Origin of the sequence: Streptomyces sp. WZ.A104, assembly GCF_002382885.1 — a bacterium.
Lineage (GTDB): Bacteria > Actinomycetota > Actinomycetes > Streptomycetales > Streptomycetaceae > Streptomyces.
Genome location: NZ_NWVL01000067.1, coordinates 1 through 43529, shown reverse-complemented (window position 1 = coordinate 43529; position 43529 = coordinate 1). Strand labels below are relative to the sequence as shown.

At 71.3% G+C, this 43529-nt stretch carries 39 protein-coding genes and 1 pseudogene; 29 read left to right on the top strand and 11 right to left on the bottom strand.

Going from position 1 to position 43529, the window contains the following annotated elements; genetic code table 11:
* The 9 genes from ftsW to CIB93_RS28830 all read left to right on the top strand — a co-directional run.
* Positions 1–1323, top strand: a 1323-nt coding sequence (ftsW, locus tag CIB93_RS28875; RefSeq protein WP_096631120.1) for a putative lipid II flippase FtsW, incomplete at its 5' end; no start/stop codon positions are given.
* Between the two features lie 6 nt (positions 1324–1329).
* A complete protein-coding gene (murG, locus tag CIB93_RS28870; RefSeq protein WP_096631119.1) occupies positions 1330–2418 on the top strand; it encodes an undecaprenyldiphospho-muramoylpentapeptide beta-N-acetylglucosaminyltransferase in 1089 nt (362 codons plus the stop codon).
* 62 nt (positions 2419–2480) lie between these two features.
* A complete protein-coding gene (locus tag CIB93_RS28865; RefSeq protein ID WP_096631117.1) occupies positions 2481–3275 on the top strand; it encodes a cell division protein FtsQ/DivIB in 795 nt (264 codons plus the stop codon).
* A gap of 276 nt (positions 3276–3551) precedes the next feature.
* Entirely contained in the window at positions 3552–4775 is a 1224-nt protein-coding gene (gene ftsZ, locus CIB93_RS28855; RefSeq protein ID WP_096631113.1) for a cell division protein FtsZ, read from the top strand.
* Entirely contained in the window at positions 4772–5515 is a 744-nt protein-coding gene (gene pgeF, locus CIB93_RS28850; protein ID WP_096631111.1) for a peptidoglycan editing factor PgeF, read from the top strand. Before ftsZ ends, pgeF begins: the two co-directional genes overlap by 4 nt.
* 3 nt (positions 5516–5518) lie before the next feature.
* Positions 5519–6238, top strand: coding sequence for a YggS family pyridoxal phosphate-dependent enzyme (locus CIB93_RS28845; protein WP_096631110.1), 720 nt, complete (start codon positions 5519–5521; stop codon positions 6236–6238).
* A 126-nt stretch (positions 6239–6364) separates the two neighbouring features.
* Complete coding sequence (locus CIB93_RS28840) at positions 6365–7006, top strand: cell division protein SepF (protein ID WP_096631108.1); 642 nt, start codon at positions 6365–6367, stop codon at positions 7004–7006.
* Between the two features lie 91 nt (positions 7007–7097).
* Positions 7098–7382, top strand: a complete 285-nt coding sequence (locus CIB93_RS28835) for a YggT family protein (RefSeq protein WP_006123846.1) — start codon at positions 7098–7100, stop codon at positions 7380–7382.
* A 49-nt stretch (positions 7383–7431) separates the two neighbouring features.
* Complete coding sequence (locus CIB93_RS28830; RefSeq protein WP_096631106.1) at positions 7432–8586, top strand: DivIVA domain-containing protein; 1155 nt, start codon at positions 7432–7434, stop codon at positions 8584–8586.
* Between the two features lie 307 nt (positions 8587–8893).
* Here CIB93_RS28830 and ileS read toward each other — a convergent pair whose 3' ends face one another.
* A complete protein-coding gene (gene ileS / locus CIB93_RS28825; RefSeq protein ID WP_096631104.1) occupies positions 8894–12037 on the bottom strand; it encodes an isoleucine--tRNA ligase in 3144 nt (1047 codons plus the stop codon).
* Positions 12038–12574: 537 nt separating this feature from the next.
* Here ileS and CIB93_RS28820 point away from each other — a divergent pair.
* The 5 genes from CIB93_RS28820 (at position 12575) to CIB93_RS28800 (ending at position 17216) form a co-directional block, all read left to right on the top strand.
* Positions 12575–13375, top strand: coding sequence for a TraR/DksA C4-type zinc finger protein (locus tag CIB93_RS28820; RefSeq protein ID WP_096631102.1), 801 nt, complete (start codon positions 12575–12577; stop codon positions 13373–13375).
* Between the two features lie 58 nt (positions 13376–13433).
* Complete coding sequence (gene lspA, locus CIB93_RS28815) at positions 13434–14024, top strand: signal peptidase II (protein WP_096631101.1); 591 nt, start codon at positions 13434–13436, stop codon at positions 14022–14024.
* A gap of 61 nt (positions 14025–14085) precedes the next feature.
* Positions 14086–15027: an RluA family pseudouridine synthase gene (locus CIB93_RS28810; protein WP_096631099.1), complete on the top strand. Its 942-nt coding sequence runs from the start codon at positions 14086–14088 to the stop codon at positions 15025–15027.
* Positions 15024–15509: a GNAT family N-acetyltransferase gene (locus CIB93_RS28805; protein ID WP_096631097.1), complete on the top strand. Its 486-nt coding sequence runs from the start codon at positions 15024–15026 to the stop codon at positions 15507–15509. Before CIB93_RS28810 ends, CIB93_RS28805 begins: the two co-directional genes overlap by 4 nt.
* Before the next feature lie 120 nt (positions 15510–15629).
* Entirely contained in the window at positions 15630–17216 is a 1587-nt protein-coding gene (locus tag CIB93_RS28800; RefSeq protein ID WP_096631096.1) for a Na+/H+ antiporter, read from the top strand.
* Positions 17217–17248: 32 nt separating this feature from the next.
* Here CIB93_RS28800 and CIB93_RS28795 read toward each other — a convergent pair whose 3' ends face one another.
* On the bottom strand, positions 17249–18379 hold the full coding sequence (locus tag CIB93_RS28795; RefSeq protein ID WP_096631094.1) for a mechanosensitive ion channel family protein: 1131 nt from the start codon (positions 18377–18379) through the stop codon (positions 17249–17251).
* Between the two features lie 51 nt (positions 18380–18430).
* On the opposite strand from CIB93_RS28795, the gene CIB93_RS28790 reads away from it, so the two are divergent.
* On the top strand, positions 18431–19009 hold the full coding sequence (locus tag CIB93_RS28790) for a dienelactone hydrolase family protein (protein WP_179500282.1): 579 nt from the start codon (positions 18431–18433) through the stop codon (positions 19007–19009).
* Positions 19010–19024: 15 nt separating this feature from the next.
* On the opposite strand, the gene CIB93_RS28785 is transcribed toward CIB93_RS28790, so the two are convergent.
* The 4 genes from CIB93_RS28785 to CIB93_RS28770 form a co-directional block, all read right to left on the bottom strand.
* On the bottom strand, positions 19025–20692 hold the full coding sequence (locus CIB93_RS28785; RefSeq protein ID WP_096631090.1) for an alkaline phosphatase: 1668 nt from the start codon (positions 20690–20692) through the stop codon (positions 19025–19027).
* A gap of 129 nt (positions 20693–20821) precedes the next feature.
* Positions 20822–21637: a DsbA family protein gene (locus CIB93_RS28780; RefSeq protein WP_096631089.1), complete on the bottom strand. Its 816-nt coding sequence runs from the start codon at positions 21635–21637 to the stop codon at positions 20822–20824.
* Positions 21638–21708: 71 nt separating this feature from the next.
* Entirely contained in the window at positions 21709–22437 is a 729-nt protein-coding gene (locus CIB93_RS28775; RefSeq protein ID WP_096631087.1) for a hypothetical protein, read from the bottom strand.
* 79 nt (positions 22438–22516) lie between these two features.
* On the bottom strand, positions 22517–23842 hold the full coding sequence (locus CIB93_RS28770; RefSeq protein WP_096631085.1) for a DUF2252 domain-containing protein: 1326 nt from the start codon (positions 23840–23842) through the stop codon (positions 22517–22519).
* 202 nt (positions 23843–24044) lie between these two features.
* On the opposite strand from CIB93_RS28770, the gene dnaE reads away from it, so the two are divergent.
* The gene (gene dnaE, locus CIB93_RS28765) at positions 24045–27584 is read left to right on the top strand and encodes a DNA polymerase III subunit alpha (RefSeq protein ID WP_096631084.1); all 3540 of its coding nucleotides are present in this window, start codon (positions 24045–24047) and stop codon (positions 27582–27584) included.
* 92 nt (positions 27585–27676) lie between these two features.
* Here dnaE and CIB93_RS28760 read toward each other — a convergent pair whose 3' ends face one another.
* On the bottom strand, positions 27677–27856 hold the full coding sequence (locus tag CIB93_RS28760; protein WP_096631082.1) for a hypothetical protein: 180 nt from the start codon (positions 27854–27856) through the stop codon (positions 27677–27679).
* A 290-nt stretch (positions 27857–28146) separates the two neighbouring features.
* Here CIB93_RS28760 and CIB93_RS28755 point away from each other — a divergent pair, with 290 nt between their 5' ends.
* The 4 genes from CIB93_RS28755 to CIB93_RS28740 all read left to right on the top strand — a co-directional run bounded on the left by CIB93_RS28755 (position 28147) and on the right by CIB93_RS28740 (position 32368).
* Positions 28147–29412, top strand: a complete 1266-nt coding sequence (locus CIB93_RS28755) for an NYN domain-containing protein (RefSeq protein WP_179500281.1) — start codon at positions 28147–28149, stop codon at positions 29410–29412.
* A 152-nt stretch (positions 29413–29564) separates the two neighbouring features.
* A complete protein-coding gene (locus CIB93_RS28750; RefSeq protein WP_096631080.1) occupies positions 29565–30548 on the top strand; it encodes an ABC transporter ATP-binding protein in 984 nt (327 codons plus the stop codon).
* A gap of 115 nt (positions 30549–30663) precedes the next feature.
* Positions 30664–31506, top strand: coding sequence for an ABC transporter permease (locus tag CIB93_RS28745; RefSeq protein ID WP_096631078.1), 843 nt, complete (start codon positions 30664–30666; stop codon positions 31504–31506).
* 112 nt (positions 31507–31618) lie between these two features.
* Positions 31619–32368: an ABC transporter permease gene (locus tag CIB93_RS28740; RefSeq protein WP_096631076.1), complete on the top strand. Its 750-nt coding sequence runs from the start codon at positions 31619–31621 to the stop codon at positions 32366–32368.
* Positions 32369–32488: 120 nt separating this feature from the next.
* On the opposite strand, the gene ybaK is transcribed toward CIB93_RS28740, so the two are convergent.
* From ybaK to CIB93_RS28720, 4 genes are all read right to left on the bottom strand, one after another.
* Complete coding sequence (gene ybaK / locus CIB93_RS28735; RefSeq protein WP_096631074.1) at positions 32489–32986, bottom strand: Cys-tRNA(Pro) deacylase; 498 nt, start codon at positions 32984–32986, stop codon at positions 32489–32491.
* Between the two features lie 15 nt (positions 32987–33001).
* Complete coding sequence (locus CIB93_RS28730; protein WP_096631073.1) at positions 33002–33766, bottom strand: LON peptidase substrate-binding domain-containing protein; 765 nt, start codon at positions 33764–33766, stop codon at positions 33002–33004.
* A gap of 5 nt (positions 33767–33771) precedes the next feature.
* Positions 33772–34812, bottom strand: a complete 1041-nt coding sequence (locus tag CIB93_RS28725; RefSeq protein WP_096631071.1) for a hypothetical protein — start codon at positions 34810–34812, stop codon at positions 33772–33774.
* Between the two features lie 220 nt (positions 34813–35032).
* On the bottom strand, positions 35033–36634 hold the full coding sequence (locus tag CIB93_RS28720) for an oxidoreductase (protein ID WP_096631069.1): 1602 nt from the start codon (positions 36632–36634) through the stop codon (positions 35033–35035).
* Between the two features lie 159 nt (positions 36635–36793).
* Here CIB93_RS28720 and hisD point away from each other — a divergent pair, with 159 nt between their 5' ends.
* The 9 genes and pseudogenes from hisD to CIB93_RS28680 all read left to right on the top strand — a co-directional run.
* The gene (gene hisD, locus CIB93_RS28715; RefSeq protein ID WP_096631067.1) at positions 36794–38116 is read left to right on the top strand and encodes a histidinol dehydrogenase; all 1323 of its coding nucleotides are present in this window, start codon (positions 36794–36796) and stop codon (positions 38114–38116) included.
* A complete protein-coding gene (locus CIB93_RS28710) occupies positions 38113–39246 on the top strand; it encodes a histidinol-phosphate transaminase (protein WP_096631066.1) in 1134 nt (377 codons plus the stop codon). Before hisD ends, CIB93_RS28710 begins: the two co-directional genes overlap by 4 nt.
* Positions 39243–39839 carry an imidazoleglycerol-phosphate dehydratase HisB gene (gene hisB / locus CIB93_RS28705; RefSeq protein ID WP_096631064.1) on the top strand — a complete coding sequence of 199 codons (597 nt, stop codon included), beginning with the start codon at positions 39243–39245 and terminating at the stop codon, positions 39837–39839. The genes CIB93_RS28710 and hisB overlap by 4 nt, the downstream gene beginning before the upstream one ends.
* Positions 39836–40003 (top strand): hypothetical protein, encoded by a 168-nt coding sequence (locus tag CIB93_RS38170; protein ID WP_179500280.1) that lies wholly within the window; start codon positions 39836–39838, stop codon positions 40001–40003. Before hisB ends, CIB93_RS38170 begins: the two co-directional genes overlap by 4 nt.
* Before the next feature lie 10 nt (positions 40004–40013).
* Positions 40014–40667 carry an imidazole glycerol phosphate synthase subunit HisH gene (hisH, locus tag CIB93_RS28700; protein WP_096631062.1) on the top strand — a complete coding sequence of 218 codons (654 nt, stop codon included), beginning with the start codon at positions 40014–40016 and terminating at the stop codon, positions 40665–40667.
* A complete protein-coding gene (gene priA / locus CIB93_RS28695) occupies positions 40667–41392 on the top strand; it encodes a bifunctional 1-(5-phosphoribosyl)-5-((5-phosphoribosylamino)methylideneamino)imidazole-4-carboxamide isomerase/phosphoribosylanthranilate isomerase PriA (protein WP_096631060.1) in 726 nt (241 codons plus the stop codon). Before hisH ends, priA begins: the two co-directional genes overlap by 1 nt.
* Positions 41389–41805, top strand: coding sequence for a RidA family protein (locus CIB93_RS28690; protein WP_096631058.1), 417 nt, complete (start codon positions 41389–41391; stop codon positions 41803–41805). Before priA ends, CIB93_RS28690 begins: the two co-directional genes overlap by 4 nt.
* Positions 41802–42557, top strand: coding sequence for an imidazole glycerol phosphate synthase subunit HisF (gene hisF / locus CIB93_RS28685; protein ID WP_096631057.1), 756 nt, complete (start codon positions 41802–41804; stop codon positions 42555–42557). The genes CIB93_RS28690 and hisF overlap by 4 nt, the downstream gene beginning before the upstream one ends.
* A gap of 214 nt (positions 42558–42771) precedes the next feature.
* Positions 42772–43529: pseudogene (locus CIB93_RS28680) on the top strand (PucR family transcriptional regulator); the annotation flags it as partial.

The window sequence follows — 43529 nt, the reverse complement described above, 5'->3', positions numbered from 1 at the left end:
CTCGCCACCGGCGCCCGGCGTCCCGAGACGGCCCGCGGCTCCGCACGCGGCGGCTCGGGCCCCCGCACCCCGCGCTCCGGACGCGGCGGCGGACCGCGCCGGGCCTTCGAGCGGGCACGACGGGCCTGGGACCGGCCCCTGACCGCCTACTACGTGATCCTCGGCTCCAGCCTCCTGATCACGGTGCTGGGCCTGGTGATGGTCTACTCCGCCTCGATGATCAAGGCGCTGGACATCAGCAAGCCCTCGACGTACTTCTTCGGGAAGCAGTTCCTCGCCGCAGTCATCGGCGGCGCGCTGATGCTGATCGCCGCCCGGATGCCGGTCAAACTCCACCGGGCCCTGGCCTACCCGCTGCTGATGGTCACCGCCTTCCTGATGGTCCTGGTCCAGGTCCCCGGGATAGGGATGTCGGTCAACGGCAACCAGAACTGGCTCTCTCTGGGCGGCTCCTTCCAGCTCCAGCCCAGCGAGTTCGGCAAGCTCGCCCTGATTCTGTGGGGCGCGGACCTGCTCGCCCGCAAACAGGACAAGCGGCTGCTGACCCAGTGGAAGCACATGCTCGTGCCGCTCGTGCCGGTCGCCTTCATGCTGCTCGGACTGATCATGCTCGGTGGCGACATGGGAACCGCGATCATTCTCGCGGCGATCCTGTTCGGCCTGCTCTGGCTGGCCGGCGCCCCCACCCGGCTGTTCGCCGGGGTGCTCGGCTTCGCCGCCGTCATCGCGTTCCTGCTGATCTGGACCAGCCCCAACCGGATGTCCCGGCTCTCCTGCATGGGCATCGTCGGCGAACCCGACCCGGAGGACGGCTGCTGGCAGGCCGCACACGGAATCTACGCTCTGGCGTCCGGCGGATGGTTCGGTTCCGGTCTGGGTGCGAGTGTGGAAAAATGGGGGCAACTCCCCGAACCTCACACCGACTTCATCTTCGCCATCACCGGTGAGGAACTGGGTCTGGCGGGGACGCTGTCCGTGCTCGCCCTGTTCGCGGCTCTAGGCTATGCGGGTATCCGCGTGGCCGGACGCACGGAGGACCCCTTCGTGAGGTATGCCGCGGGAGGCGTGACCACGTGGATCACGGCCCAGGCCGTGATCAACATCGGTGCGGTGCTCGGCCTGTTGCCGATCGCCGGGGTTCCGCTCCCGCTGTTCTCCTACGGGAGATCGGCTCTGCTGCCGACGATGTTCGCGGTCGGGCTGATGATCGCCTTCGCACGGGAGGATCCCGCCGCGAAGGCGGCCCTGGCCATGCGGAAGCCCGGGGTGAGATGGAAGACGATGAGACGGCGCGTCAAGAAGCGTCCGTCCGGAGAGCGGTGAATTTCGGTGCATGTCGTACTCGCCGGCGGGGGGACCGCCGGACACATCGAGCCCGCGCTTGCCCTCGCAGACGCCCTGCGCAGGCAGGACCCGACCGTGGGAATCACTGCCCTCGGCACGGAACGCGGACTGGAGACCAGGCTCGTACCCGAGCGGGGATACGAGCTGGCGCTCATCCCCGCCGTCCCGCTGCCCCGCAAGCCCACGCCCGAACTGATCACCGTCCCGGGCCGACTGCGCGGCACCATCAAGGCGGCCGAGCAGGTCCTGGAGCGCACCAAGGCGGACTGCGTGGTCGGCTTCGGCGGCTATGTCGCCCTGCCCGGCTACCTCGCGGCCAAGCGGGTCGGTGTGCCCATCGTCGTACACGAGGCCAACGCCCGCCCGGGCCTGGCCAACAAGATCGGCTCGCGGTACGCCCACGGGGTCGCCGTATCCACCCCGGACAGCAAACTGCGCGGCGCCCGCTACATCGGCATCCCGCTGCGCCGCACCATCGCCACCCTGGACCGCGCCCGGGTCCGCCCGGAGGCCCGCGCCTCCTTCGGCCTCGACCCCAACCTGCCGACGCTGCTGGTCTCCGGTGGCTCGCAGGGCGCCCGCCACCTCAACGAGGTCGTCCAGCGGGTCGCGCCGCTGCTCCAGCGCTCCGGGATCCAGATCCTGCATGTGGTCGGTCCGAAGAACGAATTGCCGCGTATCGACAACATGCCCGGGATGCCGCCGTACATCCCGGTACCGTACGTGGACCGGATGGACCTCGCGTACGCCGCGGCCGACATGATGCTCTGCCGTGCGGGCGCGATGACCGTCGCCGAACTCTCCGCCGTCGGGCTCCCCGCCGCCTACGTCCCGCTGCCCATCGGCAACGGCGAACAGCGGCTCAACGCCCAGCCGGTGGTCAACGCCGGCGGCGGCCTGCTGGTCGACGACGCGGCGCTCACCCCGGAGTGGGTGCAGGCCAATGTCCTGCCGGTGCTGTCGGACCCCCACCGGCTGTACGAAATGTCCCGTGCGGCCGCGGAGTTCGGCCGGCGCGACGCCGACGACCTGCTCGTCGGCATGGTGTACGAAGCGATCGCCGCACGCAGCTAGGCGTGCGGCGCGAGGCGGTTCGAGCCCGGGGCACACGCCCCGGGCCCGGCGAAGGAGCGAGCGTGGCCGGACCGACGACCGCCCAGCGCGGCGCCTCCGAGCGGGCGGGCACCCCCGCCCGCCCGCCGCTGACCGGCCCCGAGGGGCGCGGGATCAGCCGCCGTACGCTGCTGATCCTGATCGCCCTCGCGGCGGCCCTTCTCACCGCGTTCGTGATCTGGGTGCTCTACGGCTCCTCCTGGCTGCGCGTCGAACGCGTCCGTACGAGCGGCGTCGAGGTGCTCACCCGCGCAGAGGTGGAAGCGGTGGCGGCCGCACCGGTCGGCGCCCCGCTGGTCTCCGTGGACACCGACGCCATGGAGAGCAGGTTGCGCCAGAAGTTGCCTCGTATCGACACAGTGGATGTCGCTCGTTCCTGGCCCCACGGCATCAGTCTTAAGGTGACGGAACGGGAGCCGGTCCTGCTGGTCGAGAAGGGCGGAAAGTTCGTGGAAGTGGACGCGAAGGGCGTCCGCTTCGCCACCGTGGACAAGGCACCGAAGGATGTGCCCCTGCTGGAGCTGACCCCCGCCCCCTCCGCGAGCCTTCGCCGTTTCGGCGACGACCGTCTGCTGCGGGAAGCGGTACGGGTCGCCGGAGACCTTCCCGCGGGCGTCGCCAAGGATACCGAAGCCGTACGGGTCATCTCGTACGACGCGATCTCCTTGCGGCTGACCCGGGATCGTGTGGTGACCTGGGGCAGCGGCGAGGACGGGCCGGTGAAGGCACGTGTTCTCACCGCGCTCATGAAAGCCGCCCCCAAAGCGGGGCACTTCGACGTAAGCGCTCCCAGCGCCCCGGCGGTATCAGCGAGTTGACGGGCATTTGTGCTGGCCAGCACCCTGGTTGGTCAGCGCTACGGGTGATCACATAGGGTGAAAAGAAAAACGGGAGGTTCGGCGTGTTCGTTGAACGTGCGCCACTTGTCGACTTAGTGTCCTGTTCGGAAGAGTCCAGGAAGCAGACACACTGGTAACCCTAAACTTCAACGTTAGGGTTTGGGTCGGCGTTCGGACCGTCCCCATCGACATCAGTCGTCGCCGCGGGGCCACCGCAGAGCGACGACACGTAACTCGAGGCGAGAGGCCTTCGACGTGGCAGCACCGCAGAACTACCTCGCAGTCATCAAGGTCATCGGTGTCGGCGGCGGTGGTGTCAATGCCATCAACCGAATGATCGAGGTCGGCCTCAAGGGCGTTGAGTTCATCGCGATCAACACGGATGCACAGGCCCTGTTGATGAGCGACGCCGACGTCAAGCTCGACGTCGGCCGCGAACTCACCCGTGGCCTCGGCGCCGGGGCGAACCCGGCCGTCGGTCGCAAGGCGGCAGAGGACCACCGTGAGGAGATCGAGGAGGTCCTCAAGGGGGCCGACATGGTCTTCGTCACCGCCGGAGAAGGCGGCGGCACCGGCACCGGCGGCGCACCTGTCGTCGCCAACATCGCTCGCTCGCTGGGCGCCCTGACGATCGGTGTGGTCACCCGCCCGTTCACCTTCGAGGGCCGGCGACGCGCGAACCAGGCGGAGGACGGCATCGCCGAGCTCCGCGAAGAGGTCGACACCCTCATCGTCATCCCCAACGACCGTCTGCTGTCCATCTCGGACCGCCAGGTCAGCGTGCTCGACGCGTTCAAGTCGGCCGACCAGGTGCTGCTCTCGGGTGTCCAGGGCATCACCGACCTCATCACCACGCCGGGTCTGATCAACCTCGACTTCGCCGACGTCAAGTCGGTCATGTCCGAGGCGGGATCGGCGCTCATGGGCATCGGCTCGGCGCGCGGCGACGACCGTGCGGTCGCGGCGGCGGAGATGGCGATCTCCTCGCCGCTTCTGGAGGCGTCCATCGACGGCGCCCGCGGTGTCCTGCTCTCCATCTCCGGCGGCAGCGACCTCGGTCTCTTCGAGATCAACGAGGCCGCCCAGCTGGTGAGCGAGGCGGCCCACCCCGAGGCCAACATCATCTTCGGCGCCGTCATCGACGACGCCCTGGGCGACGAGGTGCGGGTCACCGTGATCGCCGCGGGTTTCGACGGCGGACAGCCGCCGGCCCGCCGCGAGAACGTCCTCGGCGCGAACTCCAACAAGCGCGAGGAGCCGGCCGCTCCGGCCAGGTCCTCCGCCGAGTCCGTGCGGCCGACGGGCGGACTCGGTTCCGTACCCCCGCGCGAGGAGAGCCCGGCCCCGGCCGAGCCCGCCCCCGCGTCGGCTTCGAGCGAGAGCACGCTTCCGCCGGTCTCTCCGCCGCACGTCCCGCCGGCCCGTCCCTACCAGGACGCCCAGGCCGAAGAGCTGGATGTTCCGGACTTCTTGAAGTGATAGGTCAGCATCGGGCAGAACCCGTCACGGGCAGCGCTCATTTCGCCTTCACCGATCGGTGGGGCGGAGTGAGCGCCGCTCCGTACGAGGAGCTCAACCTCGGCGGCGCGGTCGGCGACGACCCCGCCGCCGTCGGCGCGAACCGCGAGCGCGCCGCCCGCGACCTCGGCATCGACCCGGCCTCGGTCGTCTGGATGAACCAGGTGCACGGCCGGGATGTCGCGGTGGTGGACGGGCCCTGGGGTGCGGACACGGAGATTCCGGCGGTGGACGCGGTGGTGACCGCCCGGCGCGGACTGCCGCTCGCGGTGCTCACCGCCGACTGCACCCCCGTACTGCTCGCCGACCAGGTCGCCGGAGTCGTCGGAGCGGCGCACGCCGGGCGGCCGGGACTGGTCGCCGGAATCGTGCCGGCGGCGGTCGAGGCCATGGTCGCGCTGGGCGCACAACCCGCCCGGATCACCGCGCACACCGGACCGGCCGTCTGCGGACGGTGCTACGAAGTCCCGGCGGAGATGCGGGCCGAGGTCGCGGAGGCCGTTCCCGGCACCTGGTCCGAGACCAGCTGGGGGACCCCGGCGGTGGATGTCACCGGCGGAGTGCACGCCCAGCTCGCCGCTCTCGGCGTGACCGACCGGCACCGTTCGCCGGTCTGCACCCGGGAATCGGGCGACCACTTCTCGTACCGCCGCGACCGCACCACCGGGCGGCTCGCCGGATATGTCTGGTTGGACGGATAGGGCATGACGGACCGTAAGGCTCAACTCGCGGCGAATCTCGCACAGGTGGAGGAAAGGATCTCCTCCGCCTGCGCCGCGGCCGGTCGCAAGCGCGAGGATGTGACCCTGATCGTGGTCACCAAGACCTACCCCGCGAGCGATGTGCGGATCCTGCATGAACTCGGTGTGCGCCATGTCGCGGAGAATCGTGACCAGGACGCGGCGCCGAAAGCCACCGCTTGTGCGGATCTTTCTCTGACATGGCACTTTGTCGGACAGTTGCAGACGAACAAGGTTCGGTCTGTGACGAGTTATGCCGATGTCGTGCAGTCGGTGGACCGTACCAAGCTGGTCACCGCCCTCTCGGCCGCCGCGGTCCGCGCGGACCGCGAGCTCGGCTGCCTCATCCAGGTCGCCCTGGACGCCGGGAGCGGTGAGCGAGGTGAGCGCGGCGGGGTCGCGCCGGACGGGGTCGAGGAGTTGGCGGCCGCGGTGGACGCGGCCGACGGACTCCGGCTCGACGGTCTGATGACCGTGGCGCCGCTGGCCGGACCGTTTGCGGGACGGCAACGGGCCGCTTTCGACCGGCTGATGGAAATCTCATCCCGCCTGCGCGTCGACCGTCCGGCTGCGAACATGGTCTCCGCAGGTATGAGCGGGGACTTGGAGGACGCGGTGGCGGCCGGAGCGACACATGTACGCGTCGGTACGGCGGTACTCGGAGACCGACCCCGGCTCGGGTAACGTCGCGAAGCAAGTCGGACCACAGCAGAAAATATGGTCATTCCCACACAAAACGGGGCAGACCACAGTGGATCGCGGGCACTTGGTGACGAATGCCGATCCACCACAGAGCGGAGGACTCGGAGCATGGCCGGCGCGATGCGCAAGATGGCGGTCTACCTCGGCCTCGTGGAGGACGATGGGTACGACGGTCCGGGGTTCGACCCCGATGACGAATTCGAACCTGAGCCGGAGCCCGAGCGCGACCGGCGCCGGCACCAGCCCCCCCACCAGGTGGAGCGGGACCGTGAGCGCGATCGCGAGCGGGAGCGCGAAAGGGACGAACCGGTACGAGTAGTGCAGCCGCCCGCTCAGCGCGAGCCGGTTCAGCTCCCCGCGGAAAGCGGGCGACCCGCCCGAATCGCCCCCGTGGCATCCATCACACCTGAACGTCCGAGTCTGGAGAAGAACGCACCGGTGATCATGCCCAAGGTCGTGTCCGAGCGGGAGCCGTACCGCATCACCACGCTGCACCCCAGGACCTACAACGAGGCCCGTACCATCGGGGAACACTTCCGTGAAGGCACTCCGGTGATCATGAATCTCACGGAGATGGACGATACGGACGCGAAGCGACTTGTCGACTTTGCCGCAGGACTCGTCTTCGGTCTCCATGGCAGCATTGAACGCGTGACGCAGAAGGTGTTCCTGTTGTCGCCTGCTAACGTCGATGTCACGGCGGAGGACAAGGCCCGCATCGCAGAGGGCGGATTCTTCAACCAGAGCTGAGAACACGACACCGGGAACGACCCGGCCGCAAGGCCGGAAACCGGCCACCCGGCCGGAGCTACGAGAGCCAGGGGAGAGGGAAGCGCGGGACATGGGCGTCGCACTGGATGTGGTCTATATCGCGCTGATGTGTTTCCTCATCGTGCTGATCTTCCGGCTGGTCATGGACTACGTCTTCCAGTTCGCACGTTCATGGCAACCCGGCAAGGCGATGGTGGTCGTACTTGAGGCCACCTACACTGTCACCGATCCACCGCTCAAGCTTCTGCGGCGGTTCATCCCGCCGCTGCGTCTCGGGGGCGTGGCACTCGACCTGTCCTTCTTCGTTCTGATGATCATCGTCTACATCCTGATCAGCGTTGTGGTCAGGTTGTGAGCGATACGGTCTTGCCGACTGCCGACGACTACGTAGAGGTGAAGAAGAGATGCCGTTGACCCCCGAGGACGTGCGGAACAAGCAGTTCACGACCGTCCGCCTCCGAGAAGGCTATGACGAGGACGAGGTCGATGCCTTTCTCGACGAGGTCGAATCGGAGCTGACCCGTCTGCTCCGTGAGAACGAGGACCTGCGCGCCAAGCTGGCCGCTGCGACGCGGGCCGCCGCGCAGAACCAGCAGCAACAGCAGCAACAGCAGCAGGGTATGCGCAAGCCGCCGGAACAGCAGGATCGCCCGGGCGCGCCCGTTCCCGCCGCCATATCCGGACCGCCGCAGCAGCAGCAGCCCCCGCAGATGGGTCCGCCCCAGCTGCCCGGCGGCGCGCCGCAGCTGCCCGCAGGTCCCAGCGGCCACGGCCCCCAGGGCGGCCACGGCCCCGGTCAGCAGGGCCCGCACGGCCCCGGCCCGATGCAGGGCGGTCCCATGGGTGGCCCCATGGGCGGTCCGATGGGTCACAACCCCCAGCAGCAGATGCAGCAGATGCAGCAGCCGCAGATGCAGCAGCAGGGTCAGGGCCCCGGTGGCGACAGCGCCGCCCGTGTCCTCTCGCTCGCGCAGCAGACCGCCGACCAGGCGATCGCGGAGGCCCGTTCCGAGGCCAACAAGATCGTCGGCGAGGCGCGCAGCCGTGCCGAGGGCCTGGAGCGCGACGCGCGCGCCAAGGCCGACGCCCTGGAGCGGGACGCGCAGGAGAAGCACCGTGTGGCGATGGGCTCGCTGGAGTCGGCCCGCGCGACGCTGGAGCGCAAGGTCGAGGACCTGCGTGGCTTCGAGCGCGAGTACCGCACGCGGCTGAAGTCGTACCTGGAGAGCCAGCTGCGTCAGCTGGAGACCCAGGCGGACGACTCGCTCGCCCCGCCGCGGACCCCGGCGACCGCTTCGCTGCCGCCGTCCCCCTCGCTGGCCCCGGCCGGTGCGGGCGCGATGGGTCACTCCATGGGCGGCTCCAACCACGGTGGCCATGGCGGCCAGCAGATGGGCGGCGGCCAGTCCATGGGCAGTGCGCCGTCCTACGGCGGGCAGCAGCAGATGTCGCCCGCGATGACGCAGCCGATGGCACCGGTGCGGCCGCAGGCGCCGCAGCCGATGCAGCAGGCGCCGTCGCCGATGCGTGGGTTTCTGATCGACGAGGACGACAACTGAGCGGTGCGCGCTCGCTGAGCGCGTAGCCGTCGGCAGGCAAAGGGCCGGGCCCCGGGATTTCCCGGGGCCCGGCCCTTTGCCGTGGGCGGGTACGCGGTTGCCGGGTGCGGGTGGGGCGCCTGCGGCGGGCCCGTAACCGGGGCGCCGCCCCGGAGCCCGCACCGCAGAAGCCGGAGGGGCTGGGTCTGGCCGGACGTCGGAGGCGGGCGCGGGGGGTTCGGGGGCGGAGTCCCTGAGGGGGACGGCGAAGGGGCCCGGTCGACTTGTGTCGGCCGGGCCCCTGATCGTGCGGGCTGTCGCGCTGTGGCTACCGCTTGCGCAGGCGGAACGTGAGCGCCAGGCCCTCGTCCTCGAACACCTCGCCGTACGTGTCGTCCGCCTCGCCTTGCGCGTAGTCCAGGGCGAGGACCTCGTCCGCGATCAGAGGGGTGTGCTCGGTGAGGGCCTCGACCGTCGCCGGGGACGTGGAGGTCCAGCGGACGGCGATGCGGTCCGCGACGTCCAGGCCGCTGTTCTTGCGGGCCTCCTGGATCAGGCGGATCGCGTCGCGGGCCAGGCCCGCGCGGCGCAGCTCCGGGGTGATCTCCAGGTCCAGGGCGACCGTCGCGCCCGAGTCCGAGGCGACCGACCAGCCCTCGCGGGGGGTCTCCGTGATGATCACCTCGTCGGGGGAGAGAGTGATCCGCTCGCCCTCCACCTCAACCGTCGCCGTGCCCTCGCGCAGGGCGAGGGAGAGAGCCGCCGCGTCCGCCTCGGCCACCGCCTTGGCCACCGCCTGCACACCCTTGCCGAACCGCTTGCCCAGTGCCCGGAAGTTCGCCTTCGCCGTCGTGTCCACCAGCGAGCCGCCCACCTCGGAGAGCGAGGCCAGGGACGTGACGTTCAGCTCCTCCGTGATCTGCGCGCGCACCTCCGGGGAGAGGGCGTCGAAGCCGTTCGCCGCGACGAGTGCGCGCGACAGCGGCTGCCGCGTCTTCACGCCCGACTCGGCGCGCGTAGCCCGGCCCAGCTCCACGAGGCGGCGCACCAGCGCCATCTGCGTGGAGAGCGTCGGATCGATCGCGGAGACCTCCGCCTTGGGCCAGGTGGACAGGTGTACCGATTCCGGGGCGTCGGGGGTGACCGGGGCGATCAGGTCCTGCCAGACCCGCTCCGTGATGAACGGGGTCAGCGGGGCCATCAGACGCGTCACCGTCTCGACGACCTCGTGCAGCGTGCGCAGCGCCGCCTTGTCGCCCTGCCAGAATCGGCGGCGCGAGCGGCGTACGTACCAGTTGGACAGGTCGTCCACGAACGCGGAGAGCAGCTTGCCCGCGCGCTGGGTGTCGTAGCCCTCCATGGCGACCGTCATCTGGTCCACCAGCGCGTTCAGTTCGCTCAGCAGCCAGCGGTCCAGGACCGTGCGGTCCGCAGGGGCCGGGTCGGCCGCCGAGGGGGCCCAGCCCGAGGTGCGCGCGTACAGGGCCTGGAAGGCGACCGTGTTCCAGTAGGTGAGGAGCGTCTTGCGGACGACCTCCTGGATGGTGCCGTGGCCCACCCGTCGTGCCGCCCAGGGGGAGCCGCCCGCCGCCATGAACCACCGCACCGCGTCGGCCCCGTGCTGGTCCATCAGCGGGATCGGCTGGAGGATGTTCCCCAGGTGCTTGGACATCTTGCGGCCGTCCTCGGCGAGGATGTGGCCCAGGCAGACCACGTTCTCGTAGGACGACTTGTCGAAGACCAGGGTGCCTACCGCCATCAGCGTGTAGAACCAGCCGCGGGTCTGGTCGATGGCCTCCGAGATGAACTGCGCCGGGTAGCGGCTCTCGAAGATCTCCTTGTTCTTGTACGGGTAGCCCCACTGCGCGAACGGCATCGAACCCGAGTCGTACCAGGCGTCGATGACCTCCGGGACGCGGTACGCCTCCAGCCGGCAGTCCTCGTGCGAGCAGGTGAAGGTGATCTCGTCGATGAACGGGCGGTGGGGGTCCAGGTTCGACTGGTCGGCGCCCGTCAGTTCCGTCAGCTCCGCGCGCGAGCCCACGCACGTCAGGTGGTTGTCCTCGCACCGCCAGATCGGCAGCGGCGTACCCCAGTAGCGGTTGCGGGAGAGCGCCCAGTCGACGTTGTTGTTCAGCCAGTCGCCGAAGCGGCCGTTCTTGACCGAGTCCGGGAACCAGTTGGTCTTCTCGTTCTCCTCAAGGAGGCGGTCCTTGATCGCCGTCGTCCTGATGTACCAGGACGGCTGCGCGTAGTAGAGCAGCGCCGTGTGGCAGCGCCAGCAGTGCGGGTAGCTGTGCTCGTACGGGACGTGGCGGAAGAGCTTGCCGCGCGCCTCCAGGTCCGCGGTCAGCGCCTCGTCGGCCTTCTTGAAGAAGACGCCGCCGACCAGCGGGAGATCCTCTTCGAAAGTGCCGTCGGGGCGGACCGGATTGACCACCGGGAGGCCGTACGCACGGCAGACCACGAGGTCGTCGGCGCCGAACGCGGGGGACTGGTGGACCAGACCCGTACCGTCCTCGGTCGTGACGTACTCGGCGTTGACCACGTAGTGGGCTTCCGCCGGGAACTCGACCAGGGCGAAGGGGCGCTCGTAGGTCCAGCGCTCCATCTCCGCGCCGGTGAACGACTGGCCGGTCACCTCCCAGCCCTCGCCGAGGGCCTTCTCCAGGAGCGGTTCGGCGACGACGAGCTTCTCCTCGCCGTTCGTCGCGACGACATAGCGGACCTCGGGGTGCGCGGCGACCGCCGTATTGGACACCAGGGTCCAGGGCGTGGTCGTCCACACCAGGAGGGCCGCCTCGCCCGCCAGCGGGCCGGAGGTCAGGGGGAAGCGGACGAAGACCGAGGGGTCGACGACCGTCTCGTAGCCCTGGGCCAGCTCGTGGTCGGACAGGCCGGTGCCGCAGCGGGGGCACCAGGGGGCGACCCGGTGGTCCTGGACCAGCAGGTCCTTGTTGAAGATCTCCTTCAGCGACCACCACACGGAGTCGACGTACTCGGGGTCCATCGTGCGGTACGCGTCGTCCAGGTCGACCCAGTAGCCCATACGGGTCGTGAGCTCGGCGAAGGCGTCGGTGTGCCGGGTCACGGACTCACGGCACTTGGCGTTGAACTCGGCGATGCCGAACGCCTCGATGTCCTTCTTGCCGTTGAAGCCCAGTTCCTTCTCCACCGCGAGTTCGACCGGCAGGCCGTGGCAGTCCCAGCCGGCCTTGCGGCCCACGTGGTAGCCCTGCATGGTGCGGAAGCGGGGGAAGACGTCCTTGAAGACGCGGGCCTCGATGTGGTGGGCGCCCGGCATGCCGTTGGCGGTGGGCGGGCCCTCGTAGAAGACCCACTCGGGGCGGCCCTCGGACTGTTCGAGGCTCCGGGCGAAGATCTTGCTCTCGCGCCAGAAGTCGAGCACGGCGTGCTCCAGCGCGGGCAGGTCGACCTGGGCGGGTACCTGGCGGTACTGCGGCGATGTCATGTGCGGCTTCCTCCGGCGGACGTCTTCCACTTCCGTCGGAGGGACGAGAGCGCCTCGGCTCCCGCGGTACCACCCTCCTTGGCCGCGGGCGTGCGCCCGTGGCCCCCTCATTGGGGTCGCGATGCCGGGTCTAGTGGCCCCAAGGCGTTCTTCCGGCGGCTCCGGGGTGATCTTCACGTCGCGCTCGCCCCCGGGCTCCCACCGTCCCCGGGTCGCTGCTGGCTGCGTACGGCGCTACTCGTCCCATCCATGCCTCTCGCTGGGCCCAGTGTACGGGCCCGTACGGCCGACGGCCGACCGGTTATCGGGGGCGCGCGGGCGTGACCCGAGTGGGCGGACGGGGCGTAGGGACTTCCCGGCGGGCCGCGCGGGGCGGATTACCCGGCGGGGAGCTGGGAACAACGGATGCAGGCGCGCCACGACCGGGTCCCGGGAGAGGCGGAACGGCGGCGTGCCCCGTTGCCGCGGCGCTGGGGTCGATTTATCGTCCCAGCACGATTCGCGAGCAAGATCACAATATGTGAAGGGGCCGCGGCCATGGTGGCGAAGAAGACGGCGGAAGAGACCGCGGCCGAGCACGACGGCGCCCACGAGCCACCGGCCGAGCCCGCGAAGGAGACGGCGAAGAAGAGCGCCGCCAAGAAGACGACTACCAAGAAGGCAGCGAAGAAGACGGCCCCCCCAACGGCCCCCCGGAAGGCAGTGGCCAAGAAGGCGGCCGCGAAGAAGACCGCCGACGGGAAAGCCGTCCCCAAGAAGAGCGCCGCCAAGAAGACCGGGGCCAAGAAGGCCGCGAAGAAGGCCGCGACGACGGCCACGGGGGCGGCCGAGGCCGCCGAGCAGACGGGAGCCCACACGGTGGTAGCCAAGAAGAGCGCTAGTCGCCCCGCAGCAGGCGCACAGGCGACGGCCCCGGTGCCGCCGGCCCGCGCGGCCGCCCCCGGAGAGCTGGCCGTACGGCCCGGGGAGGACCCCTGGACGCCCGCGGAGGTCGACGAGGCACGGACGCTGCTGACCAGCGAGACCCTGCGGCTGCGCAGCGAGCTGGAGGCCTCGGGCGCGGCGCTCGCCGGGCTGATGCGGGACTCCGGCGACGGTGCGGGCGACGACGAGGCCGACACCGGCACCAAGAACATCACCCGCGAGCACGAGCTGTCGCTCGCCGCCAACGCCCAGGAGATGCTGGAGCAGACCGAGCGGGCGCTCGCCCGGCTGGAGGCGGGGACCTACGGGCTCTGCGAGGTCTGCGGCAAACCGATCGGGAAGGCCCGGATGCAGGCGTTCCCCCGGGCCACCCTGTGCGTCGAGGACAAACAGAAGCAGGAGCGGCGCGGCTGATCCGCACAGGTGTGTCGTACCCTCATCCTCAGTCAGGCATCTAGGTTGAGGGACTCACGTGGCAGAGGCGGAGCGCATCATCGGTACGCCGGACAATCCCGAGGCCGAGGGGACGGACGAGGGCGGCAGCACGGCCGCCGACGCCGCCGTGAACGCGGGCACGGGCAAGCGCAGGATCCTCGTGCTCATCGGCGTCTCCGTCGTCGCCTACCTGCTCGACCTGATCAGTAAGACGATCGTGGTCGCCAAGCTGGAGCACCAGCCGCCGATCGACATCATCGGCGACTGGCTCCAGTTCCGCGCGCTCCGCAACCCGGGCGCCGCCTTCGGGTTCGGCGAGGCGTTCACGGTGATCTTCACCATCATCGCCGCCGGGGTGATCGTGGTCATCGTCCGGCTCGCCCGCAAGCTCTACAGCCTGCCGTGGGCCATCGCCCTGGGACTGCTCCTGGGCGGTGCGCTCGGCAACCTCACCGACCGGCTCTTCCGGGCGCCCGGCGTGTTCGAGGGCGCGGTGGTGGACTTCATCGCCCCCAAGCACTTCGCGGTCTTCAACCTCGCCGACTCCGCGATCGTGTGCGGCGGCATCCTCATCGTGATCCTCTCCTTCAAGGGCCTGGACCCCGACGGGACCGTCCACAAGGACTGACGGTTCCGGGCGGACCGACCGCCCGGCGCGGAGACCCGCGGGCGCAAGGCATACTCGACAGGTGAGTACGCACCCCGAGATCCGCACCCTGCCCGTACCGGACGGCCTGGAGGGCGAGCGCGTCGACGCCGCCATCTCCCGGATGTTCGGTTTCTCCCGCACCAAGGCCGCCGAGCTGGCCGCAGCCGGGAAGGTTCAGGTGGACGGTTCGGTGGCCGGAAAGTCCGAGCGGGTCCACGGCGGCGCCTGGCTGGAAGTGGAGATGCCGCAGGCGGCCCCTCCCGTCCAGATCGTCGCCGAGCCCGTCGAGGGCATGGAGATCGTCCACGACGACGACGACATCGTGGTCATCGTGAAGCCCGTCGGCGTCGCCGCCCACCCCAGCCCCGGCTGGACCGGCACCACCGTCATCGGCGGACTCGCCGCCGCCGGGTACCGGATCTCGACCTCCGGCGCCGCCGAGCGCCAGGGCATCGTGCACCGCCTCGACGTCGGCACCTCCGGCCTGATGGTCGTCGCCAAGTCCGAGCGCGCCTACACCCTGCTCAAGGCCCAGTTCCGCGACCGGGTCGTCGAGAAGAAGTACCACGCGCTCGTCCAGGGCCACCCGGACCCGATGAGCGGCACCATCGACGCCCCCATCGGGCGCCACCCCAACCACGACTACAAGTGGGCGGTCACCGCCGAGGGCAAGCCGTCGGTGACCCACTACGACCTCATCGAGGCCTACCGTGCCGCCAGCCTCCTGGACATCAAGCTGGAGACCGGCCGCACGCACCAGATCCGGGTCCACATGTCCGCCCACCGCCACCCCTGCGTCGGCGACCTGACGTACGGCGCCGACCCGACCCTCGCCAAGCGGCTCGGGCTGACCCGGCAGTGGCTGCACGCGGTGCGCCTGGGCTTCGAGCATCCGGCCGACGGCAGCTGGGTGGAGTTCTCCAGCAGCTATCCGGCCGACCTGCAAAAGGCCCTCGACACCATCTCCGCGGAGAGCCAGTGACCTCGGCGCCATCCGCGTACAGCACCCGCAGGGCCGTCGAGGAGAGCGACCTCGCGGCTTGTTTCCAGGTGCGCAAGGACGTCTTCGTCGGTGAGCAGAACGTGCCCGAGGAGATCGAGTACGACGCCCACGACGCGACCGCCGTGCATGTGCTCGCCGTCGCGCCGGACGGCACGGCGCTGGGTACGGGACGGCTGCTCCACGGGGAGGCCGCGTCGGGCAGGACCGGTGGCGACCTCACCGTCGGCTCGCTGGGCCGGCTCGCGGTGACCCGGGGGGCCCGCGGCCTCGGGGTCGGCGCGGCCCTCGTACGCGCCCTGGAGGACGAGGCGGGCCGGCTCGGCCTGGCCGCCGTCGACCTGCACGCCCAGACCCACGCCCTCGGCTTCTACGAGCGGCTCGGATACGTCGCGTACGGCCCCGAGTTCCCCGACGCGGGCATCCCGCACCGCGCCATGCGACGGGACATCCGCCCGGCCTGAGTGCCCCGAAAGGGCTCGAAGCGGAGGGTATCGACCGAATCGCACACCGCGCGTGGCAGGGTGGAAGCCTTGTCCGGCCGTGGGCGACGGCCCGGACCCTTGCGCTCCGGAAGGCACACCGTGGATCAACTGACACTGCTGCTCCTGCTGTTGCTCGGAGCTGTGGTCACGGTGCCGCTCGGCGCACGGCTGGGCCTCCCGGCACCGGTGCTGATGACCCTGGCGGGCATCGCGATGGCGTTCACGCCGTTCGTTCCGAGTGTCGACATCCCGCCGGAGATCATCCTTCCCGCGCTGCTCCCGCCGCTGCTCTACGCCACCGTGCAGCGCACCTCCTGGCGGCAGTTCGCCGCCAACAAACGCCCGATCTTCCTGCTGGCCGTCGCCCTGGTCTTCGTCACCACCGCCGCCGTCGCCGCGGTCGCCAACTCGATCGTGCCGGGGCTGCCCATCGCCGCGGCCGTCGTGCTCGGCGCCCTCGTCGCCCCGCCGGACCCGGTGGCGGCGACCGCCGTGGCGGGTTCCGTGGGGCTGCCGCGCCGGCTCGTCTCCATCCTGGAGGGCGAGGGGCTCTTCAACGACGTCACCGCCATCGTGCTCTACCACGTGGCCATCGCCGCCGCCGTCAGCGGAACCTTCTCGCTCCCCGAGGCCTTCGGGCTGCTGATCCTCTCCGCCGTCGTCGCGGTCGTCGTCGGCCTCGCGCTCGGCTGGCTCACCATCAGGCTGATGAACCTGCTGGGCGACGCCACCCTCCAGGTCGGCCTGACCCTGCTGGTGCCCTTCGTCGCCTACGTCCTGGCGGAGGAGCTGATGGGCTCCGGTGTGCTGGCCGTTCTGACCGTCGCGCTCTTCCTCGCCGAGCACACCGCCGACGCCGACGACGTGCTCGGCCGGCTCACCGGTCGCACCTTCTGGGACATCGTCGACACGTTGGTCACCGGCGTGGCCTTCGGGCTCATCGGCCTGGAGCTGCACAGCGTGTTCGGCACCGCCGACGGGCGGGCCCTGGAGATGGTCGGCTGGGGGCTCGCGGTCGTCGCGGTCGTCGTCGGCGTACGCCTGCTGTGGCTGCTGCCCGCGACCTGGCTCGCCAAGCGGCTGCACACCCGGCGGGACGTCAGCGAGGAGATTCCCACCAGCTGGCGGGAGACCGTCGTGATGTGGTGGGCCGGGATGCGCGGGGTGGCGTCGGTCGCCCTGGCGCTGGCGATCCCGCTGGAGACGGACGACGGGCGCCCGTTCCCCGGGCGCGACGAGATCATCTTCATCGCGTTCGCCGTGATCATGGTCACCCTGGTCTTCCAGGGGCTCACCCTGCCCTGGCTGGTCCGCAAGCTGAAGGTCCGGGCCGACACCGCCGCCGAAGAGGCCCTGGAACGGGACCTCGCCATCCGGGCCGCCAAGGCCGCCAAGTACCGCCTCAAGGAGATCCAGGAGGTGGAGGAGTTCCCCGAGGAGGTCGTGGAGCGCCTCCAGCGCGCCGCGTACGACATCGGGGCCCGGATCAGCCCGGACATGGTCGACGAGGAGCGGCGCGAGGCGTACGCGCGGCGCGCCGACCGCTTCAGGGCGGTGAGCCGGGTGCAGCGCGAGATGATGTCGGCCGCCCGCCACGAGGTGCTCGCCGCGCGCAGCGAGGCCGGGGCCGACCCGGAGGTCGTGGACCGGGTGCTGCGGTATCTGGACTTCCGCTCGCTGCGCTGAGCGGCTGCGCGCCCGGGCCTTCGGGTACGGGGTCAGCCGCGGCCGGTCCGGGGGGCCTTGCCGGCGGGCGGGGCGCTCCCGTTGCGGCCGGGCCCGTCCGCCGGATCGGCCCACTGCTCGCCCGGCGGCAGCACGGCGGGCGCGGTGGCGATCCGCGGCAGCGCGTACGGATGGTGGTCGCGCAGCCAGCCGATCAGCTGCTCGCGCACCGCGCAGCGCACCGTCCAGATGTCGTTCGCGTCCTTCGCCGTGACCACCGCGCGCACCTCGATGGTGGTGGGCGTGGTGTCGGTGACGGCCAGCGACCAGTCCCGGCCGTCCCAGGCACCGATGTCGCCGAGGACGTCACGCAGCTTCTCCCGCATCGCGGCCACCGGAGCGGAGTGATCGAGCTGGAAGTAGACCGTGCCGGTCATCTGCGCCCCACCGCGCGACCAGTTCTCGAAAGGCTTGCTGGTGAAGTACGAGACCGGCATCGTGATCCGCCGCTCGTCCCAGGTACGTACCGACAGGAACGTCAGGGTGATCTCGTCGATCGTGCCCCACTCGCCGTCCACCACCACGGTGTCGCCGATCCGCACCATGTCGCCGAACGCGATCTGGAGCCCGGCGAAGAGATTGCCGAGCGTCGACTGGGCGGCGACGCCCGCGACGATGCCGAGCAGACCGGCCGAGGCCAGCATCGACGTGCCGACCGCCCGCATCGGGGGGAACGTCAGCAGCATCGCCGCGATGGCGACCACCGTCACCACGGCGATGACCACCCGCTGGATCAGCGTCACCTGCGTGCGGACCCGGCGGACCCGGGCCGGATCACGGGTGGCCGCCGCGTACCTGCTGTAACTGGCCTCCACGATCGTCGCCGCGATCCGCACCACCAGCCAGGCGGACGCGCCGATCAGCACCAGGGTCAGGACCTGGCCTATCCCGGCCCGGTGCTCCCGCACCCAGGCGATGCCCGACTGGCGGTAACTGGCGCTCAGCAGCGCCGTGATGATCACCACCTGCAACGGAGGCCGGCAGCGCCGCAGCAGCCCCCACAGCGGGGTCTCGTGGTGACGGCTGTCGGCCCGCCGCAGCAGCCGGTCGACCAGCCAGCCGACCAGCAGGGTGATCACCACGGAACCGCCGATGACGATCAGCGGGCGCAGCACGCTCTCCATTGCTTTCGTTCTCCAAGCTGTTAGGGCAGCCCTCAGGGCACCAATGGCACCATAGGCCTCATGAACATCATGCTTTTCCACTCGACGTACGGGCTCAGGCCCGCCGTGCACGCGGCTGCCGCGCGTCTCCGGGACGCCGGCCACGAGGTGCGCGTGCCCGATCTGTTCGAGGGGCACACCTTTGACACGGTGGAAGAGGGCATGGCCTACAAGGACGAGGTCGGCAAGGAGGAGCTGCTGAAGCGCGCCGTGCTGGCCGCCGCACCCTACTCCGACCAGGGGCTCGTCTACGCGGGCTTCTCCCTGGGGGCGGCGACCGCGCAGACCCTGGCCCTCGGCGACGCGAAGGCGCGCGGGCTGCTGCTGTTCCACGGCACCTCGGACATCGCCGAGAACGCCTCGGTGGACGACCTCCCCGTCCAGCTGCACGTCGCGGACCCGGACCCCTTCGAGTCCCACGACTGGCTGAACAGCTGGTACCTCCAGATGCAGCGGACCGGTGCGGACGTGGAGGTCTACCGCTACCCCGGGGCCGGGCACCTGTTCACCGACCCCGATCTGCACGACTACGACCAGGCGGCCGCCGAGCAGACCTGGAAGGTCGCGCTCGGCTTCCTCGCCACGCTGTAGCCCGGTGCGCGGCGCTCAGCGCACCGGGCGGTCGGCCCGCTCGACGCGCTGGGTACCCCGACGGGTGCGGTAGGAGCGGGCCCAGGCGGAGGTGGCGTCCTTGGCCGTCCTGTCGGAGAGCACGTAGTAGTCCATCTGCGCCCGCTCCGCGGTCACGTCCAGCACCCCGTAGCCGTGCGCGTCCATGTCGACCCACTTCACATGGCGGTTGGCCGCCCGTACGGCCGCGGCTGCGACCAGCGACACGGTCTGCGGGGCGACCCGCAGGATGTCGTCGAGGTTGTCCGAGGTCACCGACGTGACCACGAACTCCGTGGCGGCCGACGGCGACAGCGGATAGGTGGCCGCCCTCGTGGGTACGTCGTTGGCCCAGGCCATATGGACGTCGCCGGTCAGGAACACCGTGTCCGCGATGGACCGGTCCCGCAGATGCGCGATCAGCTCCCTGCGGTCGTCGGTGTAGCCGTCCCACTGGTCGACGTTGACCGCGAGGCCCTCCTTCGGCAGCCCCAGCAGCCCCGCCAGCGGCTCCAGCAGATGGGCGGGGAGCGCGCCGAAGGCGACCGGGGAGATCATCACCGACGTACCGACCAGCTGCCAGGCCGCACCCGAGGCGGCGAGGCCCGCTTTCAGCCAGTCCAGCTGGGCTCGGCCGGTGACCGTGCGCTCCGGGTCGTCCACCCGCCCGCTGCCGATGGACGCCTGCTGGGAGCGGAAGCTGCGCAGATCCAGCAGATGGAGATCGGCGAGCCGCCCGAAGCGGAGCCGCCGGTAGACAGTGCCCTCGGTGGAGGCGCGGACCGGCATCCACTCGAAGTACGCCCGTTTGGCCGCGGCCACCCGCTGCTCCCACGCCCCCTCCGTGTCCGGGGTGTGGTTCTGCGCCCCGCCCGACCAGGCGTTGTTGGCGAACTCGTGGTCGTCCCAGATCGCGATCACCGTGTGCGCCGCGTGCAGGGCCTGGAGGTCGGCGTCGGTCTTGTAGTTCCCGTGCCGGGTGCGGTAGTCGGTGAGGCTCAGGATCTCGTGGGCGGGCAGGTGCTCGCGCAGCGCCGTGCCCTGCGTGGGGTACTGGCCGGTGCCGTACTCGTAGAGGTAGTCGCCCAGGTGCAGGACAGCGTCCAGATCCGGACGGGCGGCGAGATGGCGGTACGCGGAGAACCAGCCGGCCTCCCAGTTGGCGCACGACACCACGCCGAAGCGGATGCCGGGGGCGGCGGCGTCGGCCGCGGGGGCGGTGCGGGTGCGGCCGACGGGGGAGACCACACCGGTCGTCGCGTCGCCCGCGGTGAAGCGGAAGTAGTACGCCGTGGCCGGGCGCAGCCCCCGTACGTCGGCCTTCACGGTGTGGTCGGAGGAGGCCGAGGCGACGGCGGTGCCGCTCGCGGATATTCGCGCGAACTCCCGGTCCTCAGCGACCTCCCAGTGCACGGGGGTGGCCGCACCGCGGCCCGAGCCGGGCTCCGCGCCGGGTTCGGGGGTGACGCGCGTCCACAGCAGGACACCGTCGGGCAGCGGGTCGCCGGAGGCGACACCGTGGAGGAAGGCGGGCGGCCCGGCCGGGTGGGCGGGGGCGGCGGAGGTGGTGGTGGCCGTGGCGAGTACGGGGGCGGCGGCGGCGCTCGCGGCGGCGGCCCGTACGACCGTGCGGCGGCGCGGCGAGGAAGGGTGTCGACTGGTCACGGCCGATCACCCTACGGGCGCGTACGGCGAGCGGGCGGGCGAACAGCGTAAGTTCGCCCGCCCGTCGGGAAACCGTCGCCGGAAGGCGGCCCGCCGGTCGGCGGGGAGGAGGGGCAGGCGCCCCGGCTGCTACCCCTTGAGCGCCTTGTCGACAGCCGCCGTGAACTCGGCCGCCGTCATCGGGGCGTTGCTGCTGCCCTCGCTGGTGACCGTCTTGCCGTCCATCTTCAGCGTCGGCGTGCCCTTCACATCGCTGTCGTTGAACGCCTTGGACATCTTCATCGCCCAGGCGTCGTACGTGCCGTCCTCGACGTCCTTCTGGAAGGCCTTGTTGCCCTTCAGGGCGTCGACCGAGTCCGCGATCTCGATCAGGTAGCTGTCCTTGGCGAACTTGTCCTCGCTCTCCTGCGGGTGGAACTCCTCCGAGTACAGCGCGGCCTTGAAGTCCAGGAACGCCTCGGGGCTCACGTTCAGCGCCGCGCCGAGCGCGCTCAGGGCGTTCTTGGAGCCCTCGCCGTTGTCGGTGTTGTCGATGAAGGTCGCGCCGACGTACTTGACCTTGTACTTGCCGGCCTCGACGTCCTTCGCGAGGGTCTCGCCGATGCCCTGCTCGAAGGTGGCGCAGACCGGACAGCGCGAGTCCTCGTACAGCTCCAGGGTCTTCTTGGCGCTCGGCTCGCCGATCACCACGGTGGTGCCGTCGTCGCCGGAGGTGTTCTTGGGCGCCGTCACGTTCTTCGCGTCGGCGGCGGCCTCCCAGGCGTCGGGCTTGTTCAGCTGCATCACGCCGTAGCTGATGCCGCCGACCACGGCCAGGGCGGCGACGACCGAGACCGCGACGACGAGCTGCTTGCGGGTCCGGTCCTTCTTCGCCTGCCGCTCCCGCTCGGCACGCAGCCGCTCGCGGGCCGCTGCCTTGTTCGCCTGGCTGTTGCGCTTGCTCATGATCGTTCTCCGTGAATGCGTGGTACGTGCGGGGAGTGGGCGGTGCGCTGCGCGCATGCGTCGCCGCGGCCTCAGGCAGCGGCGTACAGCGCGGGCGGCGGGCCCCTGCGTCCCACACAGTGCACGAGGAAGCGGGCGGTCAGGCGCGGGCGCGGGCGCCCGGCGGGGCGCGGGCGGGGGCCCAGGGAGGGAAGGCTCGCCCGCACCACGGCGGCCGCGACGAGCATCGGCCGGAACGTCGTCAGGGCCGCCGCGCGCAGCAGCCCGGCCAGGGCGGCCTCACCGCGCCGCAGCCAGGCCGCGGCGAGCAGTCCCACGGACACATGGGCGACGAGCAGCAGCCACGGCACGGCGGGCCCGGGGTGTGCCAGCAGGGCCGCCGCACGGTCGCCCGCACCGGCCACGTCGGCCAGCGGAGTGCCCATCGCGCCGACGCCCGCGATCCGGGCCCCGCCCGAACCGACCTCGCCGCCGCCGCAGAGGACGTCGAAGCCCACCGCGCGCAGCGGCCCCGCGACCGGGCCGCCGGCCGCCCCGTAACAGAGGTGCTGGCCGGTGGTGAAGAGCGTGTCGGCCGCCAGCTCCAGCGGGACCAGCAGTCCCGCGATCGGCCAGAAGCCGCGCTCCCGGCCGGCCAGGGCGTACGCCACGGCGAACACGACCGCCGCGAGCAGCGCGACCGCGGTCAGCGGCAGTGGGACCCGGGAGAGCAGCACATGGGACGCGGTGGACAGGGTGACGACGAGCGCGGTGAAGAGCGCCGCGCGCGCCACCCTGAGCTGCGTCCCTGAGATGTCCATCGCCGGAAAGTGTGTCATGTACTGAGGTAAGCGGGCCTTAAAAGAGGCTGAGAGCCGTGGCCCGTCCGGTTGTGCGGGACTACAGCCCCGGGATCCGGCCGTTGCGGAAGAGGTCCACGAAGATCTGGTGGTCCGCGCGGGCCCGGGAGCCGTAGCTGTGGGCGAAGTCGACCAGCAGCGGCGCGAAGCCCTCCTCGTCGGCCGCGATGGCCGCGTCGATCGCCCGCTCCGTGGAGAACGGCACCAGCGAGTGACCGCTCTCGTCGTCGGCCGCCGCGTGCATGGTCGCCGTCGCCCGGCCCAGATCGGCGACGACCGCCGCGATCTCGTCCACCTCGTCGATGTCGGCCCAGTCCAGATCGACCGCGTACGGGGAGACCTCGGCGACCAGCTGGCCCATGCCGTCCAGCTCGGTCCAGCCCAGCCAGGGGTCCGCGTGCGCCTGGAGCGCGCGCTGCGAGATCACCGTGCGGTGCCCCTCGTGCTGGAAGTAGTCCCGCACGGCGGCGTCCGTGATGTGCCGGGCGACCGCCGGGGTCTGCGCCTGCTTGAGGTAGATCACCACATCGTTCTCCAGGGCGTCGCTGTTGCCCTCCAGCAGGATGTTGTACGAGGGGAGCCCGGCCGATCCGATGCCGATGCCCCGGCGGCCCACCACGTCCTTCACCCGGTAGGAATCGGGGCGGGTCAGGCTCGACTCCGGCAGCGTCTCCAGATAGCCGTCGAAGGCGGCCAGCACCTTGTAGCGCGTCGCGGCGTCCAGATCGATCGCCCCGCCGCCGTCGGCGAACCGGCGCTCGAAGTCCCGGATCACGGTCATCGAGTCCAGCAGCGAGAAGCGGGTCAGCGAGCGGGCGGCGCGCAGCGCGCCCAGCAGCGGGCCTTCCGCCGTGTCCAGGGTGAAGGGCGGCACCTCGTCGTTCTTCGCGCCCGTCGCCAGCGCGTGGATGCGATGGCGGTAGGCCCCGGCGAAGATCCGGACCAGCTCGCTGATCTGCTCGTCGGCCAGCGCCTTCGCGTAGCCGATCAGGGCCACGGAGGCGGCGAAGCGCTTCAGGTCCCAGGTGAAGGGGCCGACATACGCCTCGTCGAAGTCGTTGACGTTGAAGACGAGGCGGCCGTTGGCGTCCATGTAGGTGCCGAAATTCTCCGCGTGCAGATCGCCGTGGATCCACACCCGGCCGGTGCGTTCGTCGAGGAAGGGGCCGCCGTGCCGCTCCCGCTCCAGGTCGTCGTAGAACAGGCAGGCCGTGCCCCGGTAGAAGGCGAAGGCCGAGCCCGCCATCTTGCGGAACTTGACCCGGAAGGCGGCCGGGTCGGCGGCCAGCAGCTCCCCGAAGGCGGTGTCGAAAACGGCGAGAATCTGCTCCCCGCGCCGCGCTGCGCCGGTCTGCGTTTCCGACATCTCTTGCTGCCTCCTGCTGTCGTTGGCGTACCTGGCGGGCCAACGGCCCACGTGACCGAGTGCATGACAAAACGGACACCGGTTCCGCCCTGTCCAACGCTCGGCGGAAGCCCGGAGTGCCCGCTGTCGGGCTCCTTCACGTCGTAGACTTCCACGCTGTCCCCCCGTCCGTCATCGCCCGACTTCCCGGAGGCCCGACGCCGTGACCAAGCCGCCCTTCACGCACCTGCACGTCCACACCCAGTACTCGCTGCTGGACGGTGCCGCGCGGCTCAAGGACATGTTCGAGGCGGCCAACGAGATGGGCATGACGCACATCGCGATGACCGACCACGGCAACCTCCACGGGGCGTACGACTTCTTCCACTCCGCGAAGAAGGCGGACGTCACACCGATCATCGGCATCGAGGCGTACGTCGCCCCCGAGTCGCGCAAGCACAAGCGCAAGGTGCAGTGGGGGCAGCCGCACCAGAAGCGCGACGACGTGTCCGGTTCCGGTGGTTACACCCACAAGACGATCTGGGCGTCCAACAAGACGGGGCTGCACAACCTCTTCCGGCTCTCCTCGGACGCGTACGCCGAGGGCTGGCTCCAGAAGTGGCCCCGGATGGACAAGGAGACCATCTCCCAGTGGTCCGAGGGCCTGATCGCGTCCACCGGCTGCCCCTCCGGCGAGGTGCAGACCCGGCTGCGGCTCGGCCAGTTCGACGAGGCGGTCCAGGCGGCCTCCGACTACAAGGACATCTTCGGGGCGGACAAGTACTTCCTGGAGCTGATGGACCACGGCATCGAGATCGAGCGCCGGGTCCGCGACGGGCTCCTGGAGATCGGCCGGAAGCTCGACATCCCGCCGCTGGTCACCAACGACTCCCACTACACGTACGCGCACGAGGCCACCGCCCACGACGCGCTGCTGTGCATCCAGACCGGCAAGAACCTCTCCGACCCGGACCGCTTCCGCTTCGACGGCACCGGCTACTACCTGAAGACGACGGAGGAGATGTACGCCATCGACTCCTCCGACGCCTGGCAGGAGGGGTGCGCCAACACCCTCCTGGTCGCCCAGCAGATCGACACCACCGGCATGTTCGAGGCGAAGAACCTCATGCCGAAGTTCGAGATCCCGGACGGCTTCACGGAGATCACCTGGTTCCAGGAGGAAGTCCGGAACGGGATGAAGCGCCGCTTCCCGAACGGCGTGCCCGACGACCGGCAGAAGCAGGTCGAGTACGAGATGGACATCATCATCCAGATGGGGTTCCCGGGGTACTTCCTGGTCGTCGCCGACTTCATCATGTGGGCCAAGAACAACGGCATCGCGGTCGGCCCCGGGCGTGGTTCGGCGGCCGGTTCGATCGTGGCGTACGCGATGGGCATCACCGACCTCGACCCGATCGAGCACGGGCTGATCTTCGAGCGGTTCCTCAACCCCGAGCGCGTCTCGATGCCCGATGTCGACATCGACTTCGACGAGCGCCGGCGCGTCGAGGTGATCCGGTACGTGACCGAGAAGTACGGCGCCGACAAGGTCGCCATGATCGGCACGTACGGCAAGATCAAGGCGAAGAACGCCATCAAGGACTCGGCCCGTGTGCTGGGCTACCCGTACGCGATGGGCGACCGGCTCACCAAGGCCATGCCCGCCGACGTCCTCGGCAAGGGCATCGACCTCAACGGCATCACCGATCCCAAGCACCCGCGCTACAGCGAGGCGGGCGAGATCCGGGGGATGTACGAGAGCGAGCCCGACGTCAAGAAGGTCATCGACACCGCCAAGGGCGTCGAGGGCCTGGTCCGGCAGATGGGCGTGCACGCCGCCGGCGTCATCATGTCCAGCGAGCCGATCGTCGACCACGCGCCGCTCTGGACGCGACACACCGACGGCGTCACCATCACGCAGTGGGACTACCCGCAGTGCGAGTCGCTCGGCCTGCTGAAGATGGACTTCCTCGGCCTGCGCAACCTGACGATCATGGACGACGCCATCAAGATGGTGAAGTCCAACAAGGGCATCGACCTGGAGATGCTCCACCTGCCGCTGGACGACCCCAAGACGTACGAACTGCTCTGCCGGGGCGACACGCTCGGCGTCTTCCAGTTCGACGGCGGCCCGATGCGCTCCCTGCTCCGCCAGATGCAGCCCGACAACTTCGAGGACATCTCCGCCGTCTCGGCCCTCTACCGGCCGGGCCCGATGGGCATGAACTCGCACACGAACTACGCGGAGCGCAAGAACGGCCGCCAGGAGATCACCCCGATCCACCCGGAGCTGGAGGAGCCCCTCAAGGAGGTCCTCGGCCTCACCTACGGCCTGATCGTCTACCAGGAGCAGGTCCAGAAGGCCGCCCAGATCGTCGCGGGGTACTCGCTCGGCGAGGCCGACATCCTGCGCCGCGTGATGGGCAAGAAGAAGCCCGAGGAGCTGGCGAAGAACTTCGTCCTCTTCGAGAAGGGCGCCAAGGAGAAGGGGTTCTCCGACGCGGCGATCAAGGCGCTGTGGGACGTCCTGGTGCCGTTCGCCGGATACGCGTTCAACAAGGCGCACTCCTCGGCGTACGGTCTCGTCACCTACTGGACCGCGTACCTCAAGGCGAACTACCCCGCCGAGTACATGGCGGCCCTGCTGACCTCGGTCAAGGACGACAAGGACAAGTCCGCGGTCTACCTCAACGAGTGCCGCCGCATGGGCATCAAGGTGCTCCCGCCGAACGTCAACGAGTCGCTGTCCAACTTCGCCGCCCAGGGCGACGACGTGATCCTGTTCGGCCTGACCGCCGTCCGCAACGTCGGCCAGAACGTCGTCGACTCGATCATCCGCTCCCGCAAGGCGAAGGGGAAGTACAGCTCCTTCCCCGACTTCCTCGACAAGGTCGAGGCGGTCGTCTGCAACAAGCGCACCGTCGAATCGCTGATCAAGGCCGGCGCCTTCGACGAGATGGGCCACACCCGCAAGGGCCTCGTCGCCCACCACGAGCCGATGATCGACAACGTGGTCCAGGTCAAGCGCAAGGAGGCCGAGGGCCAGTTCGACCTCTTCGGCGGCATGGGCGAGGAGGAGAGCGACGAGCCGGGCTTCGGGCTCGACGTGGAGTTCTCCGACGTCGAGTGGGAGAAGGCCTACCTGCTCGCCCAGGAGCGGGAGATGCTCGGTCTGTACGTCTCCGACCACCCGCTCTTCGGCCTGGAGCACGTGCTGTCCGACAAGGCCGACGCCTCGATCTCCCAGCTCACCGGGGGGGACTACTCGGACGGCTCCGTCGTCACCGTCGGCGGCATCATCTCCGGCCTCCAGCGCAAGATGACCAAGCAGGGCAACGCCTGGGCCATCGCCACCGTGGAGGACCTCGCGGGCTCCATCGAGTGCATGTTCTTCCCCGCCACCTACCAGCTGGTCTCCACCCAGCTCGTCGAGGACACCGTCGTCTTCGTCAAGGGACGCCTGGACAAGCGCGAGGACGTGCCCCGGCTGGTCGCCATGGAGATGCAGGTCCCCGACATCTCCAACGCCGGGACCAATGCCCCGGTCGTCCTCACCATCCCCACCGTGAAGATCACCCCGCCGATGGTCACCCGGCTCGGCGAGGTGCTCAGCCACCACCGGGGCGACACCGAGGTGCGGATCAAGCTCCAGGGGCCGCGCACGACGACAGTGCTGCGCCTGGACCGGCACCGGGTCAAGCCCGACCCGGCGCTCTTCGGTGACCTGAAGGTGCTGCTCGGGCCCTCCTGCCTGGCCGGCTGAGCGGCCGCGTACGACGAGAGGGGCGTCCCGCCGGTGCGGGACGCCCCTCTCGCTGTCCTCAACGCATGTCTTTACCGCGAGCGGCCGACGCGTCAGTTGTGGCCGAAGCGCCGCTGATGCTTGCGTGCCACGTCGGCGGGACTGCCCTGGGCCTGCGCCTGCGGCTGGGTCTGCGACTCGTACGCCGTCGACTTCGCCTGCTCCGCACTACGCTCCGACGCGGACGCGCGGTCGTGCTGGCTGCCCTGCTTGCGGTTCTTGTTCTTGGCCATGGTGAATGCCTCCTGTGGGGAATCCTGGGGGGCCAGGACCGCTGTCAGACTCACATGGCACCGCAAAAGCCGCATGTTGGATCATTACCGTGCGTAGTGGTATTCGCGGTGGCCTTGCTCCCCCGTCATCCGCCCGGACCTTTTCCAGCTCTTTCCCGATCCGCCACGCCGATGATCCAGTTCCGGCCGTTAACCCTTCCGCGGTCGGGCAGACTCGAAGGAAACCCTGGGTAAGCGGACCCGGTCATCGAGGGGCGGGCCGCTGAACCGTTCCCGAATTCTGGAAGAGGGTGGAAAACGTGGACCGTTGCGTCGTCCTGGTGGACGCCGGCTACTTGCTGGGCGCAGCCGCGAGTCTGCTGGCCGGAGAGCCCGCCCGATCCCGTATCACCGTCGACCACGCGGCCCTCATCCAGGGGCTGCGGGAACGGGCCGAGGCCGATACCCAGCAACCCCTGCTGCGCATCTACTGGTTCGACGGCGCCCCCGACCGGGTGCCCCAGCCCGAACACCGCAGGCTGCGCGTCATGCCCCGGGTGACCGTACGGCTGGGCGCCCTGACCCGCAGCGACGGGCGCTGGGCGCAGAAGGGCGTCGACGCGGCCATGCACGCGGAGCTCACCGAACTGGCCCGGAACCGCGCCTGCTCCGATGTTGTCCTGGTGACCGGCGACGGCGATCTGCTGCCCGGTCTGATGTCAGCCAAGGAACACGGCGTCGCCGTCCATCTGTGGGCCGTCCAGGCCGCCGACGGTGACTACAACCAGTCCGAGGACCTGGTCGCCGAGGCGGACGAACGCCGGGTCCTCGACCGGGCCTGGATCACCAAGGCCGTACGCGCCAAGGACACCGGCGGCGCCTGCGCCCCGCAGCCCGCCCCGCGCCCCGAGATCGCCGCGATCCTCTCCGCACCGCTGCCCGAGGCCGCCCTCGCCGCCTCCGCCGAGCGTGCCTCCGAGGCCCAGGCGGCCGCCGCCCGCAACGGCCCGGCCGCCCCCGCCGAGAGCCCGGAGCCCCCCGCAGCCGTCCCCGCGGCCCCCGGTGGCCACAAGGGCGTCCCCACCCCGAAGGACCTGGCCGCCCTGCGCGCCCATGCCACCCACCCGGACCGCCAGCAGCCGGCCCAGCCCGCGAGCGCCACCCTGCGCTGGTCCTCCGACAAGGGATGGGTGGAGCGCGGCGGCCCCCTCGGGGAACCGGCGGAGACCGCGTCCCTGCCGACCCTCGCCCAGCTCACCAGCGCCGAACAGCGCTGGGCGGACCGGGAGGAGGACATCACCACCGTGGGCGGCGACCCCTTCGAGGTGGGCCAGGTCTTCGCCCGCCGCTGGATGGAACGCCTCCCGGAAACCGTCCACCTGCAGAAGCTGTCCACCATGTACCCGCGCATCCCGCACCGCATCGACGGCGAACTGCTCCGGTACGCGGCCCGCTTCGGCCTCCTCGCCCACAAGGACGACCAGATCGACGAGCACGACCGCTACGCGATCCGGGCGGGCTTCTGGCGCGAGATCGACGTGCGCGCGGCCGCCGAACACGTGCCCGCCGGGGAGTAGGGCCTGCCCCAGCCGCGCGGCCGGGCGTCCCCGGCCGATCCCGCGGGCCGTGCGACGCGTGGTCCCCCCGGGCGTAAACCGGGGCGTGTGACCCCGTACCCTCGTACCTCGTGAGTACGGGCACAGCACAGGCGCAGAGGGGCACCGGCACCGTGTGCGCGGTGCGGGATCTGGTCAAGACCTATCCCGCCGTCCGGGGCCGCCGGGGAGCCCCCGCGACGCCCGAGGTCCGTGCCACCGACGGGATCAGCCTGGACGTCGAGCGCGGCGAGATCTTCGGACTGCTCGGCCCCAACGGCGCCGGAAAGTCCACCCTGGTCCGCCAGCTCACCGGGCTGATGCGGCCCGACTCCGGCAGCGTCGAGGTGCTGGGCCACGACCTCGTGCGCCACCCCGAGCGCGCCTCCCGGCTGATCGGCTATCTGGGGCAGGAGTCCACCGCCCTCGACGAACTGACGGTCTCCCTGGCCGCCGAGACCACCGGACGGCTGCGCGGACTACCGGTCCGCGAGGCCCGTGCCGAACGCGACGCCGTCCTGGAGGAGCTGGGCCTCACCCCGCTGGCCGGGCGGCCCCTGAAGAAGCTCTCCGGGGGTCAGCGGCGGCTCGCCTGCTTCGCCGCCACGCTCGTCGGCGACCGGCCCGTCCTGGTCCTCGACGAACCGACCACCGGCATGGACCCGGTCGCCCGCCGCGCGGTCTGGGCCGCCGTCGACCGGCGCCGGGCGGAGCGCGGGGCCACGGTCCTGCTGGTCACCCACAACGTCATCGAGGCCGAGACCGTCCTCGACCGGGTCGCCGTTCTCGAACGCGGCCGGGTCATCGCCTGCGACACCCCCGCCGGGCTCAAGGAGCAGGTGGCCGGGGAGGTCCGCGTCGAGCTGGTGTGGCGCGAGCGGGCCCCGCTGGACGTCCCGGAGGTGGCGGCGCTGAGGCCCTCCGCGCAGGAGTCCGGGCGGCGCTGGGTGCTGCGGCTCGGCCCGGACGAGGCACGGGCGGCGGTCGCCGCGGTGACCGGCGGCGCGGCCTTCGCCGCGCTCGACGATTTCACCCTGGCCACGCCCAGCCTGGAGGATGTCTATCTCGCCCTCGGGGGAGACGCGGCCAATGCGACCAAGGGGCTGGTGAAGGCGTGAGGATCGGACGTGGGGCGCGGGTGCTGAACACCGCGCCGACGCCGTACGCAGTCGGTGTACGGGACGTGGTGGGCCCGGTGCGGGTACCGGACGGGTGTAAGGGGAGCGGCCTCAGGTGACGAGCATCATTCCGGCCGGGACCGCCCCCTCGCGTGTCCGGCCCGTGCCCGGCACCTCCGGCACGGCCCCCGCCCGTACCGTCTCCGCGCCCCTCGCGCCGCGCGCCCGGCTGCTGCCCTCGCTGGCCGCCGTCTACCGCGCCCAGCTCTCCCGGGCGCGGGTCGCCCGGATTCCGCTGCTCTTCGTGGCGACCTTCCAGTCCGTCGGGATCATGGTCCTGATGCGGGGCGTCGTGGACGGCGGGTCCGAGGCCCGCGCGGTGGTCGCCGGCTCCAGCGTCCTGGTCGTCGCGTTCGTCGCGCTCAACCTGCTCGCCCAGTACTTCGGCCAGCTCCGGGCGGGCGGCGGGCTCGACCACTACGCCACCCTGCCCGTGCCGCCCGCGGCGGTGGTGCTCGGGGCGGCCGCCGCGTACGCCTCGTTCACCGTGCCCGGCACGGTCTTCACGGCGGTCGCCGGGAGCGTGCTGTTCCAGCTGCCGCTGACCCATCTGTGGGTCCTGGCCGCCGTCATCCCGCTCTCCGGCGCGGCGCTGGCCGGTCTGGGCGCCGCCCTCGGGCTGCTCGCCCCGCGCCAGGAGCTGGCCACCCTGCTGGGGCAGCTCGGCATGTCCGCCGCCCTGCTGCTCGGAGTGCTGCCGGCCGACCGGCTGCCGGAGCCGGTGGGGTGGGCGCGTGACCTGCTTCCCTCCACGTACGGGGTCGAGGCGCTGGCCCGTTCCTTCGACGCCTGCCCGGACTGGGGGCTGATCGCCTTCTTCCTCGCGATCTGCGCGGTGGTGGGGGTGCTGTCGCTGGCCGTGGCCACGTGGGCGTACCGGCGGGCGGCCGTACGGTAGGGCCCTGCCGCGGGGCGGCCGGGGCCGGGTCGTGCGCCCGCCAGCGGGTCCGGTCGCGGTCCGGACCGCGGTCCCGGGCACGGGTGCGGCAGCCGGTGAGGCGGCGCACAGGGTGGCCTGGCACGATGGCACGGTGACCGCACCGTTGACGCCGCCGCACCAGCCGAACCCCCACGATCCGTGGCAGGCCCCGCCCTCGGGCTCCCACTTCGTCCCCTCCTCCGGCTCGCCGGACGACCCGGACACCGCCACGGAGCTCCGTCAGGCCGCCGCGGTCGTCGTCCTGGTCGCGCTCGCGGGCATCGGGCTCGGGCTGCTGTGGCTGTGGCTCGCGCCGCGGGTCCCGCTGGTCTCCGACGAAACCGCCGTCTTCCTGAAGAACAGCGAGGGCGAGGAGGCGATCGGGGCGGACGGAACATTCGTCCTGCTGGCGATCGGCTTCGGTGTGCTCACGGCGGCCGCCGTCTTCTGGCGGCTGCGCCGCGGGGGCATCTTCGTGGTCCTGGGGCTGGCGCTGGGCGCGCTGCTCGGATCGCTGCTGGCGTGGCGGGTCGGCGTCTGGCTGGGGCCCTCGTCCGACGTGGTGGGCCGGGCCCGGGAGGTGGGCCAGGGCGTGACGTTCGACGCGCCGCTTGAGCTGCACGCGGTGGGGGTGGCGGCGCTGGTGTGGCCGTTCGCGGCGATGGCGATCCATCTGCTGCTGACCGCGGCGTTCGGGCCGCGGGACATGGAGCCGGACTGGTCTGGGTATTACGGGGGGCCGGTGCAGGGCCCCCTGGCGGGGCCGCCGTCGCCGTCGTCCTCGGGGTCGCCGTCGGCCTCGCCCGCTGCGGACGGCGGGTCGGCCCAAGGGCCTGTCTGACAGTTCCCGTCCGCCTCGCTCCCTTCCGAAAGCGGGGCGCTGCCCCGGACTCCGCTCCTCAAGTGCCGGAGGGGCTGAAGGAGCCTCCCCAAGCGCCGGAGGGGTGGTCGATGGGGCGGCTCACCCCCGCGCGATCTCCGCGAACGTCGCCCCCGTCAGCTCCGCCAGATCACTCGCCGCCAGCTCCACCTCCAGGCCCCGCCGCCCCGCCGACACACAGATCGTGGGGTGCGACCGCGCCGACGCGTCCAGCACCGTGCGCAGGCGCTTGCGCTGGCCCAGGGGGGAGATGCCGCCGCGTACGTAGCCGGTGGTGCGTTCCGCGGCCGTGGGGTCCGCCATCGTGGCGCGCTTGCCGCCCGCCGCGGCGGCCAGGGCCTTGAGGTCCAGGGAGCCCGCCACCGGGACCACCGCGACCGTCAGTTCGCCGTCCACGTCCGCCACCAGGGTCTTGAAGACCCGGTCGGGGGAGACGCCCAGGGCCTCGGCGGCCTCCTCGCCGTAGGAGGGGGAGGCCGGGTCGTGGTCGTAGGCGTGGACCGTGAAGGCGGTGCCCGCCGCGGTCAGGGCGACCGTGGCGGGGGTGCCGCCCGACTGCTTCTTGGGTTTCTTCGCCACCGGGGCCGCTCCTCCTCAGTTGGGGTGGGTGGGGGCGCGGGTCAGATCGGCCGCGGGCAGCGACGGCAGGTGCCGGATGACCGCGGTCTCCTTGCGCAGCAGCGTCAGCTCCTCGCGCAGGCGGGTCGCGGTGTCCGGGGCCTGGAGGAGGCGCTGCTTGGTGGGGATGTCCAGGACGGTGGCCGCCGCGACCAGGTACGAGACGACGGACGGGTCGTCGGGGAGGTCCGCGCCGGTCGTCAGCGAGCGTTCACTCGCTCCGGCCAGGCGCTTCTGGTACGAGCGGAACGCCCGCAGGACGCCCTCCGCGAGGGCTCCGGCCTCGTCGGCCTCGTCGTCGGCGGGCGGCTCCTCGGCCACCTCCTCCACCTCGGCGGTGAGGTAGGGGCCGTGGGTGTCGACGGAGAGCAGCCTGACCCGGGTGGTGCCGGTGGCCAGGACCTCGAAGCTGCCGTCGGCACGCTCGCGGATGGTCGCCGCGTCGGCGACGCAGCCGACCCGGTGGAAGGTCTGGATCGGGTCCGGGCCGAACCCCTCCGCCGGGGCGCGCTCGGTGGGAGGGGCCGCCGCGACGGTTTCCGGCATGCCGGTGGCCGTCGGGGCGATCTCGCGGCCGTCGCGGATCGCGACCACGACGAAGCGGCGAGGTTCGTCCTCGTCGCTCTTCAGCAGCTCCCGCATCATGGCGCGATATCGCTCTTCGAAGACGTTGAGCGGCAGCACCAGGCCGGGGAACAGCACCGCGTTGAGCGGGAAAAGGGGAAGGCGGGCGGTGGTCACAGCGCTCAAGCGTAATGGCCGCGGGGACGGCCGAGGTCGGCCCGGTTGCGCAAAGGGGTCAGGGAGGCCACCTGGAGGCGTGCTCCGTCGCGTGCGTCGAGGAACCGGCCCAGGGCGTCGTCGGAGACGGAGGACCACGGGAACGATGTCGCGTACAGGCCGATCAGCGTGAACTGGTCCAGTGCCTCGGCCCAGCGGCCCCGGGCGAGCAGGACGTACGCGAGGAGGTTGCGGACCTCGGCGGGCCACGGGTCGCCGGGGCGGTAGGCGGCGGAGAGTCTGATCGCCGGATCGGCCGCCGCGTCGATCCGCTCCTCCAGTACGGAGGTGGTCCGGCCCGCCGCCTGGCTGTCCAGGAGCAGCGCGAAGGCCGCCCGGACCGGCAGCGCCTGCACGAGGGAGTCGGGCGGCGCGTCCTCGGCGGCCCGCTCGGCGAAGTCGAAGCACTCGCGGTGCGAGCCGTACCAGGCGGCCGACAGGTAGCGCAGGGCCGCCACATGGCAGCCGTAGTGGTGCGGGGAGCGGCGCACCGCCTGTTCCCACAGCGTCTCGAAGGCGGTGTGCGTGGCGTGGGTGCCGCGGGCGTGGTCCAGGGCGAGCCGCCACGGCACCGGGTCGCGCGGGTCGGCCTCGGCGGCCGCGGTGATCATCGGGCCGACCTCGCGGAGCCGTTCCGCGCGGGCGGGCGACTCCCAGGCCCGGCGCACCGACAGCTCCGCCTTGACGAGCAGCGCGTCCGGGTCGCGCGGGGCGGCGGCCAGCCAGTCGACGAGCCAGCCGTCCCGGCTGCGGGCGAACGCGACGAGCCGCCCGAGGTAGCGGTCGCGGTTCTCCCACTCGGCCGCGTCCCGGGTGGTGGCGAGCAGCTTGGCGGCCGGTTCGTAGTCGCCCAGGGCGGCGGCGACCAGCGCGGGAGAGAGCCGCTCGTCGGGGGCGTCGAGCAGTACCGCGTCATCCGCGGACAGGCCGGCGGACAGCGGAGGGCTGTGCCGGACCATGCGCGCGGTACGGAGCAGAGCGCGAAGGAAAGCCATGGTGCAGACCATTGAAAAGCGCTGGTGAGGGCCGCGCCAGAGGTGTGCTGTGAAGCTTCTGTGCCGAGTGGATGGGTTGTATCGGACCGGGTCAAGAAAAGGCAAAGAAAAGGGCATCCGATGGCTTGAATGCGACCTCCTTTCGTGCTCGTTCCTCTCGGTGGTCACCGCTCGCGGGGGCCCGGATGTCCGGTCCCGGACACCTTCCGACCGGTTCGACCTGGCCTTTCGATCAACCCCTGCGCAGCAGCCGGGACGCCCCCGCCGCCACCGTGGTGGCCAGAACCCACCCCACCAGCACCAGGGCGGCCGCCGCCCACTGCCAGCCGCCCTCCATCCGCCAGTAGCCGTCCTGGCCGAGGTTGATCACCGGGATCAGGAGGTCCAACGCGTAGAGCGTCGGATTCCACAGCGGCGCCCCGTCGTCCTGGATCGGCGCCGGGTCGTACTGCGCGAACGCCGCGGCGCCCGCCGCCCAGAGCAGCGCCATCCACACCGCCGCGCGCCCCGGCCGGTAGCCGTACGCCACCGTCCAGTCCTGGAGGAACCCCCAGGCCTTCGCGGCGGGTGGCAGCGTCTCCCGGCGGCGGCGCTGCTTGGCCAGCAGCACCTCCCGCGCATCCGCGTCCTCCCCGCTGCCCCGCAACACCGTCGCCAGCCGCTCGTACGGCTCCGGCACGTACTCCGGGGTCGCCGCCGACACCCACTCCAGCCGCCGCGAGAGCGGGAAGTGGCCGTACGGGACGAGGTTCTCGTAGACGAAGCCGCCCATCGCCAGACCGCCCGGGCCCGGCCAGCTCGTCGACAGGTCGATCAGCGTGACCACCTTCGCCCCGTTCAGCACGACCCGGCCCTCCTCGGGGCGCTCCGCGTTGAACCGCAGCTCCGGCGTGACGATCCGGCGCAGCGACAGCTCCTCCTGCCGGGTCATCGTGAACCGGGCCTTGTGCAGGTCCACCGCGTCCCCGAACCGCCCGTCGTCCAGCCGCACCCCGCCCCTGCACTCGAAGATCTGCGAGCGGGTGCCGCGCGCCGGGGTCGGGGCGTAGACCACGCCGTACGGGGGAGTGGTGCCCTGGTTCCCCGTGTCGACGTTCACCCACGCCTCGGTCATGTAGAGCGTGCGCTCCACCGTCAGCTGCGGGGCGTTCAGCGCGCGCCGGTCCGTTCCGGCACGCAGCCGGCTGCCCCGCAGGCTCAGCGAACCGCCCACCTTCGCCCCGCGCAGGCTCAGCTCGCCGCGCGTCTCGATCATCTCGGCCTGGAGGTCCTGCGCGACCGCCATACCGTCCCCGGCGAAGGCCTGCCCGTGCCGGTCGGGGCCCACGCTGAGCTGGTTGATCAGTAAATCGGTGCCGATCTGGGCGTCGGTCAGCCGGATGCCCCGCTCGATCCGGCAGCGCGGCAGATGCAGATCGCCCTCCGTGTGCAGCCGCGCGGCCTCCAGGCGGGGCAGCGCGCATCCCACCAGCCGCAAGGTCGTGAAGTGGCACTCCGGGAGCACCAGCTCCTGCTCGATCCGGCAGCCGGTCAGCTCCACGTACGGAGCCACCCGGCCGCCCGCCAGATCCAGCTTCCCGGTGATCCGCACTCCCCGGAGCTTCAGCGCCGCCACCCGGCCGGGCCGGGCGGGCGGCCCGCTCAGCAGCAGCCGCGCCACCGTGCGCGCTCCGACACTTCGCTCGGGGCCCCACGCGTGCGGGGCGAACGGATCGTTGCGGGTCGTGTCGTAGGTACGTAAGTCGTAGGTGGTCCCGTTGCGGAAGGACTGCCACATGCCCAGCTCCGCTGCGCTGAGGCCGTCCGGGATATCGCCTTCGTGCGGCTCGGTCACGGCCGCTCCCTCCGTGCACACGTGCTGTAGTGCTGTTCTTCCCTCTCTGTGACGCGGTGAAAGCTAGCGGTCAGCAGTGACAGCCGGACATGGCCGAGACATGTATCAGCCAGTGATACGGGCGACCGGCGGCCTGCGGCGGTCTGCGAGAATTGCCGTGTGATCTCTCGAATCGATCTGCGCGGTGACGTCCTCCCCGAGGGCGCTGCCCTGCGCGACCTGCTGCCCCGAGCCGAGTTCGACGTGGAAGCCGCCCTGGAGACGGTGCGGCCCATCTGCGAGGACGTACGCCATCGTGGCTCCGCGGCAGTGATCGAGTGGGGGGAGAGGTTCGACGGTGTCCGGATCCCGTCGGTCCGGGTGCCCGCCGAGGCCCTCTCCCTGGCCCTGAAGGAGCTGGATCCCGCCGTCCGCGCGGCGCTGGAGGAGTCGATCCGCCGCGCCCGCCTCGTCCACCGCGAGCAGCGCCGCACCACGCACACCACCCAGGTCGTCCCCGGCGGCACCGTCACCGAGAAGTGGGTCCCCGTCGAGCGCGTCGGGCTCTACGTCCCCGGCGGCCGCTCGGTCTACCCCTCCTCCGTCGTGATGAACGTCGTCCCGGCCCAGGAGGCGGGCGTCGAGGGCGTCGCCGTGGCCTCCCCGCCGCAGAAGGACTTCGACGGGCTGCCGCACCCCACGATCCTCGCCGCGTGCGCCCTGCTCGGTGTGGATGAGGTGTACGCGGCGGGCGGCGCCCAGGCCGTCGCGATGTTCGCGTACGGCACCGAGGACTGTCTCCCGGTCAACCTGGTCACCGGCCCCGGCAACATCTACGTCGCCGCCGCCAAGCGCCTCCTCAAGGGCCGTATCGGCATCGACGCCGAGGCCGGGCCCACCGAGATCGCGATCCTCGCCGACGCCACCGCCGACCCGGCGCACGTGGCCGCCGACCTGATCAGCCAGGCCGAGCACGACCCGATGGCCGCCGCCGTCCTGGTCACCGACTCCGAGGAGCTGGCCGCCGCGACGGAGGCCGAGCTGGTCGGGCAGGTCGCCGCCTCCAAGCACATCAAGGACCGCATCGAGCCCGCCCTCGCGGGCCGCCAGTCCGCGATCGTCCTGGTCTCCTCGGTCGAGGACGGCCTCAAGGTCGTCGACGCGTACGGCGCCGAGCACCTGGAGATCCAGACCGCCGACGCCGCCGCCGTCGCCGACCGGGTCCGGAACGCCGGGGCGATCTTCGTCGGTCCCTGGTCCCCGGTCTCCCTGGGCGACTACTGCGCCGGTTCCAACCACGTCCTGCCCACCGGCGGCTGCGCCTGCCACTCCTCGGGCCTCTCCGTGCAGTCCTTCCTGCGCGGCATCCACATCGTCGACTACACCCGCGACGCGCTCGCCGAGGTCACCCACCATGTCGTGACCCTCGCCGAGGCGGAGGACCTCCCCGCCCACGGCGCCGCGATGAAGGCACGGTTCGGATGGAAGGTCCCACAGCAGTGACGAACGGCAGCGACACCACCCCGCGCAACCCCTGGGACGAACTCCCCATCCGCGACGAACTGCGCGGCCAGTCCCCGTACGGAGCACCCCAGCTCGACGTCCCCGTACGCCTCAACACCAACGAGAACCCCTACCCGCTGCCCGAAGCGCTCGTCGACCGGATCGCCGAGCGGGTCCGCGAGGCCGCCCGCGACCTCAACCGCTACCCCGACCGGGACGCCGTCGAGCTCCGCACCGAGCTGGCCCGCTACCTCACCCGCACCGCCGGGTACGAGGTGAGGGCCGCCAACGTCTGGGCCGCCAACGGCTCCAACGAGGTCCTTCAGCAGCTGCTCCAGACCTTCGGCGGGCCCGGCCGCACCGCGATCGGCTTCGAACCCTCCTACTCCATGCACGCCCTGATCTCCCGGTCCACCGGCACCGGCTGGATCTCCGGCCCGCGCTCGGCGGACTTCACCATCGACGTGGAAGCCGCCCGCGCCGCCATCGCCGAGCACCGGCCCGAGGTCGTCTTCATCACCTCGCCCAACAACCCCACCGGCACCGCCGTGGCGGCCGAGACCGTCCTCGCCCTGTACGAGGCCGCCCAGGCCGCCGGGCCCTCGGTCGTCGTCGTGGACGAGGCGTACGGCGAGTTCAGCCACCACCCCTCGCTGCTCCCGCTGATCGAGGGCCGCCGCAACCTGATCGTCTCGCGGACCATGTCCAAGGCGTTCGGCGCGGCAGGACTGCGCCTGGGCTACCTCGCCGCCGACGCGGCCGTCGTCGACGCCGTCCAGCTGGTGCGCCTGCCGTACCACCTCTCCTCCGTCACCCAGGCCACCGCGCTCGCCGCCCTGGAGCACACCGATACGCTGCTGGGGTACGTCGCGCAGCTCAAGAGCGAACGCGACCGGCTGGTGGCAGAGCTGCGCGCCATCGGCTACGAGGTCACCGAGTCGGACGCCAACTTCGTCCAGTTCGGCCGCTTCGACGACAGCCACGCCGTCTGGCAGCGGATCCTCGACCGGGGCGTCCTGGTCCGGGACAACGGCGTACCGGGATGGCTGCGGGTCACCGCAGGAACCCCGGCAGAGAACGACGCGTTCCTCGATGCGGTACGCGAAATCAAGAAGGAGCACGACGCATGAGCCCCCGCGTAGGCCGCGTGGAACGCACCACGAAGGAAACGTCCGTGCTGGTCGAGATCAACCTCGACGGCACCGGAAAGGTCGATGTCGCCACCGGGGTCGGCTTCTACGACCACATGCTCGACCAGCTCGGCCGCCACGGCCTCTTCGACCTCACGGTCAAGACCGACGGCGACCTGCACATCGACACCCACCACACCATCGAGGACACCGCCCTCGCGCTCGGCGCCGCCTTCAAGCAGGCCCTCGGCGACAAGGTCGGCATCTACCGCTTCGGCAACTGCACCGTCCCGCTGGACGAGTCGCTCGCCCAGGTCACCGTCGACCTCTCCGGCCGCCCCTACCTGGTGCACACCGAGCCGGAGAACATCGCGCCGATGATCGGCACGTACGACACGACGATGACCCGGCACATCCTGGAGTCCTTCGTCGCCCAGGCCCAGATCGCCCTGCACGTCCACGTGCCGTACGGGCGCAACGCCCACCACATCGTCGAGTGCCAGTTCAAGGCGCTCGCCCGGGCCCTGCGCTACGCCGCCGAGCACGACCCGCGCGCCGCGGGCATCCTGCCCTCCACGAAGGGCGCCCTGTGACCGGCCTCAACACCATCCTGATCGTCGTCGGCCTCTTCCTGGCCGGCGGCGTCTACTCCTTCGCCAAGCAGGGGATGCCCAAGGGCGTCATCGTGCTGCTGTCGATCGGCTCCGTGATGTGCCTGGTGGCGGGCGTCCTGCGGATCCAGGGCCTGTGGGACTGAGAGGCACGCTGTGACTGACAAAACGACTGGCAGGAAAAAGGTCGTCGTCTTCGACTACGGCTTCGGCAACGTCCGCTCCGCGGAGCGGGCCCTCGCCCACGTCGGCGCGGACGTCGAGATCACCCGCGACTACGACCGCGCGATGGCCGCCGACGGGCTCCTCGTCCCCGGCGTCGGCGCGTTCTCCGCCTGCATGGACGGGCTGAAGCGGGCCCGCGGCGACTGGATCATCGGCCGCAGGCTCTCCGGCGGCCGCCCCGTCATGGGCATCTGCGTCGGGATGCAGATCCTGTTCGAGCGCGGCATCGAGCACGGTGTGGAGACCGAGGGCCTGGACGAGTGGCCCGGTACGGTCGGACCCCTGAAGGCGGACGTCGTCCCGCACATGGGCTGGAACACCGTCGAGGCCCCCGAGGACTCCCGGCTCTTCGCGGGCCTGGACCCCGAGGCCCGCTTCTACTTCGTGCACTCCTACGCGGCGCACGACTGGTCCCTCGAAGTCACCAACGCCAAGATCCGTGCCCCCAGGGTCACCTGGGCCACGCACGGCGAACGGTTCGTGGCCGCCGTGGAGAACGGCGCGCTGTGGGCCACCCAGTTCCACCCCGAGAAGTCCGGCGATGCCGGCGCCCAGCTGCTGACCAACTGGATCGAGACGCTGTAATGCCGAAGCTTGAACTGCTCCCCGCCGTCGACGTCCGTGACGGCCAGGCCGTCCGCCTCGTCCACGGTGAGTCCGGCTCCGAGACCTCCTACGGCTCCCCGCTGGAGGCCGCCCTCGCCTGGCAGCGCGCCGGGGCCGAGTGGCTGCACCTCGTCGACCTGGACGCCGCCTTCGGCACCGGTGACAACCGGGAACTGATCGCCGAGGTCGCCGGGGCCATGGACATCAAGGTCGAGCTGTCCGGCGGCATCCGCGACGACGCCTCGCTGGAGGCCGCCCTCGCCACCGGCTGCCGCCGCGTCAACCTCGGCACCGCCGCCCTGGAGACCCCGGAGTGGGTCGCCAAGGTCATCGCCGAGCACGGCGACAAGATCGCCGTCGGCCTCGACGTCCGGGGCACCACCCTGCGCGGCCGCGGCTGGACCCGCGACGGCGGCGACCTCTACGAGACCCTGGCCCGCCTCGACTCCGAGGGCTGCGCCCGCTACGTCGTCACCGACATCGCCAAGGACGGCACCCTCCAGGGCCCCAACCTGGGCCTGCTGCGGGACGTCTGCGCCGCCACCGACCGCCCGGTCGTCGCCTCCGGCGGGGTCTCCTCGCTCGACGACCTCCGCGCGATCTCCCTCCTCGTCCCCGAAGGCGTCGAGGGCGCGATCGTCGGCAAGGCGCTGTACGCGAAGGCGTTCACCCTGGAAGAGGCGCTCCAGGCGGTAGCCGTATGACGGACACCCCCGCCTCCGCCACCGCCGTGCGGCGGATCTCCACCGGCGCCCCCTGGGAGGAGAAGTTCGGCTACTCGCGCGCCGTCGAGCTTCCCAACGGGCTCGTCCTGGTGGCGGGCTGCACCTCCGTGGTGAACGGCCAGATCTCCGCCGGCTCCCCGTACGAGCAGGCGGTCACCGCCTTCGGCGTCGCGTTCGCGGCGCTGGAGCAGGCGGGCCTCGCCCGCGAGGACGTCGTCCGCACCCGGATGTACATCACGCACGCCCGGGACGTCGACGAGATCGGCCGCGCCCACAAGGAGCTGTTCGACGCCGTGCGCCCCGCCGCCTCCATGATCATCGTGTCCGGGTTCGTCGACCCGAGCCTGGTCGTCGAGGTCGAGGTCGAGGCCTACCGGGGAGGCGCGAAGTGAGCCTCGCCGTACGTGTCATCCCCTGCCTGGACGTCGACAACGGCCGGGTCGTCAAGGGCGTCAACTTCCAGAACCTGCGCGATGCCGGTGACCCCGTCGAGATGGCCAAGCTGTACGACGCCGAGGGCGCCGACGAGCTGACCTTCCTCGACATCACCGCCTCCAGCGGCGACCGCGAGACGACGTACGACGTGGTCCGCCGCACCGCCGAGCAGGTCTTCATCCCGCTCACCGTCGGCGGCGGCGTCCGCACCCCCGACGACGTGGACAAGCTGCTGCGCGCCGGAGCGGACAAGGTCGGCGTCAACACCGCCGCCATCGCCCGCCCCGACCTCATCCGCGAGATCGCCGAACGCTTCGGACGCCAGGTCCTGGTGCTCTCCGTCGACGCCCGCCGCACCCCGGAGGGCAGCTTCGAGGTCACCACCCACGGCGGACGCAGGGGCACCGGCATCGACGCCGTCGAATGGGCGCACCGGGCCGCCGAGCTGGGTGCCGGCGAGATCCTGCTCAACTCGATGGACGCCGACGGCACGAAGGACGGCTACGACACCGAGATGATCGAGGCGGTACGGCGGCACGTCACCGTCCCCGTCATCGCCTCCGGCGGCGCGGGCCGCCTCGCGGACTTCGCCCCGGCGATCGAGGCGGGCGCCGACGCGGTGCTCGCCGCCTCCGTCTTCCACTTCGGGGACCTGCGGATCTCCGAGGTCAAGGGCGCCCTGCGGGAAGCGGGCCACCCCGTCCGCTGACGCAGGGACTGTCCCAGGGTCCTGCAACGCCCGCCGCCCGCCGCCGGGGGTTGCAGGACCGTGATGACCAGTTCCGCGCAGACCCCTAGGTACCGACTGGGCGGTATGTCATTCTGCGGGCGTCAGGATCGTTCGGCCGCGCTCGCGCCCTGCCGGGCCGGGTGCGCCGGGCCGGCCGATTCGCGCGGCCGGCCGATTCCCGGTGGAGGCCGCCATGCCACAGCTCGTACGTTCGCGGATCGGGGCGCCGTACGGACCGCCCGCCGCGACGCCGTTGCCGCAGCGCCTGCGTTCCCTGGCCGACCGCGAGGCCGTCGATGTGCTGCACCGGGCCGCCCGGGTCCTCGTCGCCGGGCTGCCGGCCCTCACCGACAGGCTCGTCGAGGCCCTGTACGAACAGGAGCCCGGCTACCGGGCGGCCATCGACGCCGACCGGGCCGAGGTCTGGCAGGAGGTCCACCACTCGCTGCGGCACAACGTCGGCTCGCTCATCCGGCCCCGGGAGTTCCGGGAGGCCGCCCACCGCGCGTCCCGGGGGATCGGCGAGATCCGCGCCGAACAGGGCGTCCCGCTCGACGCCGTCCTGCACGCGTTCCGGATGGGCGGCGCGATGGTCTGGCAGGACCTCGTGGACGAGACCGCCCGCCGTGACCCGGACGACGTACGGCTGCTCGTCCATGTCGCCGCCGACGTCTGGAACTTCGTCGACGAGCACTGCGGAATCGTCGCGGACGCCTACCGGCAGGCCGAGCGGCGGCTGTCCTGGCGGCGCGAGAACCGGCAGCGGCTCATGGTCGCAGCCCTGCTCGACGGGACCGCCCGGATCGCGGACCTCGCCGAGGCGGCCGCCATGCTGGGGCTGCCGGAGCAGGGCCGGTACGCGGTGCTCGCGGTGGCCGCCACCGGGCGGGGGCGGCAGGCGGCCGCCGCTGCGGGCGGGCCGCAGCGGACGCGGCACGCCGAGCAGGGGCC

What these genes read in the sequence shown, in the direction of transcription:
- CIB93_RS28845 (WP_096631110.1), top strand. Translation starts at nt 5,519, where the DNA reads ATGACGGACCGTAAGGCTCAACTCGCGGCGAATCTCGCACAGGTGGAG.
- CIB93_RS28840 (WP_096631108.1), top strand. Translation starts at nt 6,365, where the DNA reads ATGGCCGGCGCGATGCGCAAGATGGCGGTCTACCTCGGCCTCGTGGAG.
- CIB93_RS28835 (WP_006123846.1), top strand. Translation starts at nt 7,098, where the DNA reads ATGGGCGTCGCACTGGATGTGGTCTATATCGCGCTGATGTGTTTCCTC.
- CIB93_RS28830 (WP_096631106.1), top strand. Translation starts at nt 7,432, where the DNA reads ATGCCGTTGACCCCCGAGGACGTGCGGAACAAGCAGTTCACGACCGTC.
- ileS (WP_096631104.1), bottom strand. Translation starts at nt 12,037, where the DNA reads ATGACATCGCCGCAGTACCGCCAGGTACCCGCCCAGGTCGACCTGCCC.
- CIB93_RS28820 (WP_096631102.1), top strand. Translation starts at nt 12,575, where the DNA reads ATGGTGGCGAAGAAGACGGCGGAAGAGACCGCGGCCGAGCACGACGGC.
- CIB93_RS28795 (WP_096631094.1), bottom strand. Translation starts at nt 18,379, where the DNA reads ATGGAGAGCGTGCTGCGCCCGCTGATCGTCATCGGCGGTTCCGTGGTG.
- CIB93_RS28780 (WP_096631089.1), bottom strand. Translation starts at nt 21,637, where the DNA reads ATGAGCAAGCGCAACAGCCAGGCGAACAAGGCAGCGGCCCGCGAGCGG.
- CIB93_RS28775 (WP_096631087.1), bottom strand. Translation starts at nt 22,437, where the DNA reads ATGGACATCTCAGGGACGCAGCTCAGGGTGGCGCGCGCGGCGCTCTTC.
- CIB93_RS28770 (WP_096631085.1), bottom strand. Translation starts at nt 23,842, where the DNA reads ATGTCGGAAACGCAGACCGGCGCAGCGCGGCGCGGGGAGCAGATTCTC.
- CIB93_RS28760 (WP_096631082.1), bottom strand. Translation starts at nt 27,856, where the DNA reads ATGGCCAAGAACAAGAACCGCAAGCAGGGCAGCCAGCACGACCGCGCG.
- CIB93_RS28725 (WP_096631071.1), bottom strand. Translation starts at nt 34,812, where the DNA reads ATGGTCTGCACCATGGCTTTCCTTCGCGCTCTGCTCCGTACCGCGCGC.
- hisB (WP_096631064.1), top strand. Translation starts at nt 39,243, where the DNA reads ATGAGCCCCCGCGTAGGCCGCGTGGAACGCACCACGAAGGAAACGTCC.
- priA (WP_096631060.1), top strand. Translation starts at nt 40,667, where the DNA reads ATGCCGAAGCTTGAACTGCTCCCCGCCGTCGACGTCCGTGACGGCCAG.
- CIB93_RS28690 (WP_096631058.1), top strand. Translation starts at nt 41,389, where the DNA reads ATGACGGACACCCCCGCCTCCGCCACCGCCGTGCGGCGGATCTCCACC.